Origin of the sequence: Gordonia sp. SGD-V-85 (genome assembly GCF_001456905.1) — a bacterium.
Lineage (GTDB): Bacteria > Actinomycetota > Actinomycetes > Mycobacteriales > Mycobacteriaceae > Gordonia > Gordonia hongkongensis.
Genome location: NZ_LNQO01000031.1, coordinates 1 through 45,274 on the forward strand (window position 1 = coordinate 1; position 45,274 = coordinate 45,274).

Genomic DNA, 45,274 nt, shown 5'->3' on the forward strand with positions numbered 1-45,274 from the left:
CACCCAGCCGGTCACCGCCCGCCTGATCGTGCGTCGGGTCACAGCCCACCACCCCGCCGGCACCGACACCCTGATGCCCGCCTGGCGGTACCACTCGTTTTTCACCAACACCACCGACGACACCGTCACCGCCGACCTCACCCACCGCCGCCACGCCATCATCGAAACCGTGTTCGCCGACCTCATCGACGGACCGCTGGCCCATCTGCCCTCCGGACGGTTCGGTGCCAACGCCGCCTGGCTGGCACTGACCGCGATCAGCCACAACCTGATGCGCACCCTCGCCGCACTCACCAACACCCCCAAACTGCGGGCCGCGCGGGGCGCAACGCTGCGCCGCACACTCATCGCGGTACCCGCCCGACTAGCGCGACCAGCACGAACACCGGTGCTGCACCTACCCCGACACTGGCCAACCCAACACGCGTTCACCGCGTTGTGGGCCGCGGTCAACACCACCTGACCTACCAACCACACCCGCCCACCCACCACTAAGGAACCCCAGTGAAAAAGCTGACACAGGTCAGCGAATACCGCACGCCCACAACACAATCAGGCGATCACGCGCCCCAACCCACCCCACCTGAACTCCTTCCACGGATTCAGGCTGAGGTGCGAGCGAAGCGAGCCTTCTTGTGCTCCCTGAGGAGCGAGCTTGCGAGCGTCACGAAGACATCCCAGGGGTGCAAGGTGTCAAGCGGCGAGGTGGGTGCGGTGGCCCCAGGCGGTGTGTTCGTTGTAGAGGGTGCGGTGGGCCAGGCAGCCGTGGAGGATGCCGACGAGCCGGTTGGCGACCGCACGCAGGGCTTGGGTGTGGGATTTCTTCTGATCTTTGAGGCTGTCGTAGTAGGCGCGGGCGCCGGGACTGCCGGTTAACGCGCCTTGGGCCATGCACATGGCGGCGGCGTTGAGTCGGGTGTTGCGGATATGGCGGGCCAGCACGACGTGGCCTTTGCCCGAAGCGATGGTCCGTGGTGAGGTGCCGGCGTAGTTTCTGCGAGACTTGGCGGTGGCATAGCGTTCGGGGTCATCCCCGAACTCGCCGAGCATCCGGGCGCCGGTGATGTCACCGACTCCGGGCATGGACAGGTAGATCTCGGCGTCCGGATGCGCTCTAAAAGACTGGGCCATAGTGGTTTCCAGTTGATCGATCTGGGTGGTGAGAGCGGCCAACATTCCCACGGTCGCGGTCACGGTCGCGGCATAGGCGGCGGTGAGCGCCTCGGGCGCGTTCAGGTGACCGCCTCCGCGTAGGGCCTGCTGGATCTCGCGGGCACGATGGTCGATATTGCGTTGGCGGCCACCCTTTTTCAAAGCCGACCGGATCGCCGCGACTGTCAGGGCCGCCCCCTGGCGGGGGGTCGGGGCGCGCCGCAACACCGCCAGGCAGTCTTTGTGGGCGAGGTCGTCGCCGAAGGCATCGACCGCGGCCGGATAGTAGGCGCCGAGTTGAGCGCGCAGCACATTCTGTTGTGCTGAGCGCGCCCACACCAGATTCTGATGGGTGCGGGCCATCACCGTGATCGCCTCAGCGGCGACGGTGTCGGCGGCGACGAGGCGATGATTGTGCCGGTCGGTGCGCACCAGATCAGCCAGCGTTTTCGCATCAGCCTTATCGGATTTGGTGCCCCCGACATGGTGGCGGTCGCGGTACCGCGACACCGACAACGGATTGATCGCGAACACCTGATAGCCCGCGGCGACGAGGGCGGCGACCCACATGCCGTGATCGGTTTCGATACCGATCACCACCTCAGTCGGGTCGTGGGCGAACCTGGCGATCAGTTCATGCATCGCCGTCACGCCGGCCGCGTTCTCGGGTAGTCGGCGGGCGGCCAGGGTGGTGCCGTGTTCATCCATCACGCACACGTCGTGATGATCTGACGCCCAGTCGTTGCCCACAAAGATCATGACAGTCGTTCACCTCGTCTTTCAGTCCGTTTCGACGATCGTCGGTGTGAACCTTCGGGTGATCACCCTGACGCGGCCTAATGGATCAGTGCTCACCCACAAGTTCAGGGGGCACGACATCCCAGAAGCGTTCTAGCGGGTGATCCTCACCCGGCCGGGCCACGGTCTTCGTGTAGGAATCCGAACACCGTTTCAGGGTCCAGCAGTGGTCACCGACCGGGAAGGCTCACACGGACCAGCATCCCCTCCAAAGAGAAGCCGATCCACCCCCATTAGGGTCTCAGCCCGCCTCGATGGCCCCGGTGAACTGGCTTTCGTACAGCCGGCAGTAGGCGCCGCGGGCCGCGAGCAGTTCGTCGTGGTTGCCCTGCTCGACGATGTGCCCGTCTTCCATGACGACGATGACGTCGGCGTCGCGCACCGTGGAGAGCCGGTGCGCGATGACGAAACTCGTGCGATCCGACCGCAGATTGGCCATCGCCTTCTGGATGAGCAGCTCGGTGCGGGTGTCGACGGAACTCGTCGCCTCGTCGAGGATGAGGATCGTGGGCCGGGCGAGGAAGGCCCGCGCGATCGTGATGAGCTGCCGCTCACCGGCACTGACGCCACCGCCCTCGTCGTCGAGCACGGTGTCATAGCCGTCGGGGAGTGTCCGCACGAAGTGGTGGACGTGACTCATCCGGGCGGCGTCGAGCACCTCCTCTCGCGAGGCGGTGGGGTCGCCGTAGGCGATGTTGTCGTAGATCGTGCCGCCGAAGAGCCACGAGTCCTGTAGCACCATGCCGGTACGTTCGCGCAGGTCGTCGCGCGTCATGTCCGTGGAGTCGACGCCGTCGACCCGGATGACGCCGGAATCGACGTCGTAGAACCGCATGATCAGGTTGACCAGGGTGGTCTTGCCCGCGCCGGTCGGGCCGACGATCGCGACCATGTGCCCGGGGCGTGCGACCAGGCTGAGATTCTCGATCAGCGGCTTGTCCTCGACGTACCGGAAGGAGACGTCGTCGAACTCGATGAGTCCCTTGTCCTCGGCGGGCGTCTTCGGATTCGCGGCGTCGGGCGACTGCTCGTCGGCGTCCAGGATGTCGAAGATCCGCTCGGCGGAGGCGACACCGCTCTGCATCAGGTTGATCATCGAACCGATCTGCGTCAGCGGCTGCGTGAACTGGCGCGAGTACTGGATGAACGCCTGCACCTCACCGAGACTCAGCGAGCCCGACGCCACGCGCAGACCACCGACGACCGCGACCGCCACGTAGTTGAGGTTCCCCAGGAACATGATCGTCGGCATGATGACGCCGGAGATGAACTGCGCGCGCCAACTCGACTCGTACAGTTTCTCGTTGCGTTCGTCGAAGGTCGCCTCGATCTCGCGCTGACGGCCGAAGGCGGTCACCAGCTCATGCCCGGTGAAGGCCTCCTCGACCTGAGCATTGAGCGCGCCCGTCGACGACCACTGGGCCGAGAAGTGCGGCTTCGAACGCTTCGCGATGATGCCGGTCGCGATGATCGCCAGCGGCACCGTGGCCACCGCGATGAGCGCCAGCAGCGGCGAGATCCAGATCATCATGATCAGCAGCGCGATCACCGTCAGCACCGAGTTGGCGAACTGGGAGATGGTCTGTTGCATGCTCTGCGACAGGTTGTCGAGATCGTTGGTCACCCGGCTCAACAGCTCGCCGCGCGGCATCGTGTCGTAGTAGCGCAGCGGCAGGCGATGCACCTTGGCCTCGACGTCGTCGCGGAGCCGGCGGATGGTGCCGACGACGACGATGTTGAGCAGGTACCCGGCGAGCCAGGCGAGCGCCGAGGACACCACGTACAGCACGAGGGTGATCAGCAGCACGCGCCCCACGGCGCCGAAATCCACTCCGACGCCGGGGGTCACGTTCATCGACGAGACCATGTCGGCGAACGTGTCGTCACCGCTCTCGCGGAGACCGGCCACCGCCTGCTCCTTGGTGAGCCCCTCGGGCAGGGTGCGGCCGATCACGCCGTCGAAGACGAGGTCGGTGGCGTACCCCAGCACGCGGGGCGCGATCGCGATCAGCACCACCGAGCCGACCAGCGACGCGAGCGTGATCGACATCAGCAGTCGATACGACGCAAGTTGTGCGACAACGCGTTTGACCGACGGCCAGAACGAGCGAGGCTTGGATTCGGGTCCGGCCGCCATCGGCGGGCCTCCGGGCCGGGTCATGAGCGCTCCTCCATCGCCATCTGCGATTCGACGATCTCGGCGTAGGTCGGGCACGACTGCCGCAGCTCGTCGTGGGTACCGAGCCCGACGACCCGGCCGCGATCGAGCACGACGATCTGCTCGGCGTCGACGATGGTCGAGATGCGTTGCGCCACGACGATGACCGCGGCGTCGCGGGTGGCGGGGCGCAGTGCGGCGCGCAGCCGCGCATCGGTGGTCAGGTCGAGCGCGGAGAACGAGTCGTCGAAGAGGTAGATCGCGGGCCGCCGGATGAGGGCGCGTGCGATCGCCAGGCGCTGCCGCTGCCCGCCGGAGACGGTCGTCCCGCCCTGGGACACCTTGGTGTCCAGACCGTCGGGCATCGCGGACACGAAGTCCTCCGCCTGCGCGATGCGCAGCGCCTCCCAGATCTCGTCGTCAGTGGCGTCGGCCTTACCGTGCAGCAGGTTCGAGCGGATGGTTCCCGAGAACAGGTACGGCCGCTGGGGCACCAGACCGACGACCGACCGGAGCTCGTCGGGATCGAGCCGCTTGACGTCGGTACCGCCGACCCGGACCGTGCCGGAGGTCGTGTCGATCAGCCGCGGCACCAGCCCGACGAGGGTGGTCTTGCCCGACCCCGTCGAGCCGACGATCGCGGTCGTGGTGCCCGGCTCGACGCGGAAGTCGATGCCGCTCAACACCGGGTCGTCGGCGCCGGGATAGCGGAACTCGGCGGCATCGAACTCCACCGTACCGGGGTGGGTGGCGAAACCGACCGGTTCAGTCGGCGGATGGACCGAGGTGTCGGTGGCGAGGACCTCGGAGATGCGTTCAGCGCAGACCGCCGCGCGCGGGGCCATCATCGCCAGGAACGACGCCATCATCACCGACATCAGGATCTGCATCACGTAGCTCATCACCGCGGTCAGTGCGCCGATCTCCAGCGAACCGTCGGAGACCGCGTGCCCCCCGAACCAGATCACCGCGACGATGGTGACGTTGGTGATCACCATGACGACCGGGAACATCAGGGCCATCAACCGGCCGACGTGCAGGGTCGCGTCGGCGAGGTGGTCGTTGGCGACAGCGAAACGCTTGCGTTCGTAGTCTTCTCGCACGAACGCCCGCACAACCCGGATGCCGGTGATCTGCTCGCGCAGGACGCGGTTGACGTTGTCGATCCGTTCCTGCATCGCGCGGAAGCCGGGGATCATCTTCGCGATGATGGCCCCCATCGACACCCCGAGGATGGGCACCGCGATGGCGATGACCCAGGACAGGGCCGGCGCCTCCCGGACGCCCATGACGATCCCGCCGATACACATGATCGGCGCCATCACCAGGATCGCGCTGCTCATCACGATGAGTAGCTGCACCTGCTGGACGTCGTTGGTGGTGCGGGTGATCAGTGACGGCGCGCCGAACGTGCCGACCTCGCGTGCGGAGAACGAGTTCACCCGATGCAGGAGGTCGCCCCGGATGTCGCGCCCGACCCCGAGGGCGGCGCGCGCGCCGAAGTACTGCGCGGTCACCGTCACGATGATCTGGGCGACGCTCACCAGTAACATCCAGCCGCCGATGCGCAGGATGTAACCGGTGTCCCCGCGGGCGACGCCGTTGTCGATGATGTCGGCGTTGAGGCTCGGCAGGTACAGCATCGCGATGGTCGCCAGCAGTTGCAGCACGATGACGAGCGCGACGTTGATGCGGTACCGGGAGAGGTAGGTGCGGACGAGTCGGGTCAGCATCTAGGCGCCGGGAGCGAAGCGAGCGGGCCGAAGGCAACGGTAGGCGCCGGGAGCGAGAGCCGGCCGGAGTTCACTGCGATCACCTGCGCCAGACTAGTTGCCGCTCGCAACGGACGCCGCCGAGTATCTGCCCACCGGTAATCCGCGCAGGCGGGGACCGCGGGCGGCTGCTCAGACGGTCGGCGGCTCGGTCAGCGCGACGGCTGCCTCGGCGGTGTGGGTGAGGAAGGTGAACGACTCCTGGAAGTACAGGTTCACCACGTCGGCGTCGTGTGAGTCGTAGCCGATCGACACGTCCTGGCCGATGGTCAGTTCGAAGTCGCCGCCGCGGGTGCTCATCACGAACGCGCCGCTGATCGCGGGCGCCCACACGATGTCGCCGGTGAACAGACGCTGGATGTGTTCGAGGATCGGGTAGCCGTGGTTCGACGTCTCGTTGACCTGGGTGTAGGCCTCGGCCGAGAGGGCCACCGCGTACGGACCGTCGACCGACGCCAGACGCAGTGTGCTCAGCGCCTGGCTGACCGCCTCCGGGTAGTCGCGCACGTCGGCGGGCAGCGGGATCGGGGTGGCGGCGGCCTCGGCGCGGATACCGGTGATCGACGCTGCGGCGTAACCCTCGAAGATCGCCCGGTCCTCGGCGAGCGCGAGTTCGCGCGCGGCCTCCACGACCGGGTCCCAGTCGGAGTCCTTGGCGCCGCGGTCGACGTCGTCGATGGCCTCGCGGGACACCGTGAACGGGACCTTGAGTTCCACCAGCGACTGGGTGCGCCGTTGGAAGGCAGTGATCCCCTGCGACGGTGAGTCGATCTTGGTGCGATGTCCGAGCGTCACCGATGCGGTGTCGGAGCCGAGCGGCCCGGTCACGTCGACGAGGCGACGGCCCGCGACGTTGCGCTTGAAGGAGCGGGTCGCCTCCTCTTCGATCTCCGCCCAGGCCGCGTCGGAGATCGGTGCGAGTTCGCGATGCAGGTTGTTCATGGTGTCCTCCTGGTGCGGTGGTCGAAAGGGTGTCGTCAGTGCAGTGAACCGATGCCGAGCGAGCCGTCGGAACGTGTCGTCGGGGCGGGGGAAGCCGTGGGTGCGGCGTCGGGCGCGGGTGGCAGGTCTTCAAGGAAGTCGAGTGTTGGGGTGAAGAACTGGGCCCCGGTGACCGCGGTGGTGAAGTCGAGGAGGCGGTCGTAGGTGCCGGGTGGGTCGCCGATGAACATCTTGCGCAGCATCTCCTCGGTGACGTCGGGCGCTGCCGAGTAGGCGATGTAGAACGTGCCGTTGACACCGGCACCCGAGACGTCGCCGTACGGCATGTTGTCCCGCACGACGTCGATCTCCTCGCCGTTCTCGTCCTCGACGACGTTCAGCGCGATGTGGGAGTTCGGGGGCTTCACGTCGTCGGCCATCTCGACGTTGTCGAGCTTGGTCCGCCCGATCGCGGCTTCCTGCTCCTCGGTGCTCAGGTCCTTCCACGACGACAGGTCGTGTACGTAACGCTGGATGGCGACGTAGCTGCCGCCCTCGAAGTCGGGGTCCTCCCCGCCGACCGTGATCGCGTCGATCGCCGCCTGTCCGATCGGGTTCTCGGTGCCGTCGACGAAGCCGATGAGGTCGCGCAGGTCGAAGTAGCGGAACCCGTGCACTTCGTCGACGACGGTGACCGCGTCCCCGAATGCTTCGGTGATCTTGGCGCCGAGTTCATAGCACAGGCCCATGTCGTCGGACTTGATGTGCACGAGCAGATCGGCGGGCGTCGCCGGGGCGGTGTGGACCTCGCCCTCGTAGGGGACGAACGGCCGCAACGAGCGGGGTCGAGGGCCGGTGAACAGGCGGTCCCACGCCGCGGAGCCGATCGACACGATCCCGGCCAGTGCCGCCTCGGGAGCCCGCGAGGACACCGCGTTGTTCAGGCCGGGGATGTCTTCCAGCGCAGCGCGAACCGCGTCTTCACCGCCGTCGTTGATGGTGAAGACGAGGAAGATCGCCGACTTCGTCTTCCGCGTCAGGATCGTCTGGGGCACCGGCACGCTGAACACACTAGCCCATGCGTACCAACCGTGGGGCAGCAGATCGTGCCGCGAATGTATAGGGCAGGCAACCCTTTTCGACGCTGACCGGTGACGGGTCAGCGGCGCGTTGTGGCCCGCGCCACCGCCCGGCCGGCGGCGCGGCCGGAGAAGATGCATCCGCCGAGGAACGTCCCCTCGAGTGCGTTGTACCCGTGGACGCCACCGCCGCCGAAGCCCGCGACCTCGCCGGCGGCGAACAGGCCGTCGAAGGCGGTGCCGTCCGGCCGCAGGACCTGGGAGTCGAGATTGGTCTCGAGCCCGCCCAGGGTCTTGCGGGTCAGGATGTTGAGCCGGACCGCGATCAGCGGGCCGTGTTCGGGATCGAGCAGTCGATGCGGCTTGGCGACCCGAACGATCTTGTCGCCGACGAACTGTCGGGCATTGGTGATCGCCATCAGCTGCGCGTCCTTGGAGAACTTGTTGCCGATCTCGGCGTCGCGTGCGGAGATGATGCGTTCGAGGTGTGCGAGGTCGAGTTCGGGGCCGCGGGCGATCTTGTTCATCCCGGCGACCAGTTCCGGGAGGTTGTCGGCGACCACGAAGTCGACGCCGTTGCGCACGAAGGCGTCGACCGGTCCCGCGGCGCCCTTCGCCAGCCGGCTCTTCGCGGCCAGCTTGACGTCCTTCGCGGTGATGTCGGGGTTCTGCTCCGAACCCGACAGCATGAACTCCTTCTCCACGATCGTCTGGGTGAGGACGAACCACGAGTAGTCGTGACCGGCCGCCAGGATCGCCTTCATCGTCGAGATGGTGTCGAAGCCGGGGAAGTTCGGCGGTGCGAGGCGGTTGCCGTTGGCGTCGAGCCACAGCGAGGACGGGCCGGGGATGATGCGGATCGCGTGGTCGGGCCAGATCGGGTCCCAGTTGTGGATGCCCTCGGTGTAATGCCACATCCGGTCACGGTTGACGATGTTCGCGCCGGCGGTCTCGCTGATCTCCAGCATCCGGCCGTCGACGTGCGCCGGGACGCCCGAGATCATCGTCTCCGGCGCGGGGCCGAGACGCTCGACGGGCCAGTTCTTGCGGATCAGGTCGTGATTGTGGCCGATGCCGCCCGAGGTGACGATGACCGACCCGGCACGGATCTCGAAGTCGCCCACCACATCCCGGTTCGACGCCTGGCCGCGTTCGGCGTCGGTCGGGGCGAGCGTGACACCCCGCACGCCGACGGCGGCGCCGTCGTCGTCGACGATGAGCTCGTCGACGCGGTGCCGGAACCGGAACTCGACGAGCCCGCGCTTCTCCGCCTCCAGGACCGGCTCGGCGAAGACCCGCACGACCTCGGGTCCGGTTCCCCAGGTGAGGTGGAAGCGGGGCACGGAGTTGCCGTGGCCGTCGGCGAACCCGCCGCCGCGTTCGGCCCACCCGACGATCGGGGTGATGCGCAACCCGAGGTCGTGGAGGTACTGCCGTTTCTCGGTGGCGGCGAAGTCCACGTAGGCGCGGGCCCACTGACGCGGCCAGTAGTCCTCGTCGTCACGGTCGAAACCGGCCGACCCCATCCAGTCCTGCAGGGCGAGATCCGCGGAGTCTTTGATGCCCAGCCGACGCTGCTCCGGCGTGTCCACCATGAACAACCCGCCCAGCGACCAGAATGCCTGCGCGCCAAGGTTGTTGCGATTCTCCTGGTCGACCACGACGACGCGGCGTCCGGCCTTGGTGAGTTCGTATGTCGCCACGAGACCCGCCAGTCCCGCACCGACGACCACCGCGTCGGCCCCGTGCTCCGCCACCGCATCTCCTCACACCGCCAAAATGACCGGGCCGGTCCCGGGACATGTGCATTCGCAGACGAGATTAGCCCCGTACTACAGCGCGATGTCGGCGTACCGGTGGAACCACGGCGCGGCGGCTTCGAGGCCCGCAGCGAGGGCGAGGAGATCGCCGTCGGCGCCGAGTCGGCCGACGAACTGCACGCCGAGCGGGAGGCCGGCATCGGTCCAGTGCAGCGGCACGCTCATCGCCGGCCGGCCCGTAAGGTTGGCGAGCTGCGTGTACGGCACCCAGCCGAGGCTCTCGTAGATGAGCTTGTCGACGATCCCCAAGCGGGAGATCGCACGGCCGGACCGCGCGCGGGCGGCCACCCGCGATGCCCGCTGCAGGACCGGCGGCGTGGTCATCGACCCGACCCGCGGCGGCGGTACCGCGAGGGTGGGCGTCAGCAGCAGGTCGTGGGTCTGATGGAAGCGGTCGAGGGCCAGGACGTGGTCGTTGATGTGGTCGAGCGCGGTGAACAGCGGGACGACGCCGGCGGCCCGGCCCAGTTCCGCCAGCGTCAGGGTGTCGGCCTCGAAGTGGGAGTCGGGAGCGCCGGTGAGGCGTCGGACCTCGTCGACCTGGGCGGCGCACTTGGCGAACCAGATGTCGAGGAAGTCGCGGGCGAGGGCGGCGTCGTCGTGCGGCGGATCGACCTCCTCGACCTGGTGGCCCAGATCGGTCAGGGTCGACGCCGCGTGCTCGACCGCGGCGACGGCCTCCGGGTGCGGATTCGCGTTGATCGCAGAGGTCGTGGTGTACCCGATCCGCAGCAACCGGGGCGGGGTCGCGATCCGGGCGCTGTAGGTCTCGGTGTGCAGCGGCGCCGGGTAGGTCGACGACGGCGTCGGTCCGATCAGGGCGTCGTACAGTGCGGCGGCATCGCGGACGGTCCGGGTCACCACACCTTCGACGCCCATCCCGAACAGCGGTTCACCGGTCTGCGGACCGAACGGCATCAGGCCACGCGAGCTCTTGAGCCCGAACAACCCGGTACACGCGGCCGGGATGCGAATGGAACCGCCGCCGTCGCTCGCCCCGGCCGCCGGCACGATCCCGGCGGCCACCGCGGCCGCACTGCCGCCCGATGATCCCCCGGGCGTCACGTCGAGGTCCCAGGGGTTGCGCGCCGGTCCCCAGAGGGTGGGTTCGGTGATGGCCTTCGCGCCGAACTCGGGGGTGTTCGTCTTCCCGAAGACGACGAGGCCGGCGTCGAGGAACCGGCGCACGCCAAAGGAGTGTTCACGGGCGATGTGCGTGGCGAGGGCGCGCGAGCCGCGGGTCGTCGGATACCCGCGGTAGTCCTGCGCGAGGTCCTTGATGAGGAACGGGACGCCGGCGAAAGGCCCGGTGAGGTCACTGCGGACGCGGGCGTCGGCTTCGGCGTCCATGCGGATCACGATGGCGTTGAGCGACGGATTGACCGCGTCTGCGCGGGCTCGTGCGAGGTCGAGGAGTTCGGCGGCGGTCACCTCGCCGGAGGCCACGTGACCGGCCAGGGTGGTCGCGTCCGCGGACAGATACTCGTCCATGTGCACGTCCCGACCCTAGTTGTTCGGGGAGCGGGCCGAGCGGACTTGACGTCGATGGCCTCGGCCGGCCCGGGCGCCCGGCCCGTCACCGGAGAATCGGACGGTCACCGTTGCCCGGGCAAACCGGTAACGGGAAGATCGAGGATGTGTGGCCCGAACAGATGAAGAATTCGCCACATGCGCCGCCTATGTACGAAATGAGCTGTTCAACGGCGAGTGCTGTGACGTGCACCACCAAAAGATGTCATCACAGGACTCGCTCTCGCCTTTGCCGAGGCGTTATCGTGCCGTTACACTTCAGCACGACGGGTACCGCTGCCCGGGGGGACCAATACAATCCCCCTACGTACGACTCCGTATGCAAGCCCGCAGTAGTACCCGGTAGGCAAGACCCGCAAGCGGCCGGCTCCGGCCGTGGTGATCCAAAGGAAAACTGACGAATGCTGACACGCGCCCGTAAGCGCCTCGTCGCCGGACTCGTGGCTCTCGTGGCCGTGTCGGGTGCGACGCTGGTCGCAGCTCCGCCGGAGGCCTCCGCGGCCAACGGTTGCAATGTCGAGTACGTCCGCTCGAACGCCATGAACCGGACCGTGCCCGTGTGCATCGTCTCGGCCGGCGGCGGACCCAAGCCGACGCTGTACCTGCTCGACGGACTCCGTGCCCCGAACAACAACAGCGGCTGGCTGATCAACACCGACGTCGCCCGCTACATGGCCGGCAAGGGCACCAACGTCGCCATCCCGTTCGGTGGCGCAGGCAGCTTCTACACCGACTGGCAGACCCCCGATCCCAAGCTGGGTGTCAACAAGTGGGAGACGTTCCTGACCCGCGAACTGCCGCGGTACATGGCTGCGCGCCACGGCAGCGACAGCCGTCGCAACGGCATCGCCGGACTCTCGATGTCGGGCACCTCGGCGCTGAACCTCGCATCGCGCCACCCGAACTTCTACAAGGCGGTCGCGTCCTACAGCGGCTACCCGACGGTCACCATGCCGGGCTTCACCCAGGGCATCATGGCCTCGGTCGCGGAGGTCGGCGGCAACCCGTTCAACATGTGGGGCTTCTACCCCGCGGGCACCTGGTTCCAGAACGACCCGTTCCTGAGCGCGGGCAACCTGGCGGGCAAGAACGTCTACGTCTCGTCCGGTAGCGGTGTCGGCAGCAAGTACGACTCGTCGGTCAACCCGGCCAGCGCCAACTTCGACCCCGTCAAGTTCGCGCAGATGATCCCGCTCGAGGTCGCCGCGTCGACCTCCAGCCAGCTCTACATCGGCCGCCTCGCGCTCGTCCCGGGCGTCAAGCTCACCACCCGGATCACCCCGGACGGTGCGCACTGGTGGGACTACTGGCAGAGCACCTTCAAGGAGTCGTGGGCCAAGACCTTCCGCCCCGCCTTCTTCTGAGTCAGACCCTCTGCCAAGGGCCGGTGACCTTCGGGTCACCGGCCCTTGTCGTGCGGACCCCCCTGCTCCCTGAGGAGCGAGCTTGCGAGCGTCACCCCCTGCTCCCTGAGGAGCGAGCTTCACCCCCCCCCCTGCTCCCTGAGGAGCGAGCTTGCGAGCCCGACCTCTGCTCCCTGAGGAGCGAGCTTGCGAGCGTCACCCCTTGCTCCCTGAGGAGCGAGCTTGCGAGCGTCACCCCTTGCTCCCTGAGGAGCGAGCTTGCGAGCGTCACGAAGGGTCTTCGCAACCTCGGTCGCCGACCCTTCGTGACGCGCCCTCCGCAAGCTCCGGGCGCTCCTCAGGGAGCGGGGTTGGCCGCGCCCTCCGCAAGCTCCGGGCGCTCCTCAGGGAGCGGAAGACACTCTGCCGCGCGCAACCCCTGCTGGCCGAGCAGCTCGTGCACGCGTAGCGTGCCCGCGCGTCCGTCGAGGTCACTTGGGTGGGCCGGCCTACGGAGGAGTGTGTCACCGCCCCTTAACCACAAACACAACACCGCGGGCGCATCCGGTGGTACCGGATGCGCCCGCGGTGGTCGTTGCGTCGCTGCCTATTCGGGCGGCGGCTGCTTGCGGAAGGTGCGCGTGGCCGAGTCGTCGGGCGGCGGCGTGTCACCGACCTTGGGGATCTGCTCGGTCGGCCGCTCCCACGGGTTGGCGCTCGCGGGTGCTGCACCGGCCGGCGGTGCGTCGCGATTGATCAGCGTGGTGTCGCGCTCGTCGGCGGGCGGTGTCGTCGGCGCCGGGGTGTCATCGACCCGGTTGTCGTCGCGGCGTCCGCGGAAGAGCAGCAGCGCGGCGGCGATCAACAGGATCACCCCGACGATGCCGAGGATGATCGGCACCCAGAAGCCGCCGACCTTCAGCTGGTCGACGTAGCCGCTGGCCTTGCTCGCCTGGTTGGAGACGGTGTCGTCGGTCCACTTGAAGGTGCCCTTCAGGGCGTCCATCCGGAACTCGCGCACCGCTTCCGGGGTGGCGTCGCTCTGGTCGGGCGACTTGAAGTACTGGTGCTGGTCCTCACGACCGTCGACGATGGTCCCGGTCTCCGGCTCGACCCACACGTGGCGGGTCGCGGCGGCGTACCGGTGCATCGTGATCGGGTCGTTCGCCCGCACTCCGCGCCCGGTGATGCCCCACCAGCGGGCAGGCATCGTCAGCATCGTGCCCAGAGCTGCTTCACCCTGCGCGTTGGGGAGGTTGGAGAGATCGGTCTCCGGGACGTCACACACGAAGTGATACGTGTTGATCCCGTCGATGGTCTCCTCGCCCTCGAACTTCGCCGCGCAGTCCTGGCGGGTGTTGAGGTCGTAGTACGGGTAGTCGCGCTGCTGCACGTCGAAACCGAACTTGTACTGGTATCCGGTGCGGTTGTCGATGGCGACCGACACGTCATTGACGTTGCCGCCCTCGGGGACCGCCTCGAGCTGCAGCGAGCTGACCGCCCCGTTGGGTGCCGAGGTCTTGCGGTTCACCGACACGCGGTCGATGGTCGCGGTCAGCAGACCGTCCTCACAGGTGCGGGTCTCGCCCGCAGCCGCGAAGCTGGGTTCGGTCTCGGTTCCCTCGGCGTCGCGCAGGCGGTCGATGCGCACGGTCTGCGCCGACTGCAGGCTCGCCTGGCGGCTGTCCGACGGTTCGATGATGATCGAGCGTCGCTGCTGGGTGAGATGCGCCTCGAGAGTGCGGGCACGATCCTCGGACACCGAGCAGCGGTCGAAGATCACCGCCGGGAAGCGCTCTCCAGTCGAACCGTCCGCCGCCACCGTGGTCGCGTCAGAGGTGATGTCCAGATCGAGCGGAACCACCTTCAACTGCGGCACGAGGTAGAGCGGTATGGCGATGGCCGCCGCGATACACGCAGCGCCGAAGAAGGCCAGCACTGCCGGCACAAAACGTCTCATGTGTGACTCCTGGAATCAGCTAATCGCTCCCACCCTAACTGTCGCGTTTGCCACAGTTGGCCACAGTCGGTCCGACATGCCGGGATTCGCGGCGGGGAGTCAGCCCTGGGCGGCTCGACGATCGCGTTCGGCCTCCTTCAGGATGCCGGCCATGTAGCCGTAGATCTCCTTGTCGGACATGGCCTTCCACCGGGGCGCCAGCAGTTTCGTGTACTTCTCGACGTACAGCAACTGCTTACCCACGAGGACGAGTTCACGCGGGAGCCGTGCGTCGTGGGCCTTGGCGACGGCGGCGAGTTGCCGCCCGAGGTCGGTGTAGGACATCGAACCGAGGTCGGTGGTCGACAGCGGAGTCGTCACCTTCTTGATGTCCTCCGCGCCCTGCGACGTCGAACCCGGCTTGTGGACGGCGCCGAGGAGGAAGATCGCCCGGCCGGCGGACTCGTAGTCCCCGCGGACCACGAGGTCGACGACGAGCTGGCGGAGTATGCGCCGGGTGCGCGGGGTGAATCGCCCGACGATGCCGAAGTCGAGGAGGACCAGCTTGCCCGCGTCGTCGACGAGGACGTTCCCGGCGTGCAGGTCCCCATGGAACAAACCGCCGTGGAATGCCGAGTCCAGCAGGGACAGCAGAAGGTTGCGGCACAGCGCGACTCCGTCGTGGCCTGCGGCGCGTACGGCCGCGACGTCGTCGATGCGGATGGCGTGGATTCGTTCCATGGTCAGCACGCGCTGCGTCGTGAAGTCGTCGTAGACGTGCGGCACGCGGACTCGGTCGCCGTACGGGCCCGGTTGCAGGCAGGCGAACCACTCGCGCATGGTGTCGGCCTCGATGCGGAAGTCCAGTTCGGCGTCGAGGCCGGCCGCGAAGTCCTCGACCACGTGCCGCGCGCTGAGCATGCGCCCGTACTCGGAGATCTCGGCAAGGCCGGCCAGGCGCTCGAGGATCGCGACGTCCGGGGCCAGGCGGTCGGCGATGCCCGGGCGCTGGATCTTGACCACCACCTCCTCGCCGCCGTGCAGGGTCGCGGTGTGCACCTGGGCGATCGACGCCGACGCGATGGGCACCGGATCGAAGGTGGCGAAGACTTCCTCGGGTGCCCGGCCCAGTTCGGCGATGAACTGTGCACGCATGAGTGCGGGGTCGGCGGGTTTCACGCGGTCCAGGAGTGATTCGAACTCGGTGGACATCGACTCGGAGAAGACGCCGGGACTCGAGGCGATGAGCTGGCCGAGCTTCACATAGGTCGGACCCAGGTGTTCGAACGTGGTCCGGATCTCGTGCGCTACGCGGGCGGCGCCGGGTGGGCGACCCCGTAGGGCGTCGCCTGCCGTGTGGAGGACGAAGCGTCCGACGCCCGCAGCCGCGTGAGCGGTGGTCGTCCCGAATCGCGTGAGCTCGGCGATCGGGGACACCGGGTGCAACTGCGTGCGCTGACCGTCGTCGACTGAGCTGTTGATCGTCACCGTCGGTCATTGTAACGATCTTCGGCGGCGAATCCAGTGCCATAGGGCGACGGCGGATCGCCTACGCGGCCCTGCGACGTGCTGTTATGGCGATGCGGCGGGGTCGGCGGGCACACTGGCCACATCGGACACATGCATCGGCCCGCATCTGTTCGTGTCAGTCCGTTGGTCTCGCTCGGGCCTCTTCCGTTCACGGGGTGTGCCCGGTGGGGTTCGTCGCGAGACCCTTCGTGACGGCCCTCCGCAAGCTCCGGGCCTCCTCAGGGAGCGGTGGGGGCCGTCCGCAAGCTCCGGGCCTCCTCAGGGAGCGGTGGGGCCCGGAGTTCGCCAGACCCTGCTTCACCCGACCCCGCATCACACCGAGGAGTTCTGCATGCCCACCACGGTCAACGCCTACATCGCGCCGGCAGCCGATCGCCCGCTCGAACCGACCACCATCGAACGGCGCGATCTCGGTCCGAACGACGTGTCGATCGACATCGCGTTCGCCGGCATCTGTCATTCCGACATCCACACGGCGCGCGACGAGTGGGGCGGGACGAGGTTCCCGGTGGTGCCCGGCCACGAGATCGCCGGGACGGTCGCGGCCGTCGGCGAGGGCGTCACCCGGTACGCCGTCGGTGATCGGGTAGGCGTGGGCTGTTTCGTCGACTCGTGCCGTGAGTGCGAACCGTGCCGGCTCGGCGAGGAGCAGTACTGCGAGCGGGGCAATGTGGGTACCTACAACGCCGTCGGACGCGACGGGTCGCCGACGCACGGCGGTTACAGCACCTCGATCGTCGTCGACGAGAACTACGTCCTGCGGATTCCCGACGGCATCGCACTCGACGAGGCCGCACCGTTGTTGTGTGCCGGCATCACCCTCTACTCGCCGTTGCGGCACTGGGGTGCGGGACCGGGCAAGAAGGTCGCCATCGTCGGACTCGGCGGGCTCGGCCACGTCGGCGTGAAGATCGCGCACGCGCTGGGCGCCGAGGTCACGGTGCTTTCGCAGTCGCTGAAGAAGATGGAGGACGGCCTGCGGCTCGGCGCCGACCACTATCACGCGACCAGCGATCCGCAGACCTTCCGGGAACTGCGCAGCACCTTCGACCTGATCCTGAACACCGTGTCGGCGAATCTTCCGATCGGCAAGTACCTGGGCATGCTCGCCCTCGACGGCACACTCGTGGAACTCGGTCTCCCCGAACACCCGATCGAGGTCCCGGCCGGCGCGCTGATCGGCAAGCGGCGGAGTTTCGCGGGTTCGATGATCGGCGGCATCGCGCAGACCCAGGAGATGCTCGACTTCTGCGCCGAGCACGGCATTGGCGCCGAGATCGAGGTGATCTCCGCCGACCGGATCAACGAGGCCTACGACCGCGTCGTGGCATCGGATGTGCGCTACCGCTTCGTGATCGACACCTCGACGCTGTAGGGGTGTGCCGTCATGTTTGCGGCCTGAATCCGGTGGGCACCCGTCGAGAGAGTCGACGTGCCCCGACGACAGGCAAGGAGGCCGCGCATGATTTCGACCCGATTCCGCGAGCTGGCAACTGCAACCGGTCCGTTCGCCACCATCTACATCGACGACTCCCACAACACCGAGGACGCCGCTCACACTATGGAGCTGCGGTGGCGAGCCCTGCGCGAGGAGCTCGAGTCGGCGGGGGCCGACGCGGCGGTGGCCGAGTCGATCGGCAACGTCCTGCTCGACGGGACGCCGGCCGTCGGGCCCAGTGGCCGTGCGGTGATCGCCGGTCCCGACGGCGTCCTCCTCGACGACCATCTCATCCGGCCACCGGTCACATCCGTGGCACGGTATTCGCCGGTGCCGTACCTGGTTCCGCTGGTCGAACACGGCACGAGTGCCCCGAGACATGTGATCGCCGCGGTCGATCACGCCGGCGCCGACATCGAGCTCTTCGAAGCCGGCGGATCCTCGTTGATGCGCGAAAGCGTTGAGGGAGAAGGCTATCCGATCCACCACGCCGCCGGTGCGGAATCGCCTGGGTACGGGGACCCGCAGCAGCGCAGCGACGAGCAGAACCGCAAGAACATTCGTCAGATCGCCGACCGGCTGACCGCGATCGTCGACTCGGACAACCCCGAGCTCGTGTTCGTGATCGGTGAGCTCTCGTCGATGTCGGATCTGCGTTCAACGGCTCCCGAGCGGCTCGCCGAGCGACTGGTCGACCTCCAACTCGGCGCCCGGGACAGCGGCATCGCCGACGACGACGTCCGCAAGGCGGTGACCACCGAACTCGAACTGCGCCAGAATCGCACGATGGCCGACGCGGCGGAGAGTCTGCAGGCAGGACTCGGGCATCGCCCGGCCCTCGCGGTCGAAGGACTGACGGCCGTGTGCGGGGCGTTGCGTAACGGCGAGGTCGAGACGCTGATCATCGGCGACCTCGGCGATGCGACGGTCTTCGACGGCGGAGACGCCGCGGGGGGCCTCGCCACGATCGCGCCGACGGCGGAGAACCTCTCTGAGCTGGGCCTGGCCCCGGAACGCACGCTGCGTGCCGACGAGGCCCTGCCGGTGGCGGCGGTTCTCACCGGCGCCGATCTGGTCCGGATCGACGAGCGCGTTGCCCCGCGCGACGGGATCGGAGCGGTCCTTCGCTATGCGCCGAGGATGTCCGCCGACGACTGAGACGGGGTGAGTGCTGGTGGCCACACGGGAGGGCGGTCTCCGGCGAGGCCGTGAGCTGTTGCGCGACAACGGTTTGTTCCTCGTGTGTTTCGGTCTGTTTCTCGTGTTCCTGCTCGGCATGATTGTCTCGGGGTGGCACGTCTACAACGCGGAGCAGGCCTCGCACGGCTCGCCACCGATCTCGGTGCTGCGATACCTGACGACGGGCGAGTTCGTCGAAGCGACCTTCGAGAACTGGGAATCGGAATTCCTGCAGATGGGGATGTACGTGGTGCTGACCGCGTTCCTCTATCAGAAGGGTTCGTCGGAATCGAAGCCCGTCGACGGTCCTGCCCCGCAGGACGCGGACCCGCGTGCCGCCGACGACATGCGCGCAGCACCGTGGCCGGTGCGACGCGGCGGGCCGGTGCTGTTCGTTTACCAGAACTCGCTCACCATCGCGTTTTTCGCACTTTTCTTCGCCTCGTTCGCGCTGCACGCCGTGGGCGGTGCGCGCGCCTACAGCGACGAGCAACAACAGCACGGCGAGAGCGCGGTCTCGGTGTGGCAGTACCTGGCCACCTCGCAGTTCTGGTTCGAGTCGATGCAGAACTGGCAGAGCGAGTTCATCGCGGTGGCGGCGATCGTCGTCTTGTCGGTTGTTCTACGTCAACGCGGTTCGGCCGAGTCCAAGCCGGTGGCCGATCCACATCTCGCGACCGGGGCGTGATCGCGTTTACGTCATGCCGTCACCGGGAAACCGGACATGCGACAGAGGCTCCATCGCGAGACACCGACCGAAGGATCGATGAATCTGATGTCTGAGGAATTGCCCATGGAACCAGCCGAAACCGGCACGCCCGAGGCGACGCCGGATGATGCTCGACGCAAGGTCGACGAACTCGAGGAGCGGACCGTCGACGAACCCGACACGGACGAGCAGGTGGATCCCTCCGCCGCCACCGCCCGCGACGACGAGGACAACCCGGACTCTCCTGCGGCGGGGGAGTCCGAGCCGCCGGACTGAGGCCCCGCCTGATCATGACGGCAGAGACGCACATGACCACCGAGAACGACGATCCGCGGCGCGCCGTAGCGCTGCGGATCGTCGCCGAACACGGGCTTCCGGCCGCTCTGATCGAGCGCGGTGAGGACCGCTTCGAGCAGATTGCCGACGAGCTGTCACTGGAGTACCGCGGACACACCGTCACGAGGGATACCACACTGCAGATGACGCCGCGCGGTGATCTGGAGACCGTCTGGGGCACGGATGACTCGGCCGACGAGGTAATCGTGTTCGTCACCGAGATGCCGCGGCTGTACAAGCCGCGGGACGCCGACGGCAACGATCGCAGCCCACGAAACCTTGTGGTGCTGGCCGAACTCGACCGCGAACGCAACGCCGCCGTCGTCTCGCTCCCAGCTCTCGGACCCGCTCCCCGGCGAGCGCTGCGAACCTTGATCTCGACCATCGCCGAGGCGGTGACCGGGGAGGGGTCCATGCGCGAGTTCGAGCGGCAGCGCGGCATCGTCGTCATCGGTGACGGCGACACCGAATACGTATGCGCCGAGGGTTATTCGCGTCGTCTGAAGTTGATGGCCGGAATGGTGCGGGGAAATCGGCCGTGGCGGCTGATCCCGACCCTCACCGGCATGACCGCCGCAGCCGCCGCAGCGGCGTCGTTCGGCATCTTCTTCTCCACGATCTGGTCGATGGCCAATGCGCTGAGTGCGTGGCGTCTCGCCGCCATCACCCTGCTGTCGTTGGTGCTCGCCTCGCTGTGGCTCATCGTCAACAATCGCCTGTGGGAACGGGTGACGGTCACCGCGAAACCGCTTGCGCGCCTCTACAACATGGCGACGGCGTGCACCGTCGTGTTCAGTGCGGTGGTGCTGTACGCCGGGCTGTTCCTGGCGACACTGACGGCGGCGCTCATCGTCATCGAGGAGAACTTCCTCGCCTCGCAGCTCGGATATCCGGTGGGGCTGCGCAATTACGTGTACCTGGCATGGCTGGCGACGTCGATGGGGATCTTCGCCGGCGCCCTCGGTTCCAGTGCCGACAGCTACGACGACGTCCTGCGGGCCACCTACGGATACCGGGAGCGACTACGCCGCCAGGCTGCCGAGGACGCCGGTCATCTCGCGGACGGCGAGACGGCCTGAGCCGCACGACATCGGACAGCGACTGGGAGTCGACAAAGGTCGTCCGCGGACATCTTGCTCATTCGTACGGTGGAAAGCTGTTCTGCGACAACAATCGAGCGAGGTGTGCCGCGTTTCGGGCGGCGGCATGGGTGGCGGAGTCGACGGGGTCGGGAACCGAATCGAGGTCCTTGTAGTCTCGGCCGCCCATGGCCTCGTCGTTCCAGTAGGTGTTGCCCTGTCCGGGGATCGTGAACCCGATGTCGTTGAGCGCACCGAAGACGTCGGCGATGATCTTGTGGGCGCCGTCCTCGTTGCCGACGACACCGCACATCGCCACCTTGCCCAGCATGCCGGGGCGGCCGGCGTCGTCGGTCTCGGAGATCTCGGCATCGAGACGTTCGAGAACACGCTGGGTGACGCTGGACATGTGGCCCAGCCACGTCGGGGTCGCGATCACCAGGATGTCGGCGGCCGCAACCCGTTCGAAGAGCGCGGGCCACTCGTCACCGTCGCCCATGTCTCGTTCGACTCCCGGCCGGATGTCGAAATCCACCGCCCGGACGATGTCCCCGGTCACGCCCTGCTCGGCGAGTGCGTCCAGGATGTGTCGGGCGATGAGCTCACTGCTCGATTCAGCAGGAGAGGGTTTGAGGGTGCAGTTGATGGCGAGTGCTGTGGTCATGCCACAGGGCGTACCCGCACCGACCCGGTTGCAACCCTCTCAGCCCGCGTGGTTCTCGGCGAGCATCGCCAGCCGTTTCAGGCATTCGTTGAGGCGCGGTGACATGACGGTTTCCTGGATGGTCGGCGGAATCCATCTCAGCGGCGGGGTCTCCACGAACTCCTCCATGCCGATGAGGGAACCGTCACCGTCCTTCTCGATCGTCATGCGGATCCGTGCGCGACCGAAAGGCCACCCGGCGGCCGACAATTCGAGAAGCCCGGCCTTCGACTCGACGGATTCCGTCTCGTCGTTGAGCAGGGCCGGCCACACCCCCGCCGAGTGATAGATCTTCGATCCGGGTTGCGGCCATGTGTGGTCGACATTGCGGATGCGGGAGGCCCCGACGACCCACGAGGCGTACAGCCAGCCATTGGACAGCACCGACCAGACCTGCGCCGGTGTGGCACTCGTATGACGTTCGACTCGGTTCATGCTCCGCTGCTCCGTTCAGTGGTTGTTGTCGGTCTTGGTCATTCGTCGGATGATGTTGCGGTCGAACACTCTTCGCGGGAATCCGCGGAACCCGTCTGAGGCGAGGGCCGCACGCGCGGCATTGTTGCCACAGGCGCCGTGGACGCCGCCACCGGGGTGCGCACCCGACCCCGCCAGGTAGAGGCGATCAACCGGCGTCGACGCACCGCGCAGGTTCGGCGTCGGACGGAAGATCAACTGCTGGAACAGTTGTGCCGTACCGCCGTTGACAGTCCCGTGGACGAGATTGGCGTCGGCGGCCTGCAGGTCGTGCGGGGTCTGGACATGCCGGCCCACGATGAGGTCGGAGACACCGGGCGCGTGGGCTTCGAGGACGGCGTCCATCCTGCGGGCCAGCAGCTGGGCCGCCTCGTCGTCGGTCACCCCGCGCGGGAGATGGCTGTAGGACCAAGCGCTTTCGGTGCCCGCGGGGGACCGGCCCGGGTCCGCGGTGGTCATCTGGCCGAAGAGTAGGAACGGATGCTCCGGGACACGGCCGGTTTCGATGTCGGCGGTCCCGTAGGCGATGTTGCGCGCGTCGGCGCCGAGATGGATCGTGCCGGCTCCGCTGAGATTGGTACTGCGCCATGGGATCTTCTCACGCAGCGCATAGTTCACCTTGACCACCGGGGTGTCCCAGGTGAAGGTCCGCAGGTCGTCGAGGACGCGCGCGGGCACGTCGTCGGCCGAGAGCAGCTCGGTGTAGAGCGTGGGCGCTGCCACGTCGGCGAGAACGGCGCGCTTCGCCGGCCATCGGCGGCCGGTACTGTCCACGACCCCGGTGGCCCGCCCGCCCTGGACGTCGATCCGGGTGACGCGGGTGTCGCAGACGACGGTCACGCCGGCGCTCTCGGCGCGTCGTCGAAGGGCCGCGGGCAGCGCGCTCGCCCCGCCCACGGGTACGGGATAACCGGTGTCCTGGCCGAGCATGGTCAGCAGATACCCCATCAACCCGCTACCGGGTGCGTGGAGCGGGATGTCGGCGTGCAGGGAGTTGCCGATGATGAGCAGACCGGATTTCTCGCTGTGGAACAGTTCACGCACCATCTGATCGGCCGGCAGGATCAGGAACCGGGCCAGGCGCAGGGCGTCGGCCGTGCCGAGCGAGCGGAGGAGCGACAACAGCGCGCGGACCGGGGGGAACGGACCGAACAGGGTGTCGAGGATGGCGGGCCGGAGTTGCTGCCACTGCTTGACCAGGTCGAGCCAGGCGCGCCGGTCACGCTCGTCGAAGGTGGCCAGGTGCGCGGCGGTGTCCGCGGCATCGGGGAAGACGACGGGCGCGTTGACGTCGTCGGGCCCGGCGGGGTGGCCGAAGGCCAGCGGTGCGCGGCTCCACTCCAGACCGTGATCGGCGAGGTCGAGGTCGGCGAAGACCGGCGACGCCACCGCGAGTGGATAGAAGGCGCTGAACAGGTCGGTGACGTATCCGGGGGTGATCTCGGCGCTCCGGACCGCGCCGCCGACCTCGGGCTGCGCTTCGAGGAGGGTGACATCCCAGCCCGCATCGGCGAGCCGGATCGCGGCGATGAGCCCGTTGTGGCCGGCCCCGACGACCACTGCATCCGACACACTCAACGGTCGACTCCCCTCGTCCGTATCGATCTCATCCGGCCGGTGTGCTCCGGGCCTCGCTGTCCGGTGCGCGGGTTACCCGCGGCCCCCGACCGTAAACGCCGACGACGGACGCGGGCGGTGAACGCGCGAGTCGAGGTGCAGCCGTGCCCGGCGATTCTGTGCGATGTGTAGCGCCGGGGCAAGCGGGTAGTCCGCACGGGTGACGAACTGGTCTGAACTGCGGTCGCTGCGCATGGACCAGGCGTTTCCGCCCGCGCGGCTGTGGCATCCGCAGGTCTCCGATGGCCGGCTCCGTCGGCGCTGCGCCGGGCGGCCGGTGGTGATCACCGGTGCCGGGGCGGGCATGGGCCGGGCACTCGCGCGGCGATTCGATCGTGCGGGTGTCGAGGTGTTCCTGAGCGATGTCGACCTTCCGGCCGCGCAGGAGACGGTGCGGTTGTGCGACGCCGGTGGCCGGGTGCATCTCGACGAGGTCGATGTGTCCGACGCCGATGCGATGACCGCATATGCCGACGCCGTCATCGGTCGGTCCGGCCCGCCGGCCATGGTGTTCAACAATGCCGGGATCACGATGGTGGCGGGCGTTCTCGAGGAGGACGACGATTATGCGCGGCGGATCATGGCTGTGAACCTCGGCGGCGTCGTGAACGGCACCGTGGCCTTCCTCCCGCATCTACAGGCGGCCGGCGGCGGGTCGATCGTGAACACCTCCAGCGCCTTCGGATTTCTCGGTTGCCCCACGCAGTCGGCGTACTCCGCCTCCAAGTTCGCCGCGCGCGGGTACTCCGAGACCATCCAGCTACAGCTTCGCTCCGAAGGGTCCGACGTCCGCGTGCACAGTGTTCATCCCGGCGTCGTGCACACCGAGATCGCCGCCCGCGCGCTGTACGTGACGCCCGGGGTGCGGGACTTCGTGACGCGGGGTTTCAACCGCCGCCTGCCCGGGACGCGGCCCGATGCCGCGGCAGCGGCGATCCTGCACGGCGTCCTTAGCGGCCGGGACCGCATTCCGGTGGGCCTCGACGCGCGAGCACTCGACGTCGGTGTCCGCGTCCTGGCCGGAGCAGTGCAGCGCCCGATCGCGACGCTGACCGGTCCGGTGTTCCGCCGCATGCTGGGCGAGGCCGCGCTTGCCGGTTCGGCGCCGACCGTCGCCCGGAACTGACCCGGCGGACCGTCGTCGGGCCCGCCGACGGTCCGCTGTGTCCCGCTCAGTCGTTGTGCGAGGCCAGGTTCCGGGTGGCCGGACCTTCGAGGACCTCGCCGGTGTGGCTGAATCGCGAACCGTGCAGCGGGCAGTCCCAGGACTGTTCGGCGTCGTTCCATCGCAGCACGCCGTAGAGGTGCGTGCACAGCGGCGCGACGGACCGCGTCTGGCCCTGCACGGTGCACACGCCCTCGGGCTTCACGCCGGAACGCCCGACGCTGCCGTCGCCTTCCTCGGGTGCGCCGTCGGTAGGCTTCAGCAGCGACAGGTAACCGGCGGCCATGTATCCCGCGACCTGCGCGTTGGCCGACACCGCCGAGGCCAGCGAGCCGGGGCGGCTGATCTCGGTCGTGCGCCACGGGCGCAGGGTCGTCGACCACTGTGGTTCGGAACCGAGGATGCGTCCCGTCATCGCGAGCGCCGCGGCGACGCCGTTTGTCAGACCCCACTTGGCGAACCCGGTCGCCACCTGCACCGAGTCGACGCCCGGCAGAATCGGTCCGACATAGGGCAATTCGTCGATCGTCGTGTAGTCCTGAGCCGACCAGCGCGCGACCATCTGTGCCGAGGGGAAGTGCTTCTGGGTCCAGCTGATCAGGTCGAGGACATGCTGTCGCTCGGACTTCGTCCGGCCCACCTCGTGTCCGAAGCCACCGACCATGAGCAGTTCGCGGTCGTAGCCCGGCCGGGAGACCGTCCGCAGAGAGACCGACGGGTTGTCGGAGCCAAGGTACATCTCGCGGGGGATGTCCCCGTCGACGGTGAACGCCGCGGCGTAGGACCGCTGGGGATGGACCCGGGCGAAGTAGCCGCCGCGGTCGAGGAAGGGCTGTCCGGTTGCGATGACCACCGAGTCGGCGCGGACGTCACCGGCATCGGTCGAGAGGACGTTCGGGGAGCCGTGGCGGAGACCCTGCACGCGGACGCCCTCGTAGAAGTGGCCGCCGTGTGCGCGCAGGTCGTCGGCCAGGGCGCGGAGCACGACCATCGGGTCGATCTGGGCCTGACCGTCGAGGCGAATGGCGGTGCGGACGTCGAAGGGCAACTCGGGGCAGTCGACGTGTTCGACGGGCAGGTCATGAGCGCGGCAGGCCTCGAACTCCTTCTCCACCGACTTCGCGCCGGACGCGGTGGCGGCGAAGGTGAGGGCAGCGCGTTCGTCGACCTGCAGGCCGCGGAGTTCGAGATAGTGGCGCAACCAGGCCTGTCCCTCGCGGTTGGCGTCGACGTAGTCCTGTACGGCCGAGTGGCCGTGGCGGCTCGCGATCGACGACAGTCGAGTGCCCTGGAGCAGCGAGAGCTTGCCGGTGGTGTGGCCGGTCGCCGCGGCACCCATGTGCCGGGCTTCGAGGACCGCGACCGACTGGCCCGCGCGGGCCAGCAGCAGGCCGGTCGTCAGACCGGTGATGCCACCTCCGACGATGACCTGGTCGAATCTGTCGACGACGTCGATGGGCATCGTCTCCGGGCGGACATCGGGCAGGTACTCGGGGGCTGCCTCACCTGCGGGGTCGAACCAGAGGGTTTTCATGCTGACCGGGTTTGCCCTTGCCGGAGGCGCTCAAACATCGGGGCCGGAGACGATCAAACATCGGAGCCGGCGGGCCGCCGAGCATTTCGGGTGGCGCACCCGCAGGGTAGGGTTTTCGACTGGGAATCGAAAACACATCCGGGGTGTTGCCCGGAGGGCCGGCGGCACCCTGAGCCGCGGCGAGAGGCGGTTGACATGAGCGGGTTGACTCGCGGACTGACCGGGACCGAGGAGACGGTCCGCGCCGACCTCGTGGTGGCGGGTGCCGGAATCGCCGGACTGACGGCGGCGCTCTGGGCCGCCCACGAGGGGCTCCGGGTCGTCGTGCTCAACAAGGGGCCGGGCTGGGACGTCGCGAACGCGGAGCAACCCACGTCCACGTTCTACGCGCAGGGTGGTGTCGCGGTCGTGATGCCCGGCGCGGAGACGGGAAGCTCGGACAACGCCGATTCCGTGGACCGCCACCTCGCCGACACAGTCGCCGCCGGCGGCGGTCTCACCGATGCCGCGGCGTCGGGCCCCATCCTCGCCGACGGCTGGGACTCGGTGTCGGCCCTCATCGGCTGGGGTGCCGAATTCGACCGGGACACCGACGGTCTGCTCCTGCGCACCCGTGAGGGCGGCCACACCCGCCGGCGCATCATCCACGCCGGCGGCGACGCGACCGGGGCCGCGATCCAGCGCGCGCTGCACGAGGCCGTCCGGCAGACCGCCGGCGGAGACGTGCCGCCGATCCGGTTCCTCGACGACACGATCGCCACCGCGATCCACCTCGACGACGGCCGGGCAGTCGGTGTCGCGTGCCTGCGCGACGGCCGTCCCACGTCGGTCCTCGCCCCGACCGTGCTCCTCGCGACCGGCGGGGCGGGGCACCTCTACGCCGCCACCACGAATCCGGCGGGCGCCACCTGCGACGGCATCGCGCTGGCACTGCGCGCCGGGGCGCAGGTGTCCGATCTCGAGTTCATCCAGTTCCACCCGACGATGCTCTACACCGCGGGCGCGCGGGGTCGGCGGACCCTCATCAGCGAGGCGGTGCGCGGCGAGGGCGGACGGCTCATCGACGTCGACGGCCGGTCGGTCACCGCGGGCGTCCACCCGATGGGCGATCTCGCTCCCCGCGACGTGGTGGCCGACGCGGTGCAGACCGCGATCGAGCTCACCGGGCACCCGTGCGTGTATCTCGACATCGCCGACGTCGGCGACTTCGAGGCCCGCTTCCCGACGGTGACCGCCGGTGTCCGCGCGGCCGGCCTCGACCCCGCGTCCGGACGGATCCCGGTCGTCCCCGGCGCGCACTATCTGTGCGGCGGGGTCGTGACCGACGAGTCGTCCCGCACCGCGGTCGATGGGTTGCTCGCGGCCGGCGAAGTCGCGCGCACCGGGCTGCACGGCGCCAATCGGCTGGCATCGAACAGCCTGCTGGAAGGCCTGGTGATGGGCCGTCGCGCGGCCGCCGTGGCAGTCGCGCGTCGCGAGATCCCGGTCCCCGAATGCGCCGAACTGAAGGCCGAGCAGCCGGTCCCCGTCCTGGACCGCGAACAGCTCCAGAACATGATGACGCGTCATGTCGCGCTACGACGGTCGGCTGCCGGTCTCGCCGAAGTCGCCGCGACGCTCGCCGCCGCGCCGCGTCGGACGGCCGACTCGGTACGCGACATCGAGGACGCGGCACTCACGCTCACCGCGTCCGCGGTCGTCGCCGCCGCTGCCGCGCGCACCGAATCCCGCGGAGCGCATGTCCGCACGGATTACCCGTTGACCGCCGATGTGGCGGAGTCGCGGGTGTTCCGGATCGTCGACGGCGAATTGCGGGAGGCCCGTCCCGTGGGCCTACCCGGCTGAGCGGGCCGGTCAAGTCGACGCCTCCGGGGTGCCGTGGGAGATAGATTGACCCCGATGACCCAGATCTCCGCAGACGGTTCGGGGCCCCAGGGCGCCCCCGATCGCGACGGCCCGGATTCCCGCGCCCCTGTTCTCGGGGACCCGGAACGAATCACCCTCGAGCTCGGACACATCACCCTGCATGCGCTCGCGTGGGGTCCCGCGGCCGGTCCGGTGGCCGTGTGCCTGCACGGATTTCCCGACTCGGCATGGACGTGGCGGCATCTCGGGCCCGAACTCGCCGGCGCCGGGTACCGCGTGGTCGCCCCGTTCACACGCGGTTACGCACCGTCGGAGATACCGGAGGACAACGACTTTCACGTTGCGGCGCTGGCCTACGATGCGCTGGCGGTTCATCGCGCGGTCGGAGCCGGCGCCGACGCCGTCCTGATCGGGCACGACTGGGGCGCGATGACGGCGAACGCGGTGGCGCACCGCGACGACAATCCGTACGCGCGGGTGGTCTCGATGTCGGTCCCGCCGGTTCCGGCGGTCCGGCGCTCGATCGGAAGTGGGGTCGACGGCGTCAAGACGCTCGCGCGTCAGGCGGTGATGAGCTGGTACATCGCGTTCAATCAGCTGCCGTGGTTGCCCGAACGGACTCTCGACCGCCTCATCCCGCTCCTGTGGCGCCGCTGGCGGCTGGATTCGGCGGCGACCCCTGTCCGGCCCGACCACCGACTGGACGTCGACCACGCGCTCGCGGCGCTGCCCACACGTGCCCATCGGACAGCCGCGCTCGGGTACTACCGCGCACTTCGCCGGCCGCGGACCCATCCTCGGTACGCCGCGTTGCGGAACGACTGGCTGGGCGAATCACGTTCTCCCACACTGTATTTGCATGGTGCAGACGACGGGTGCATGCAGTCGCGTCTTGCGGACGCGGTCCGCGAGGTGTTGCCGGCGGGCAGTGCGGCCGCGGTCGTCGCCGGGGCGGGCCATTTCCTGCACCTCGACCAGCCGGACGAGGTGAACGCGAGGATCCTCGCGTTCCTCGGTTCGGACGCGCGGGGCCAAGAGGGTGGCACCGGACCGGCCCGCTTCGTACACTGACCCGCGGGATCTTCACCGCACCGTGGCCACCGGGGGAGGGCCACCGCAGAAGCGCATGCCGGGGGGCTTGCCACCGGGCGGCAGGAAGCCGACGGGTACGAGAAGACGACCGTGCGCGCCACACGGGTGTGGTCGCGCGAAGATCTCGCGGCGATGCAAGGCATGAAGGGGAGTCCGTATGAACGGCGAAGGCTGTTGGTCGACGGTGGTGTGCCGGCCGACCGAACGCGCGGCGCTGGGGCTGTCGGGTGACTCCGATTGGTTGCTGCAATGCCGTCTGGCGATCGGCCATCGGGGCAATCACGCCACCGACGCGAGTACTCACCCACGGCACGACCGCCGGCTGTGGCTCGAATGGAACGACTTCGACGACCGCGCGCAGTCGCTCATCGAACGCAATCCGTGCCCGGTTCCGTCCCCAGAGGGTGCCGGATGCGTGTTCTTCGCCGGGCACGGCGGCCCGCACTTCTATGCGCGCAGCAACGGCCACGCACCGTCGGTGATGACCGGCGCGAGCGCTTCCAACCCGCAGACCGTCGCGCCTGATCACGCCGTCGACCCACTGCGTCAGCCGCCGCCGCAGATGGGTTCGTCACAGATGGGTTCGTCACGGATGGGTTCGCACCGCCTGCCCGACTCGCACCCGGCTGCCCTGCCGACGCAACCCCCGGCGGCCGAGCCCGAACCGGGTGAGTACCGCGGCGGACGCCGGTCGACCAATGCCGAGCCGCTGGCCGCCGAGGACTACCACGGCCGACGCCACCGGACCGACGGCTACGACGTCGCCTACTCGCCGGCGCCAGACCCCGGCAGATCGTTCGACGGACAGGCAGGCAGCGGCCAGGCCGGCCCGTCCGTCCGTGTCCCGAATTCGGAGACGAAGGGCATCGCGCCGCGGAACGTCCCGGCCGTGCCCGTGCCCGACTCCACCGCTCCGGGATTCGACGCGGCGCGTGTTGCCGCCATCGGGGACGCGCTCGACGAGGTCGCCGCCGCCCTGGCCAAACTGGCTGCAGCACTCCGCTCGTAGGGGCATCCGAAAAACCACGAAACCGCTGGTTCTCACAACACCGCTTTCTGAGGAGCGCCCGGAGCTTGCGGAGGCGCGGCCAACCCACCGCTCCCTGAGGAGCGCCCGGAGCTTGCGGAGGGCGCGTCACGAAGGGTCTGCCCCCGTCTCGCCAGGACCCTTCGTGACGCTCGCAAGCTCGCTCCTCAGGGGGCGGAGGGTGACGCTCGCAAGCTCGCTCCTCAGGGGGCGGAGGGTGACGCGCGCACGTTTCCTTTTCCGCCGGCGCATACGGTAGGGGGGTACCGTTTCGGGTTCGGCGGTGGTATACCTGGTCGGGCATACCCTTGAGGGGTATTCGGACGGGAGAGATCATGGACGAGCACCAGCACGGCTACATCGGCCGGAAGGATGACTATCTGCGCCGCCTGAAGCGCATCGAAGGTCAGGCGCGCGGTCTGCAGCGGATGGTGGAGGAAGACACCTACTGCATCGACATCCTGACGCAGGTGTCTGCGATGACCAAGGCGCTGCAAGCGGTCAGCCTCGGCCTCCTCGAAGAGCACATGGCCCACTGCGTCGTGCATGCCGCGCAGGAGAGCGACGAGGCCGGCAAGGCCAAGGTCGACGAGGCCATGGCCGCGATCACCCGCCTGGTCAAGTCCTGACCGTCCTTCCTGATCCAACCCCGTTGACTTCGACGATCCGAGGAGTATCCGCATGAGCACCACCAGCACCTACACCGTCACCGGCATGACCTGCGGCCACTGTGCCGCGTCCGTTCGCGAGGAGATCGAGGCGCTGCCGGGCGTGACCAGTGTCGAGGTCACCGTCGACGACGGCTCGGTGCGGGTCGCGGCCGACCGTGAACTCGGTCGAGACGAGGTCGCGGCCGCCGTCACCGAAGCCGGCTACGCGCTGGTCTGACCATGAGATCCGTTGTCACCGGGCCCCTGGCCTACGTCGTCGCGCTGATCGCGGTCTTCGTGATCGCGTTCGGCGTCGGGCGTGCGTGGGGCCCCGACGTGGAGCCGGTGACTCACGACGCACCGTCACACGGCGTCGTCACCGGCGAACCGACATCCGACCCGCATGAAGGTGGTCACCCATGACCGCGAGCACCGGACAACTGGTCGACCTCGACATCTCCGGCATGACCTGCGCGTCCTGCGCCAACCGTATCGAGCGCAAGCTCAACAAGATCGACGGTGTGACCGCGTCGGTGAACTACGCGACCGAACGTGCCCACGTCGAGGTACCTGCGGGTCTGTCGGCCGGCGACCTCGTCGAGGTGGTCCGCGCGGCCGGCTACGACGCGTCGCCGATCCTGACCGATTCGTCGGCGGACGCTCCGGAGAACCCAGATGCGGGGTCCGGCGATCCCGAATTGGACGGTCTGCGGCAGCGCCTGATCGTCTCCGCGATTCTCTCGGTGCCGGTGATCGCGCTTGCGATGATCCCGGCGCTGCAGTTCACGTACTGGCAGTGGTTGTCCCTGACGCTCGCCGCGCCGGTCGTCGTGTGGGGGGCCTACCCGTTCCACCGCGCAGCGTGGATCAACCTGCGCCACGGCGCCACGACGATGGACACCCTCGTGTCCGTCGGCACCCTCGCGGCGTTCGGATGGTCGCTGTACGCGCTGTTCCTCGGCACCGCGGGCACGCCCGGGCTCACCCACGGATTCGACCTGCTGCCCCAGCGGACCGACGGATCGTCGCACATCTACCTCGAGGCCGCGGCCGGAGTCACGACCTTCCTGCTGGCCGGCCGCTATTTCGAGAAGCGCGCCAAGCGGCGGGCCGGTGACGCACTCGCCGCGCTGATGGACCTCGGGGCCAAGGACGTCGTCGTCCGAAGGTCCGACGGCGCCGAGTCCCGAATCCCCATCGCGCAGCTGGCGGTCGGCGACGAGTTCGTGGTCCGGCCCGGTGAGAAGATCGCCACCGACGGAGTCGTCGTCGACGGTGCGTCGGCGGTCGACGCGTCGATGGTCTCCGGTGAGTCGGTGCCGGTCGAGGTCACCTCCGGCGACTCGGTGGTCGGCGCGACCGTCAACACCAGCGGTCTGCTCGTCGTGCGTGCGACCGCTGTCGGTTCCGACACCGCGCTCGCCCAGATGGCCCGCATGGTGACGGCGGCGCAAGAGGGCAAGGCCGACGTCCAGCGACTGGCCGACCGGATCTCGTCGGTGTTCGTCCCGATCGTGATCGCGATCTCGCTTGCGACCCTGGGCTTCTGGCTTGGCGTGGCGTCCACGACCGACTTCGCCGGTGGCGATGTGACCTTCGCGTTCACCGCCGCCGTCGCGGTCCTCATCATCGCGTGCCCGTGCGCGCTCGGACTCGCCACTCCGACGGCCCTGATGGTCGGTACCGGGCGAGGGGCACAGCTGGGCATCCTGCTGAAGGGCCCGGAGGTGTTGGAATCGACGCGACGCGTCGACACGATCGTGCTGGACAAGACCGGCACCGTGACGACGGGTGAGATGTCGCTGTCCGGGATCACCGTGGCCGACGGCTATGCGCGCGAACAGGTCCTGGGCTGGGCGGCATCGGTGGAGTCGGGATCGGAACACCCGATCGCGGCGGCCATCGTCGACGCGGGACGCGACCACATCGACTCCCGCGTCCGTGATTTCGTGTCCACGCAGGGCGCCGGTGTCGCCGGGATCGTCGGCGACCGGTTCGTGACAGTGGTGTCGCCGAACACGATCGACGCGCCCCTGCCACCGCCGCTCGACGATGCGGTGGTCGTCGCGGAATCCGACGGCGCAACCGCGGTCGTCGTCCTGATCGCCGAGGATTCCTCCGAAGAGCCTGCCCGACAACCTGTTCCCGTCGCGGTTCTCGTGGTGGCGGACCAGGTCAAACCCTCGTCGGCCGCGGCGATCGCCGAGTTCCGGCGACTGGGTCTGATTCCGATGTTGCTCACCGGCGACAATGAGGGCGCCGCCCGGGCCGTGGCCTCGAGTGTCGGAATCGACGACGTCACCGCCGGGGTCAGTCCGAAGCGGAAGCTCGAGGTGATCGCCGAACTGCAGGAGCAGGGCCACGTGGTGGCGATGGTCGGGGACGGGATCAACGACGCCGCGGCGCTTGCGCAGGCGGATCTCGGCCTCGCGATGGGTACCGGCACCGACGTCGCGATGGCCGCCAGCGATCTGACGATCGTGAGCGGTGACCTGCGCGCGGTGGCCGATGCCATTGCTCTGGCGCGTCGAACCCTCGGCACCATCAAGGGAAACCTGTTCTGGGCCTTCGGGTACAACGTCGCGGCCATTCCTCTCGCCGCCGCCGGGATGCTGAATCCCATGATCGCCGGCGCGGCCATGGCGCTCTCGTCGGTGTTCGTCGTCGGCAACAGCCTGCGACTCCGCGGGTTCACGCCGCGGCGCTGATAGGAAACCGCCCTCGCCGGCTACGCCGACGACTCCTCGTCGTCTATGGTTCGCCGGCGGGCGGTTTTCGATCGGGTGCCCGACCGTCAGGCGCTGGTGGCGACCCGTGCGGCCGCGTGCCGCCCGGCGCGCCGGCCGAAGTAGGAGCCCTCGCCCAATTGCGTTCCGCTGCAGTATCCCTTGCAGTCCTGCGCGATGTTGGTGGCACTGGCCCCGGCGGCGTAGAGCCCGCGGATGACGGTGCCCGACTCGTCGAGCACCTCGCCGTCCAACGACGTCGCCATACCGCCCATGGTGAACCCGGCGTACATGGCCTTGCCGAGCGACAGGTCGTATGCCGCCCACGGTCCGGTGTCCTGGGGCTCGAGGAACTCGGGTGCCTTGTGGAAGTCGGGGTCTTCCTTCTTCGCTGCGTTCTCGTTGTAGCGGGCCATGGTCGCCTGCAGCTTGCCCTCGGGGATGCCGAGGTCCCGCTCCATCTCCTCGATGGTCTCCCAGCCGTCGATCAACGGGACCAGGTAGTTCTGCTTCTCGTTCATGTGCGACTCGTTGACGATGAGGTAAGCCACCGAATCAGGTTGCTCGAGAACGAATCCCGATGTCCGCGCATGGTAGGAGTCCTCGGTGACGAACCGCTCGCCGAATTTGTTCACGATGACGCCCATGACCATGCTTGCGGGCGGGTAGATCGGCGCGGTGATGAACGCCTTGTCCATGTATTTCAGTGCGGCGCCGACCGATCGGCCCATGCGCAGGCCGAGGCCGTCGTCGTAGGTGTTGCCGAGCACGAACGGCTTCTCGGCGAGATGCGGGGTGTGTTCGGCGACCATGTCGGGGTTCATCACGAAACCGCCGGCGGCGATGATCACCGAGTCCGCGCGGATGACGCCCTCGGCGTCGGGCGTCTTCCACGTCACGCCGACGACCGCACCCTGCTCGTCGACGACCAACTGGCGGGCGCCGGTCTCATACCGGACCTCGGCACCCAGCTCGTTGAGACGGGTGACGAGCAGATCGATGACCAGCTTCGCGCCCCCGGTCTCCCCGGGTACCGGGACCTTGTGCCCGCGTGGCGCGGGGACGGCCTGGTTCTTGAACGGCCAGACCTTCTCGTTGCCGGTGAACATCAGTCCCTCGGTACCGGGCTGGATCACGGCCTTCTCCGGATAGAAGCTGCGCTCGAAGGTGAAGCCGAGTCCTTCGAGCCAGTTGAAGTGGTCGACGCTGTCGACGCAGTAGGCGTGGATCTTGTCGGCCTCGGGTTCGATCGACACGGCGGTGAGGTACTTCTCCATCTCTTCGACGGAGTCGTCCTGGCCCGTGGCCTGCTGTACTGCGGTCCCGCCGCCGAGGTAGAAGAATCCACCGGAGAGCGAGGTGGTGCCGCCGGGCGCGGCGGCGCGCTCGAGCAACAGCACACGCGCGCCGTTGGCAGCGGCCTCGGCGGCGGCGCATCCGCCGGCGATGCCGAATCCGATCACGACGACGTCGACCTCGTCGGAGAACTCACTCACCGAATCAAGTGCGACGGTCTCGGGGATCTCGGTGCTGGTAGCCATACCGCTCAGATTAGCGGACAAACTAGAACCTGTTCTAGTCTTGATAACGATTCGTCGACGGGGTGCCGTCGGTGGTCACCGCACGGTCTCGGACCATCCGGCGCACGGCATATTCACAGGGTTCTCCGGTACCAAGGGATATGGCCTCGATCACCACGCGTCACGCATCCTCGCCGGCTCCCGCGCTGGCCGGCGTGGTCGCCGTCGGCGCGGCCCTCGCCGCGGGCGAACTGGCCGCCGTCCCGATCTCGCCCGACGCCTCCCCGTACTTCGCAGTCGGCTCGTCGGTCGTCGACCATTCGCCCGAGGCCGTACGCAAGTGGGCCATCGAGACGTTCGGCGTTGCCGACAAGCTCGCCTTGTTCATCGGGATGGGCATCATCATCGCGGTGCTCGCGGCGGCGTGCGGATACCTCGAACGACGACGACCTCCGCTCGGCTCGGTGATCATCGGAGCCTTCGGGTTGGTCGGGATGCTGGCCGCACTCAACCGTCCCGATGCCGGTTGGACGCACGCACTGCCGTCGATCATCGCCGGCGTCGTCGGGATCGTTGTGCTGCGCGTCCTCATCGCGCAGCTACGTCCCAAGGGGGCGGAGTCCCCCGAGGCGGATCCCGACGCCGCGGGCGACGAGCCCACATCGGCTGTGCGGTCGGGTTTCTCGCGCCGCTTCGTGCTCACCGCCGGCGGTATCGCGGCCGCCGCGGTCGTCGTCGGTGTCGTGGCCCGGCGAGTGCTCGCCGACACTGCGGGCGTCGTCGCCGACCGCGCCCGAGTGCTGTTGCCGCGTGCGGCGAGCCAGGCGCCGCCGATCCCGGCCGGTGCGCAGCTCGAGCTCTCGGGTGCAACCCCTTTCATGACCAGCAACGCCGACTTCTACCGCATCGACACCGCGTTGCAGGTTCCGACGCTCACGACCGACGAGTGGCGACTGCGGATTCACGGGGACGTCGACCGCGAGGTGACCCTGTCCTGGGACGACCTGCTCGCCATGCCGATGACCGAGCGGATCGTGACGCTCGCCTGCGTGTCGAACGAGGTCGGTGGCGACCTCGTCGGCAACGCCAAGTGGCTGGGGGTGCCGATGCGCGAGGTCCTCGATCTTGCCGGGGTCAAGCCCGGGTCGGACATGTTGCTGTCCACGAGTGTGGACGGATGGACCTGCGGCACACCGATTTCGGCGGTGACCGATGGGCGCGACGCGCTTCTCGCCGTCGGGATGAACGGCTCGCCGCTTCCCCTCGAGCACGGATACCCGGTCCGGCAGGTGGTGCCGGGGCTGTACGGGTACGTCTCGGCGACCAAATGGGTCATCGACTGGGAGATCACGCGGTTCTCCGAGGCCAAGGCCTACTGGACGACACGCGGGTGGTCGGCGCTCGGCCCGATCAAGATGGCGTCGCGCTTCGACCGTCCGGCCGATGGCACCGAGCATCCGGCCGGGGAGGTCGTCGTGGCCGGCACCGCATGGGCCCAGCACACGGGCGTCGAGCGCGTCGAGGTGCGCGTCGACCAGGGGCCATGGCAACCCGCGGAGCTGACGACGGAGTACAGCATCGACACGTGGCGGCAGTGGCGGTTCGCCTGGCAGGCGACCAAGGGCAACCACACCCTCGAGTGCCGGGCGATCGACAAGCAGGGCAAGCCGCAGATCGAGCGCTATCAGGCACCGGCACCCGACGGCGCGAGCGGACTCGACGACCGCACCTACACCATCGTCTAGGGCGACGCGGAGCCCAAGCCCGGAAAGACTCGGCAGGCCAGCGGGACGACATCTGTACAGACACCTGTCCAGAAATAGCGAAAACCGCAGCGTCAAGGGTTGAGTGAGGTATCTGACTCACCTGAGCTGTCGCTGAGAGCGCATGTTATGTTCATCGCACCTTTATGTGAGCCGGGTGACAGCCATCCTGTCCCATCCGAGCACCTCGTGACCTGCGTCAGGTCGTCCGCTGCGCCCACACATGGCGGAGCTGCACGATCTGGAAGCGGGTCACCTCGTTGACAAGACGCGCCGAGTCCTGGCGCCGAACCGCGGCGCTGCTCGATGGCGCCGGACCAGACAGGTGAGATAGATGACAGTGGGTGTCGTGCGCGAGACGGCCGAGGGAGAGCGCCGGGTGGCGCTGGTCCCGAAGGTCGTCGCCGCGCTGGTGGGCAAGGGTGTGCCCGTCGTGGTGGAGTCGGGGGCCGGTCTCGGCGCCCTGATCCCCGACGAGGCGTACACCGAGGCCGGTGCGACGATCGGCGATCCATATGGGTCCGATGTGGTCCTGAGGGTGTCGCCGCCGTCGGATGCGGAGATCGCGAAGCTGCGGAGCGGGCAGAAGCTGATCGGCTTTCTCGCGCCGCGCAACGCCGACAATCAGATCGCCACGTTGCGGGAAGCAGGCGTGGAGGCGTACGCGGTGGAAGCCATTCCGCGTATCTCGCGCGCCCAGGTGATGGACGCGCTGAGTTCGCAGGCGAATGTCGCAGGTTACAAGTCGGTCGTGGTGGCCGCGGATGTGTCGACGCGGTTCTTCCCGATGCTGACCACGGCGGCCGGCACGGTGAAGCCGGCGACGGTGCTGGTCCTGGGTGTCGGTGTGGCCGGGCTGCAGGCCTTGGCCACGGCCAAGCGTCTGGGTGCGCGGACCACCGGTTACGACGTGCGTCCCGAGGTCGCCGAGCAGGTCCGTTCGGTCGGCGCGCAGTGGCTCGATCTGGGCATCGACGCCGCCGGTGAGGGCGGGTACGCCCGTGAGCTCACCGACGACGAGCGCGCGCAGCAGCAGCAGGCTCTCGAAGACGCGATCAAGGGTTTCGACGTGGTGATCACCACTGCGCTGGTGCCGGGTCGTCCGGCTCCGCGTCTGGTGACCGCGGCCGCGGTCGAGGGTATGAAGCCGGGCAGTGTCGTCGTCGACCTCGCCGGTGAGACCGGCGGTAATTGCGAGCTGACCGAGCCGGGTCAGACCGTCGTGAAACACGACGTCACCATCGCCGCTCCGCTGAACCTGCCGGCCACGATGCCGGAGCACGCCAGCGAGCTGTACTCGAAGAACCTGCTGGCGCTGATCGAGCTGATGCTCGACGACAACGGCTCCATCACACCGGATTTCGACGACGAGGTCGTCGCGGCTGCGTGTGTCACCCGTACCGAGCAGGAGGTGTCTGCCTGATGTATGCCGGTCTTCTCGCGAATCTCGCGATCCTGGTGCTCGCCGGGTTCGTCGGTTTCGCCGTCATCTCCAAGGTCCCCAACACCCTGCACACTCCGTTGATGTCGGGCACCAACGCCATTCACGGCATCGTCGTGCTCGGTGCACTGGTCGTGCTGGGCAAGTTGCCCGCCGACGCCGGGTGGGGTGTGCGCATCATCGCGTTCGTCGCGCTGGTGTTCGGCACGCTCAACGTCATCGGTGGCTTCGCGGTCACCGACCGGATGCTGGGCATGTTCAAGGGTAAGAAAGAGGTGGCCAAGTGAACGGCTCCCCAGAGACTTCTGTGTCACAGCTGGTACTCGCGGCGGGTGCGCATACCCCGAGTGAGGGCGTCGGCTACCTGGTGACCGCGCTCTACATCGTCTCGTTCTCCCTGTTCATCTACGGTCTGATGGGTCTGACCGGACCGAAGACCGCGGTGCGTGGCAACTGGATCGCCGCGGTCGGTATGGGTCTGGCCGTCGCCGCAACGTTGCTTTACGTGTGGAACGAAGGAGCTGTCGGCTCCGACGGGCACTCGACCGAGGGCGTACCGACGATCAACTGGGTGCTCATCGCCGTCGGTCTGATTCTCGGTGTGGCGCTGGGAATTCCGCCCGCACTCAAGACCAAGATGACGGCCATGCCGCAGCTGGTGGCGCTGTTCAACGGCGTCGGCGGCGGCACCGTCGCGCTCATCGCGTGGGCCGAGTTCATCGAGACCTCCGGGTTCTCGTCGTTCCACAACGTCGAACCGGCGTCGCCGCTGGTGATCGGTTCGCTGATCGCCGCAATCATCGGGTCGGTCTCGTTCTGGGGTTCGCTGGTGGCGTTCGCGAAGCTGCAGGAGATCATGCCCAAGGGGCTGGAGAAGACCTTCGTCTCCAACGCGAAGCTGTTCCAGGCCGCCAACATCGTGCTGCTGATCGTGGCGCTGGGGCTGGCGATCTATCTCGGTGTCAACGCCTCCAACGGTGGTGGCGCGAGCGTCTGGTGGATGGTCGGAGTCCTGGTCGCCGCGGGCGTGATGGGTCTGTTCGTGGTGTTCCCCATCGGTGGTGCGGACATGCCGGTCGTCATCTCGCTGCTCAATGCGATGACCGGTCTGTCGGCTGCGGCCGCGGGTATCGCGCTGGACAACACGGCGCTGATCGTGGCCGGGATGATCGTCGGCGCGTCGGGTTCGATCCTGACCAACCTCATGGCCAAGGCGATGAACCGGTCGATCCCCGCGATCGTGTTCGGTTCGTTCGGTGGTGGCGATGCTGCTGCCGCGGGCGGTCCGGGTGCGGCCGGCGGCACCGTCAAGGCGACCTCGGCTGCCGACGCCGCGATCCAGATGGCATATGCCAACCAGGTCATCGTCGTCCCCGGTTACGGTCTGGCCGTGGCGCAGGCCCAGCATGCGGTCAAGGAGATGGCGAAGCTGTTGGAGGCCAAGGGTGTCGAGGTCAAGTACGCGATCCACCCGGTCGCCGGTCGCATGCCCGGGCACATGAACGTGCTGCTGGCCGAGGCCGACGTCGAGTACGACTCGATGAAGGAGATGGACGACATCAACGGCGAGTTCAGCCGGACCGACGTCGCCATCGTCATCGGCGCCAACGACGTCACCAACCCCGCGGCGCGCAATGATCCGAGTAGCCCGATCCACGGCATGCCGATCCTCAACGTCGACGAGGCGCGATCGACCATCGTGCTCAAGCGGTCGATGAGTTCGGGTTACGCCGGTATCGAGAACCCGCTGTTCTTCGCCGACGGCACCAGCATGCTCTTCGGCGACGCCAAGAAGAGCGTCGACAGCGTCATCGAGGAACTCAAGGCGCTCTAGCGTTTTCGTGACCAACCGAGGCCCCGGCAACCGTTCTGGTTGCCGGGGCCTCGGCTGTTTCTCGGCGGGGAAACACCTCGATACGTTGAATCGAGCACCGTCACCTGTCAAGATGGTTATGTGTCGGGTTTTGTGTTCGTCAGCGGGCGGTCGAGCCTCGATTTCGCGGGTACGATGCTGTGGCGTCGAACCATACGTACCGAACTCCTCGGCGACTCCGGTGACCTGTCCCGGTGGTTCTCCGAAGCGGGACTCTTCGACCTGGTGGACGATCCGGACACCGTGGACATCGAGTACGCCCGACGGGTTCGTGAGGCGATCTACGACGTGGTGGTCGGTTGCCTCGGCTCCGGCGACGACACGTCCGTCGGCAGGAGGAACTTCGATCCCGAGTCCGCTGCCGTGCTCAATTCTGCTGCCGCCACGCCTCTGCCCACTGTCACGCTGGACATCGACGGAATGGCGAAAGTGACAGGGACGACTCGTAATGGATTGAGTCTGCTCGCGCGGGACGCCATCGAGTTGCTCGCGTCCGCCGACCTCGCCAAGATGCGCGAGTGCTCGAACCCTGACTGCACCCGGTTGTTCGTGGACGTGTCGCGCGGCGGCTCACGGCGGTGGTGTGGCATGGCTGAATGCGGCAATCGCAAGAAGGCGGCGGATTATCGACGCCGCCACAAGGAACTCTCCACCTGAATCCTCTCCGCGAGGAAGTTCTCCCGTTACTCGGTCGATCATCGCCGGTGCCGGGTCCGCACGATCCTGCGCCCGGACGGTCGTCGGGCGCGGGTGGCCGCGCAGCCGTGTTACGGCGTCATGACGGCTCTGAAACGACGGAAATACCTGGTAGTGCCGCGTATCCGAATTTGAGTAACCCCCTTGACAGGTGACGAATCGAAGGTACACACTCGGTGCAATCCGTAACCGGTTAAGCCGGTGACGGAGTCCCGGGAAGTCATCTACGGTGCGCCGCTGCGCCGTCTCCTTCTGTCGAGAGAGATCGAACTCCATTGACGAAACCACCACTCGCGGCCTCGACGACCGCGCCCACGACCCTCACCCCAGCCGAAGTCGCCGGTCGCCTGGAGCGACTGCCCTGGTCGCCCGTGCAGCGAAACCTGTTCCTGGTCATCGCAACTGCGTGGTTCTTTGATTCCATCGACCTGGGGGCGATGACCTTCTTGCTCTCACCCATCAGCGACCACTTCGATCTCAGCCCGGCGCAGACCGGCGTACTGGGGAGTGCGAGTTTCGCCGGGATGTTCTTCGGTGCCATCGGTGCAGGAGCGCTGGCCGACCGGTTCGGTCGCCTGCGTGTCTTCAAGTACAGCATCGTGATCTGGGGGCTCGCCAGCGTCGGCCTCTCGTTCGCTTGGTCGTACGAATCGATGCTGGCCTTCCGGTTCGTGCTGGGAATCGGTATGGGGGCTGAATTCCCGGTCGCTGCAGCAATTCTCGCCGAATTCATGCCGTCGTCGAAACGTGGCCGGTATGCGGCCCTGCTGGAGGGAGCGTGGCCGCTCGGATTCATCTCTGCCGGCGCGCTCTCCTATCTCCTGGTCGCCTCGCAATTCGGCTGGCGGGGCTTCTTTCTCATGCAGGCCGGGCTCGCCGTGATCGCGTTGATCGTCCGCAGGAACTTGCCTGAGTCACCGCGGTGGCAGATCGCCAGGGGCCATGAGGCGGACGCCGAACGAACGCTCAGCGCCTTCGAGCAGCGGGTGCGGGAGGCCACCGCCGAACCACTTCCCGACTACACGCCGATTCCGGACGTCGGCCCCGGCACGGCGGGTGGCGAGCGCTTCTCGACGTCCGCAACAGAGCACGCACTTTGACCGTGTGGGCGGTGTGGTTCTGCCTGATGACCGGTTACTACGGGTTGACCACCTGGATCGGTAAGCTCCTCACCGACAGCGGTCTGGATGTCGCGAAGAGCATCGGATTCGTTCTGGCCATGGGGCTCTGGGGGATTCCCGGGTTCTTGTCGGCCGCCTATCTCATCGAGCGTCTCGGGCGTCGATACTGCCTGGCGGGATACACCGTAGGTTCCGGAATCGCCGCCTTCTTCTACGGCCAGAGCTCGGGCACCGTCGAGCTCATCGTTGCCGGCTCCTTCCTGCAGTTCTTCTTCTTCGGCATGTTCTCCTCCATTTTCGCCTACACGCCGGAGCTGTTCGCCACCAACAGCCGAGGCACCGGCGTCGGATCAGCCACGGCGATGGGTCGCCTCGGCTCCGTGTTCGGTCCGCTCGCCGTCCCGGCACTGCTCGGCTTCGGCGGAACCGGACTCGTATTCACGACCAGTGCGGTGCTTTTCGCTATCGGCGCGGGCGTCGTCCTGACCATGCTCCCCGAGACCAAGAATGCCGTACTCGAGCAGATCGACTAGTCAGAACCACAACGCAGAGGACGTGACCACATCACATGAACATCGACGAGTATCTGTACTTCGTGCGCCGTGCCTTCGACGGAATGCTCGATGCACTCGAGCTACTCGGTGACGAGCACGCCAACGAGGCGCCGCCCCTTGCCGGGGCCAACCCGCCGTGGGCGATCGCATATCACTGCACCGAGGTGGTCGACTATTGGATCGGGCATCTCATCGCCGACCGGCCGAGTCGGCGTAACCGCGCGGCGGAGTTCACGGCCAGGGGGTCGGTCGCCGACCTACGTGGCCGGGTGACCGCACTGCAGTCCCGACTGGTCGACGACCTCGCGGGCTTCGATCCGACCGCGCCGCTGCTGAACAGCCCGCCGAGCGCCTATGAGGGACCCGCCCGAGAGCTGTCGCCGTGTGGGGTCCTTCTGCACGTACTGGAAGAACTCGCCCAGCACCACGGGCAGATCGAGCTGTCCCGGGACGCGCTTCTCGCGCTGGCCGGTGATCGGCGATGAGCATCGTGTCCCCGGATAATCGAACATGGGCGGGGCGAACGGGTTTCGACGATCTGGAGCTCACCCGACTCTCGCAGCGATCTGGTGCCAAATGGGCGCGGGTGCGCACCGACGGGGTGATACCGGCGTGGGTGGCCGATATGGACTTCCCGCTCGCGCCGGAGATCAACGACGAGCTGGTCGAGTTCGTCGCACGGGGGGACCTGGGGTATCCCGATTGGTTGAGCGGCACACCCCTCCGCAGTGCTTTCGCGCGGCGCATGCTCGACAAGTACGGATGGAACGTGAACCCCGCACACGTCCGGGAACAGACCGATCTCATCCAAGCGCTGCAACTGCTCTTGCGGTTGAGCACCGCGCCCGGCGACGCGGTGGCGATCCAGACACCGAACTACCCGCCGTTCCTCGCGACCCTCGAGACGATGCGACTGCGGAGTGTCGAGGTGCCCTTCCGGCGGACATCGTCGGGATGGTGCCTCGACTTCGACGAGTTCGAGCAGTTGCTCCGGCTCCATCGGCCGAAGGTTCTGGTTCTCGTCAATCCTCACAACCCCACCGGTCGGGTGCACACCCGTGCAGAACTCAATCGGATCGCCGAACTGGCCGACCAGTTCGACCTCCTGGTGATCAGTGACGAGATCCACGCCGAATTGGTCTACCGCCCGCACCGCCACATTCCGTTCGGCTCGATCAATGAGTCCGCGGCGGCACGAACCGTGACGATCACGTCTGCGGGGAAGGCCTTCAATCTGGCCGGATTGCGTTGCGCAGTGGTTCACTACGGCTCCCGGGACCTCCTACGACGACGGGACGCCGAGCCGCCGGACCTCTACGGCACGGTTTCGGTGCTCGGCGTGATCGGTCATGTTGCGGCATGGCAGAAGGCATCGGATTGGCACGGCGAGCTGATCCGGGTGCTGGATCGTAACCGCAGGCGGGTGCACGACTTCCTCGGGGCGACGCTGCCCGAAGTTGTCCATCACCTTCCCGAGGCCACGTACCTGAGCTGGGTGGACGTCTCGGCATTCGGGCTCGACGACCCCGTCGATGCGATCCGGCGCCGAGGCCGTGTCCTCGTGGACGGTGGTCGGGGATTCGGGGGATCGAGTGCGGACCACATTCGCATCAACTTCGCCACCTCGGCGTCGATCCTGGAGCAGATCCTGGAAGGAGTAGCTGCCGGACTCATCCGGTGACTCTCGTCGAGATGAGGACCGGTCAGGAATCGAGAAGCCGTTGGTCCCGTCGACGCCGTACTGTCGGCACATCGCCCGACCGCAACGGAGGAAGTCATGTCCCTGTCACTTCGGTCACTGTCGCTCTGGTACCAGCGAAGGACCAACGAGCGCACCGTCGCTCGCATCCGCAAGAAGTCCGGATCGATGTGGGGGATGGAGATGCTCATCCTGCGCACGACCGGTCGACGCTCGGGTCTCGTGCGCGAGACACCGCTGAGCTGGTTCCCCGACGGTGACGACTGGCTGGTCGTCGCCTCGGGTGGCGGCAAGCGCAATCCGGACTGGTTCGCCAACTTGACCGCCCATCCCGATGGCGTGTCGGTCGAGCGGCATGGGGAGGCTCCGGTGCCGGTGACGCCGGTGGTCCTCGACGCTGCTGAGCGGCAGATCGCGTGGAACACGGTGGTCGAGGCGCAGCCGCGATACGCGAAGTATCAAAAGAAGTCGTCGCGTGAGTACCCGCTCGTCCGACTTGTCGCCGGTCGGTGACATTCGTGGTCCGAGACGGGGGCCGGGTGGGAGCTGGGGTGCGACAGCCGCGGCGGGGTTGATGGAGTAACCCCGGAGTGCTCCGCGGAACACTCTCGACCTCGGGTTGAGCCCCGAAAGACTGTCGGTGCCGGGCGATATCTTGTTCTTGTTCTTATCGCTCGATTCTGGGGGTTGCGGTGGGGGTCGGTGCTTTTCGTTGCGGTGGAGATGTGTCGTCGATGTTCGACGGTGCGGATCCGGCGTCGTTGTCTGATGAGGTGCTCGAGGGTCGGGTGCTGGGTTACGCCGCTCAGATCACGGCGCTGACAGCGGACTTCCTTGAACTGGTGGCAGAACTGGATGAGCGGGAGTCGTGGCGGGGGCCGGGGATTCATTCGCTGGCGCACTGGTTGTCGTGGAAGGCCGGCATCGCACCGCGAACGGCGCATGAGCAGTTGAGGGTCGCCAAGGCGAT

General features: G+C 67.8%; 39 protein-coding genes and 1 pseudogene. 26 read left to right on the forward strand and 14 right to left on the reverse strand.

Annotated features, from left to right (window positions below):
- Positions 1-463 (forward strand): transposase (locus AS181_RS23060; RefSeq protein WP_175404388.1); only part of this gene is annotated, 463 nt, incomplete at its 5' end.
- Positions 464-693: 230 nt separating this feature from the next.
- Here the strand turns inward: AS181_RS23060 and AS181_RS23065 are convergent.
- The 7 genes from AS181_RS23065 to AS181_RS23095 all read right to left on the reverse strand — a co-directional run bounded on the left by AS181_RS23065 (position 694) and on the right by AS181_RS23095 (position 11,191).
- Complete coding sequence (locus tag AS181_RS23065) at positions 694-1,911, reverse strand: IS110 family transposase (protein ID WP_058253782.1); 1,218 nt, start codon at positions 1,909-1,911, stop codon at positions 694-696.
- 280 nt (positions 1,912-2,191) lie between these two features.
- A complete protein-coding gene (locus AS181_RS23070; protein ID WP_058253783.1) occupies positions 2,192-4,111 on the reverse strand; it encodes an ABC transporter ATP-binding protein in 1,920 nt (639 codons plus the stop codon).
- Entirely contained in the window at positions 4,108-5,841 is a 1,734-nt protein-coding gene (locus AS181_RS23075) for an ABC transporter ATP-binding protein (protein WP_058253784.1), read from the reverse strand. Before AS181_RS23075 ends, AS181_RS23070 begins: the two co-directional genes overlap by 4 nt.
- Positions 5,842-6,012: 171 nt before the next feature.
- Positions 6,013-6,822 carry a family 1 encapsulin nanocompartment shell protein gene (locus AS181_RS23080; protein ID WP_058253785.1) on the reverse strand — a complete coding sequence of 270 codons (810 nt, stop codon included), beginning with the start codon at positions 6,820-6,822 and terminating at the stop codon, positions 6,013-6,015.
- 35 nt (positions 6,823-6,857) lie between these two features.
- A complete protein-coding gene (locus AS181_RS23085) occupies positions 6,858-7,862 on the reverse strand; it encodes a Dyp-type peroxidase (protein WP_058253812.1) in 1,005 nt (334 codons plus the stop codon).
- Between the two features lie 98 nt (positions 7,863-7,960).
- Entirely contained in the window at positions 7,961-9,637 is a 1,677-nt protein-coding gene (locus AS181_RS23090; protein ID WP_058253786.1) for an FAD-binding dehydrogenase, read from the reverse strand.
- Between the two features lie 75 nt (positions 9,638-9,712).
- Complete coding sequence (locus tag AS181_RS23095; protein ID WP_058253787.1) at positions 9,713-11,191, reverse strand: amidase; 1,479 nt, start codon at positions 11,189-11,191, stop codon at positions 9,713-9,715.
- 440 nt (positions 11,192-11,631) lie between these two features.
- Between AS181_RS23095 and AS181_RS23100 the strand changes: the two genes are divergently transcribed.
- Positions 11,632-12,594: an alpha/beta hydrolase gene (locus AS181_RS23100; RefSeq protein WP_058253788.1), complete on the forward strand. Its 963-nt coding sequence runs from the start codon at positions 11,632-11,634 to the stop codon at positions 12,592-12,594.
- 586 nt (positions 12,595-13,180) lie between these two features.
- Here the strand turns inward: AS181_RS23100 and AS181_RS23105 are convergent.
- The gene (locus tag AS181_RS23105; protein WP_058253789.1) at positions 13,181-14,533 is read right to left on the reverse strand and encodes a DUF3068 domain-containing protein; all 1,353 of its coding nucleotides are present in this window, start codon (positions 14,531-14,533) and stop codon (positions 13,181-13,183) included.
- 99 nt (positions 14,534-14,632) lie between these two features.
- Positions 14,633-16,000: an ABC1 kinase family protein gene (locus tag AS181_RS23110; RefSeq protein WP_058253790.1), complete on the reverse strand. Its 1,368-nt coding sequence runs from the start codon at positions 15,998-16,000 to the stop codon at positions 14,633-14,635.
- Positions 16,001-16,373: 373 nt separating this feature from the next.
- Here AS181_RS23110 and AS181_RS23115 point away from each other — a divergent pair, with 373 nt between their 5' ends.
- The 5 genes from AS181_RS23115 to AS181_RS23135 all read left to right on the forward strand — a co-directional run bounded on the left by AS181_RS23115 (position 16,374) and on the right by AS181_RS23135 (position 20,783).
- Positions 16,374-17,417: an NAD(P)-dependent alcohol dehydrogenase gene (locus AS181_RS23115; protein ID WP_058253791.1), complete on the forward strand. Its 1,044-nt coding sequence runs from the start codon at positions 16,374-16,376 to the stop codon at positions 17,415-17,417.
- Between the two features lie 87 nt (positions 17,418-17,504).
- Positions 17,505-18,638, forward strand: a complete 1,134-nt coding sequence (locus tag AS181_RS23120) for an Rv2629 family ribosome hibernation factor (protein WP_058253792.1) — start codon at positions 17,505-17,507, stop codon at positions 18,636-18,638.
- A gap of 16 nt (positions 18,639-18,654) precedes the next feature.
- Entirely contained in the window at positions 18,655-19,347 is a 693-nt protein-coding gene (locus AS181_RS23125; protein ID WP_058253813.1) for a DUF6766 family protein, read from the forward strand.
- Positions 19,348-19,434: 87 nt separating this feature from the next.
- Complete coding sequence (locus AS181_RS23130; protein ID WP_058253814.1) at positions 19,435-19,644, forward strand: hypothetical protein; 210 nt, start codon at positions 19,435-19,437, stop codon at positions 19,642-19,644.
- 32 nt (positions 19,645-19,676) lie between these two features.
- Positions 19,677-20,783 (forward strand): hypothetical protein, encoded by a 1,107-nt coding sequence (locus AS181_RS23135; protein WP_058253815.1) that lies wholly within the window; start codon positions 19,677-19,679, stop codon positions 20,781-20,783.
- Between the two features lie 58 nt (positions 20,784-20,841).
- On the opposite strand, the gene AS181_RS23140 is transcribed toward AS181_RS23135, so the two are convergent.
- From AS181_RS23140 to AS181_RS23150, 3 genes are read right to left on the reverse strand one after another with little or no spacing between them, the layout of a single operon-like run.
- Complete coding sequence (locus AS181_RS23140; protein ID WP_058253793.1) at positions 20,842-21,447, reverse strand: flavodoxin family protein; 606 nt, start codon at positions 21,445-21,447, stop codon at positions 20,842-20,844.
- A 39-nt stretch (positions 21,448-21,486) separates the two neighbouring features.
- On the reverse strand, positions 21,487-21,921 hold the full coding sequence (locus AS181_RS23145) for an SRPBCC family protein (protein ID WP_058253794.1): 435 nt from the start codon (positions 21,919-21,921) through the stop codon (positions 21,487-21,489).
- A 15-nt stretch (positions 21,922-21,936) separates the two neighbouring features.
- Complete coding sequence (locus AS181_RS23150) at positions 21,937-23,538, reverse strand: phytoene desaturase family protein (RefSeq protein WP_058253795.1); 1,602 nt, start codon at positions 23,536-23,538, stop codon at positions 21,937-21,939.
- A 199-nt stretch (positions 23,539-23,737) separates the two neighbouring features.
- On the opposite strand from AS181_RS23150, the gene AS181_RS23155 reads away from it, so the two are divergent.
- Entirely contained in the window at positions 23,738-24,703 is a 966-nt protein-coding gene (locus tag AS181_RS23155; RefSeq protein ID WP_442902810.1) for an SDR family NAD(P)-dependent oxidoreductase, read from the forward strand.
- Between the two features lie 46 nt (positions 24,704-24,749).
- Here the strand turns inward: AS181_RS23155 and AS181_RS23160 are convergent, their stop codons facing one another.
- Positions 24,750-26,276: an FAD-dependent oxidoreductase gene (locus AS181_RS23160; protein WP_058253797.1), complete on the reverse strand. Its 1,527-nt coding sequence runs from the start codon at positions 26,274-26,276 to the stop codon at positions 24,750-24,752.
- A 195-nt stretch (positions 26,277-26,471) separates the two neighbouring features.
- Here AS181_RS23160 and nadB point away from each other — a divergent pair, with 195 nt between their 5' ends.
- The 7 genes from nadB (at position 26,472) to AS181_RS23195 (ending at position 33,619) form a co-directional block, all read left to right on the forward strand.
- Positions 26,472-28,121 (forward strand): L-aspartate oxidase, encoded by a 1,650-nt coding sequence (gene nadB / locus AS181_RS23165; RefSeq protein WP_058253798.1) that lies wholly within the window; start codon positions 26,472-26,474, stop codon positions 28,119-28,121.
- A 54-nt stretch (positions 28,122-28,175) separates the two neighbouring features.
- Complete coding sequence (locus tag AS181_RS23170; protein ID WP_058253799.1) at positions 28,176-29,213, forward strand: alpha/beta hydrolase; 1,038 nt, start codon at positions 28,176-28,178, stop codon at positions 29,211-29,213.
- 178 nt (positions 29,214-29,391) lie between these two features.
- Complete coding sequence (locus AS181_RS23175) at positions 29,392-30,243, forward strand: hypothetical protein (protein ID WP_058253800.1); 852 nt, start codon at positions 29,392-29,394, stop codon at positions 30,241-30,243.
- 353 nt (positions 30,244-30,596) lie between these two features.
- A complete protein-coding gene (locus AS181_RS23180) occupies positions 30,597-30,890 on the forward strand; it encodes a metal-sensitive transcriptional regulator (RefSeq protein ID WP_004020389.1) in 294 nt (97 codons plus the stop codon).
- 52 nt (positions 30,891-30,942) lie between these two features.
- Complete coding sequence (locus tag AS181_RS23185) at positions 30,943-31,149, forward strand: heavy-metal-associated domain-containing protein (RefSeq protein WP_010843166.1); 207 nt, start codon at positions 30,943-30,945, stop codon at positions 31,147-31,149.
- A gap of 2 nt (positions 31,150-31,151) precedes the next feature.
- Entirely contained in the window at positions 31,152-31,334 is a 183-nt protein-coding gene (locus tag AS181_RS23190; RefSeq protein WP_058253801.1) for a hypothetical protein, read from the forward strand.
- Positions 31,331-33,619 carry a heavy metal translocating P-type ATPase gene (locus AS181_RS23195; RefSeq protein ID WP_058253802.1) on the forward strand — a complete coding sequence of 763 codons (2,289 nt, stop codon included), beginning with the start codon at positions 31,331-31,333 and terminating at the stop codon, positions 33,617-33,619. Before AS181_RS23190 ends, AS181_RS23195 begins: the two co-directional genes overlap by 4 nt.
- An 86-nt stretch (positions 33,620-33,705) precedes the next feature.
- Here AS181_RS23195 and AS181_RS23200 read toward each other — a convergent pair whose 3' ends face one another.
- Positions 33,706-35,178 (reverse strand): FAD-binding protein, encoded by a 1,473-nt coding sequence (locus AS181_RS23200; protein ID WP_058253803.1) that lies wholly within the window; start codon positions 35,176-35,178, stop codon positions 33,706-33,708.
- Positions 35,179-35,318: 140 nt separating this feature from the next.
- On the opposite strand from AS181_RS23200, the gene AS181_RS23205 reads away from it, so the two are divergent.
- The 11 genes and pseudogenes from AS181_RS23205 to AS181_RS23250 all read left to right on the forward strand — a co-directional run.
- Complete coding sequence (locus AS181_RS23205) at positions 35,319-36,902, forward strand: molybdopterin-dependent oxidoreductase (RefSeq protein WP_058253804.1); 1,584 nt, start codon at positions 35,319-35,321, stop codon at positions 36,900-36,902.
- 352 nt (positions 36,903-37,254) lie between these two features.
- Entirely contained in the window at positions 37,255-38,343 is a 1,089-nt protein-coding gene (locus AS181_RS23210; RefSeq protein WP_058253805.1) for a Re/Si-specific NAD(P)(+) transhydrogenase subunit alpha, read from the forward strand.
- The gene (locus AS181_RS23215; RefSeq protein WP_058253806.1) at positions 38,343-38,648 is read left to right on the forward strand and encodes an NAD(P) transhydrogenase subunit alpha; all 306 of its coding nucleotides are present in this window, start codon (positions 38,343-38,345) and stop codon (positions 38,646-38,648) included. Before AS181_RS23210 ends, AS181_RS23215 begins: the two co-directional genes overlap by 1 nt.
- 20 nt (positions 38,649-38,668) lie before the next feature.
- Positions 38,669-40,195 carry an NAD(P)(+) transhydrogenase (Re/Si-specific) subunit beta gene (locus tag AS181_RS23220; protein ID WP_058253807.1) on the forward strand — a complete coding sequence of 509 codons (1,527 nt, stop codon included), beginning with the start codon at positions 38,669-38,671 and terminating at the stop codon, positions 40,193-40,195.
- A 120-nt stretch (positions 40,196-40,315) separates the two neighbouring features.
- Positions 40,316-40,891, forward strand: coding sequence for a CGNR zinc finger domain-containing protein (locus AS181_RS23225; RefSeq protein ID WP_058253808.1), 576 nt, complete (start codon positions 40,316-40,318; stop codon positions 40,889-40,891).
- A gap of 314 nt (positions 40,892-41,205) precedes the next feature.
- Complete coding sequence (locus tag AS181_RS25675; protein WP_254661963.1) at positions 41,206-42,030, forward strand: MFS transporter; 825 nt, start codon at positions 41,206-41,208, stop codon at positions 42,028-42,030.
- Between the two features lie 2 nt (positions 42,031-42,032).
- Entirely contained in the window at positions 42,033-42,584 is a 552-nt protein-coding gene (locus AS181_RS25680; RefSeq protein WP_254661964.1) for an MFS transporter, read from the forward strand.
- 35 nt (positions 42,585-42,619) lie between these two features.
- Positions 42,620-43,090, forward strand: coding sequence for a DinB family protein (locus AS181_RS23235; protein WP_058253809.1), 471 nt, complete (start codon positions 42,620-42,622; stop codon positions 43,088-43,090).
- Positions 43,087-44,286 carry a MalY/PatB family protein gene (locus AS181_RS23240; protein ID WP_058253810.1) on the forward strand — a complete coding sequence of 400 codons (1,200 nt, stop codon included), beginning with the start codon at positions 43,087-43,089 and terminating at the stop codon, positions 44,284-44,286. The genes AS181_RS23235 and AS181_RS23240 overlap by 4 nt, the downstream gene beginning before the upstream one ends.
- A 96-nt stretch (positions 44,287-44,382) precedes the next feature.
- Positions 44,383-44,817: a nitroreductase family deazaflavin-dependent oxidoreductase gene (locus AS181_RS23245; RefSeq protein WP_058253811.1), complete on the forward strand. Its 435-nt coding sequence runs from the start codon at positions 44,383-44,385 to the stop codon at positions 44,815-44,817.
- Positions 44,818-45,038: 221 nt separating this feature from the next.
- Positions 45,039-45,274 (forward strand): annotated as a pseudogene (locus tag AS181_RS23250) (DUF222 domain-containing protein); the annotation flags it as partial.

Excerpts from the sequence above, each read along its gene's own strand:
- AS181_RS23140 (WP_058253793.1), bottom strand. The coding sequence starts at position 21,447 with ATGACCACAGCACTCGCCATCAACTGCACCCTCAAACCCTCTCCTGCT.
- AS181_RS23215 (WP_058253806.1), top strand. The coding sequence starts at position 38,343 with ATGTATGCCGGTCTTCTCGCGAATCTCGCGATCCTGGTGCTCGCCGGG.
- AS181_RS23185 (WP_010843166.1), top strand. The coding sequence starts at position 30,943 with ATGAGCACCACCAGCACCTACACCGTCACCGGCATGACCTGCGGCCAC.
- AS181_RS23175 (WP_058253800.1), top strand. The coding sequence starts at position 29,392 with ATGAACGGCGAAGGCTGTTGGTCGACGGTGGTGTGCCGGCCGACCGAA.
- AS181_RS23195 (WP_058253802.1), top strand. The coding sequence starts at position 31,331 with ATGACCGCGAGCACCGGACAACTGGTCGACCTCGACATCTCCGGCATG.
- AS181_RS23065 (WP_058253782.1), bottom strand. The coding sequence starts at position 1,911 with ATGATCTTTGTGGGCAACGACTGGGCGTCAGATCATCACGACGTGTGC.
- AS181_RS23205 (WP_058253804.1), top strand. The coding sequence starts at position 35,319 with ATGGCCTCGATCACCACGCGTCACGCATCCTCGCCGGCTCCCGCGCTG.
- AS181_RS23095 (WP_058253787.1), bottom strand. The coding sequence starts at position 11,191 with ATGGACGAGTATCTGTCCGCGGACGCGACCACCCTGGCCGGTCACGTG.
- AS181_RS23245 (WP_058253811.1), top strand. The coding sequence starts at position 44,383 with ATGTCCCTGTCACTTCGGTCACTGTCGCTCTGGTACCAGCGAAGGACC.
- AS181_RS23115 (WP_058253791.1), top strand. The coding sequence starts at position 16,374 with ATGCCCACCACGGTCAACGCCTACATCGCGCCGGCAGCCGATCGCCCG.
- AS181_RS23130 (WP_058253814.1), top strand. The coding sequence starts at position 19,435 with ATGTCTGAGGAATTGCCCATGGAACCAGCCGAAACCGGCACGCCCGAG.
- AS181_RS23160 (WP_058253797.1), bottom strand. The coding sequence starts at position 26,276 with ATGAAAACCCTCTGGTTCGACCCCGCAGGTGAGGCAGCCCCCGAGTAC.
- AS181_RS23075 (WP_058253784.1), bottom strand. The coding sequence starts at position 5,841 with ATGCTGACCCGACTCGTCCGCACCTACCTCTCCCGGTACCGCATCAAC.
- AS181_RS23135 (WP_058253815.1), top strand. The coding sequence starts at position 19,677 with ATGACCACCGAGAACGACGATCCGCGGCGCGCCGTAGCGCTGCGGATC.
- AS181_RS23070 (WP_058253783.1), bottom strand. The coding sequence starts at position 4,111 with ATGACCCGGCCCGGAGGCCCGCCGATGGCGGCCGGACCCGAATCCAAG.
- AS181_RS23190 (WP_058253801.1), top strand. The coding sequence starts at position 31,152 with ATGAGATCCGTTGTCACCGGGCCCCTGGCCTACGTCGTCGCGCTGATC.
- AS181_RS23180 (WP_004020389.1), top strand. The coding sequence starts at position 30,597 with ATGGACGAGCACCAGCACGGCTACATCGGCCGGAAGGATGACTATCTG.
- AS181_RS23170 (WP_058253799.1), top strand. The coding sequence starts at position 28,176 with ATGACCCAGATCTCCGCAGACGGTTCGGGGCCCCAGGGCGCCCCCGAT.
- AS181_RS23210 (WP_058253805.1), top strand. The coding sequence starts at position 37,255 with ATGACAGTGGGTGTCGTGCGCGAGACGGCCGAGGGAGAGCGCCGGGTG.
- AS181_RS23105 (WP_058253789.1), bottom strand. The coding sequence starts at position 14,533 with ATGAGACGTTTTGTGCCGGCAGTGCTGGCCTTCTTCGGCGCTGCGTGT.
- AS181_RS23235 (WP_058253809.1), top strand. The coding sequence starts at position 42,620 with ATGAACATCGACGAGTATCTGTACTTCGTGCGCCGTGCCTTCGACGGA.
- AS181_RS23100 (WP_058253788.1), top strand. The coding sequence starts at position 11,632 with ATGCTGACACGCGCCCGTAAGCGCCTCGTCGCCGGACTCGTGGCTCTC.
- AS181_RS23145 (WP_058253794.1), bottom strand. The coding sequence starts at position 21,921 with ATGAACCGAGTCGAACGTCATACGAGTGCCACACCGGCGCAGGTCTGG.
- AS181_RS23240 (WP_058253810.1), top strand. The coding sequence starts at position 43,087 with ATGAGCATCGTGTCCCCGGATAATCGAACATGGGCGGGGCGAACGGGT.
- AS181_RS23120 (WP_058253792.1), top strand. The coding sequence starts at position 17,505 with ATGATTTCGACCCGATTCCGCGAGCTGGCAACTGCAACCGGTCCGTTC.
- AS181_RS23080 (WP_058253785.1), bottom strand. The coding sequence starts at position 6,822 with ATGAACAACCTGCATCGCGAACTCGCACCGATCTCCGACGCGGCCTGG.
- AS181_RS23200 (WP_058253803.1), bottom strand. The coding sequence starts at position 35,178 with ATGGCTACCAGCACCGAGATCCCCGAGACCGTCGCACTTGATTCGGTG.
- nadB (WP_058253798.1), top strand. The coding sequence starts at position 26,472 with ATGAGCGGGTTGACTCGCGGACTGACCGGGACCGAGGAGACGGTCCGC.